At 69.5% G+C, this 56,533-nt stretch carries 51 protein-coding genes and 1 pseudogene (2 of these 52 cut by a window edge); 38 read left to right on the forward strand and 14 right to left on the reverse strand.

The window, feature by feature from the left end:
• Positions 1–954, reverse strand: the 5' portion of a protein-coding gene (locus tag HHL11_RS25125; protein WP_169421356.1) for a benzoate-CoA ligase family protein. 627 nt of this gene lie to the left of the window's left edge; the window shows 954 of its 1,581 coding nt (coding positions 1–954); its start codon is at positions 952–954; the stop codon falls past the left edge of the window.
• 58 nt (positions 955–1,012) lie between these two features.
• A complete protein-coding gene (locus tag HHL11_RS25130) occupies positions 1,013–2,557 on the reverse strand; it encodes a 3,4-dehydroadipyl-CoA semialdehyde dehydrogenase (RefSeq protein ID WP_169421357.1) in 1,545 nt (514 codons plus the stop codon).
• Positions 2,558–2,736: 179 nt separating this feature from the next.
• Between HHL11_RS25130 and boxC the strand changes: the two genes are divergently transcribed.
• From boxC to HHL11_RS25150, 4 genes are all read left to right on the forward strand, one after another.
• Entirely contained in the window at positions 2,737–4,395 is a 1,659-nt protein-coding gene (gene boxC, locus HHL11_RS25135; protein ID WP_169421358.1) for a 2,3-epoxybenzoyl-CoA dihydrolase, read from the forward strand.
• Between the two features lie 14 nt (positions 4,396–4,409).
• Positions 4,410–5,837, forward strand: a complete 1,428-nt coding sequence (gene boxB / locus HHL11_RS25140) for a benzoyl-CoA 2,3-epoxidase subunit BoxB (protein ID WP_169421359.1) — start codon at positions 4,410–4,412, stop codon at positions 5,835–5,837.
• Between the two features lie 7 nt (positions 5,838–5,844).
• A complete protein-coding gene (boxA, locus tag HHL11_RS25145) occupies positions 5,845–7,128 on the forward strand; it encodes a benzoyl-CoA 2,3-epoxidase subunit BoxA (protein ID WP_169421360.1) in 1,284 nt (427 codons plus the stop codon).
• A gap of 92 nt (positions 7,129–7,220) precedes the next feature.
• Positions 7,221–8,819 (forward strand): methyl-accepting chemotaxis protein, encoded by a 1,599-nt coding sequence (locus HHL11_RS25150; protein ID WP_169421361.1) that lies wholly within the window; start codon positions 7,221–7,223, stop codon positions 8,817–8,819.
• Here HHL11_RS25150 and HHL11_RS25155 read toward each other — a convergent pair.
• Positions 8,786–9,745 carry a LysR family transcriptional regulator gene (locus tag HHL11_RS25155; RefSeq protein WP_169421362.1) on the reverse strand — a complete coding sequence of 320 codons (960 nt, stop codon included), beginning with the start codon at positions 9,743–9,745 and terminating at the stop codon, positions 8,786–8,788. The two genes, HHL11_RS25150 and HHL11_RS25155, sit on opposite strands and share 34 nt — an antisense overlap.
• Positions 9,746–9,893: 148 nt before the next feature.
• Here HHL11_RS25155 and HHL11_RS25160 point away from each other — a divergent pair, with 148 nt between their 5' ends.
• From HHL11_RS25160 to HHL11_RS25230, 15 genes are read left to right on the forward strand one after another with little or no spacing between them, the layout of a single operon-like run.
• A complete protein-coding gene (locus tag HHL11_RS25160) occupies positions 9,894–10,991 on the forward strand; it encodes an FAD-dependent oxidoreductase (RefSeq protein WP_281068738.1) in 1,098 nt (365 codons plus the stop codon).
• On the forward strand, positions 10,988–12,694 hold the full coding sequence (locus HHL11_RS25165) for a DUF1302 domain-containing protein (RefSeq protein ID WP_169421364.1): 1,707 nt from the start codon (positions 10,988–10,990) through the stop codon (positions 12,692–12,694). Before HHL11_RS25160 ends, HHL11_RS25165 begins: the two co-directional genes overlap by 4 nt.
• A 20-nt stretch (positions 12,695–12,714) precedes the next feature.
• Positions 12,715–14,064, forward strand: a complete 1,350-nt coding sequence (locus HHL11_RS25170; protein WP_169421365.1) for a DUF1329 domain-containing protein — start codon at positions 12,715–12,717, stop codon at positions 14,062–14,064.
• 11 nt (positions 14,065–14,075) lie between these two features.
• Complete coding sequence (locus HHL11_RS25175; protein ID WP_342593274.1) at positions 14,076–15,104, forward strand: WD40/YVTN/BNR-like repeat-containing protein; 1,029 nt, start codon at positions 14,076–14,078, stop codon at positions 15,102–15,104.
• Positions 15,104–17,488, forward strand: coding sequence for an efflux RND transporter permease subunit (locus tag HHL11_RS25180; protein ID WP_169421366.1), 2,385 nt, complete (start codon positions 15,104–15,106; stop codon positions 17,486–17,488). Before HHL11_RS25175 ends, HHL11_RS25180 begins: the two co-directional genes overlap by 1 nt.
• A complete protein-coding gene (locus tag HHL11_RS25185; protein ID WP_169421367.1) occupies positions 17,485–18,405 on the forward strand; it encodes an MBL fold metallo-hydrolase in 921 nt (306 codons plus the stop codon). The genes HHL11_RS25180 and HHL11_RS25185 overlap by 4 nt, the downstream gene beginning before the upstream one ends.
• 8 nt (positions 18,406–18,413) lie before the next feature.
• Positions 18,414–18,818 carry a DoxX family protein gene (locus tag HHL11_RS25190; RefSeq protein ID WP_342593275.1) on the forward strand — a complete coding sequence of 135 codons (405 nt, stop codon included), beginning with the start codon at positions 18,414–18,416 and terminating at the stop codon, positions 18,816–18,818.
• Positions 18,818–19,975: an alpha/beta hydrolase family protein gene (locus HHL11_RS25195; protein ID WP_169421368.1), complete on the forward strand. Its 1,158-nt coding sequence runs from the start codon at positions 18,818–18,820 to the stop codon at positions 19,973–19,975. Before HHL11_RS25190 ends, HHL11_RS25195 begins: the two co-directional genes overlap by 1 nt.
• A gap of 23 nt (positions 19,976–19,998) precedes the next feature.
• The gene (locus tag HHL11_RS25200; RefSeq protein WP_169421369.1) at positions 19,999–20,937 is read left to right on the forward strand and encodes a VOC family protein; all 939 of its coding nucleotides are present in this window, start codon (positions 19,999–20,001) and stop codon (positions 20,935–20,937) included.
• A 4-nt stretch (positions 20,938–20,941) separates the two neighbouring features.
• A complete protein-coding gene (locus tag HHL11_RS25205) occupies positions 20,942–21,301 on the forward strand; it encodes a Rieske (2Fe-2S) protein (RefSeq protein WP_169421370.1) in 360 nt (119 codons plus the stop codon).
• Positions 21,298–22,416, forward strand: a complete 1,119-nt coding sequence (locus HHL11_RS25210) for an FAD-dependent oxidoreductase (protein WP_169421371.1) — start codon at positions 21,298–21,300, stop codon at positions 22,414–22,416. The genes HHL11_RS25205 and HHL11_RS25210 overlap by 4 nt, the downstream gene beginning before the upstream one ends.
• Positions 22,417–22,426: 10 nt before the next feature.
• Entirely contained in the window at positions 22,427–22,567 is a 141-nt protein-coding gene (locus HHL11_RS25215) for a hypothetical protein (protein WP_169421372.1), read from the forward strand.
• Between the two features lies 1 nt (position 22,568).
• Positions 22,569–23,612 carry an aromatic ring-hydroxylating dioxygenase subunit alpha gene (locus HHL11_RS25220; protein ID WP_169421373.1) on the forward strand — a complete coding sequence of 348 codons (1,044 nt, stop codon included), beginning with the start codon at positions 22,569–22,571 and terminating at the stop codon, positions 23,610–23,612.
• 1 nt (position 23,613) lies between these two features.
• Positions 23,614–24,777 (forward strand): MFS transporter, encoded by a 1,164-nt coding sequence (locus HHL11_RS25225; protein WP_169421374.1) that lies wholly within the window; start codon positions 23,614–23,616, stop codon positions 24,775–24,777.
• On the forward strand, positions 24,774–26,114 hold the full coding sequence (locus HHL11_RS25230; protein WP_205964646.1) for a metal-dependent hydrolase family protein: 1,341 nt from the start codon (positions 24,774–24,776) through the stop codon (positions 26,112–26,114). Before HHL11_RS25225 ends, HHL11_RS25230 begins: the two co-directional genes overlap by 4 nt.
• Here the strand turns inward: HHL11_RS25230 and hisC are convergent.
• On the reverse strand, positions 26,111–28,813 hold the full coding sequence (hisC, locus tag HHL11_RS25235) for a histidinol-phosphate transaminase (protein WP_240980465.1): 2,703 nt from the start codon (positions 28,811–28,813) through the stop codon (positions 26,111–26,113). The genes HHL11_RS25230 and hisC overlap by 4 nt on opposite strands.
• 167 nt (positions 28,814–28,980) lie before the next feature.
• On the opposite strand from hisC, the gene HHL11_RS25240 reads away from it, so the two are divergent.
• From HHL11_RS25240 to HHL11_RS25275, 8 genes and pseudogenes are all read left to right on the forward strand, one after another.
• On the forward strand, positions 28,981–30,546 hold the full coding sequence (locus HHL11_RS25240; RefSeq protein WP_169421376.1) for an ABC transporter substrate-binding protein: 1,566 nt from the start codon (positions 28,981–28,983) through the stop codon (positions 30,544–30,546).
• Positions 30,547–30,559: 13 nt separating this feature from the next.
• Positions 30,560–31,537 carry an ABC transporter permease subunit gene (locus HHL11_RS25245; protein WP_169421377.1) on the forward strand — a complete coding sequence of 326 codons (978 nt, stop codon included), beginning with the start codon at positions 30,560–30,562 and terminating at the stop codon, positions 31,535–31,537.
• A complete protein-coding gene (locus HHL11_RS25250) occupies positions 31,534–32,418 on the forward strand; it encodes an ABC transporter permease (RefSeq protein WP_169421378.1) in 885 nt (294 codons plus the stop codon). The genes HHL11_RS25245 and HHL11_RS25250 overlap by 4 nt, the downstream gene beginning before the upstream one ends.
• A pseudogene (locus HHL11_RS25255) lies at positions 32,415–33,233 on the forward strand (ABC transporter ATP-binding protein); the annotation flags it as partial. The gene HHL11_RS25250 and the pseudogene HHL11_RS25255, both read left to right, overlap by 4 nt.
• Positions 33,234–33,247: 14 nt before the next feature.
• Positions 33,248–34,279 carry an ABC transporter ATP-binding protein gene (locus HHL11_RS25260; RefSeq protein ID WP_169421380.1) on the forward strand — a complete coding sequence of 344 codons (1,032 nt, stop codon included), beginning with the start codon at positions 33,248–33,250 and terminating at the stop codon, positions 34,277–34,279.
• Positions 34,276–34,752, forward strand: coding sequence for a MarR family winged helix-turn-helix transcriptional regulator (locus HHL11_RS25265; protein ID WP_169421381.1), 477 nt, complete (start codon positions 34,276–34,278; stop codon positions 34,750–34,752). Before HHL11_RS25260 ends, HHL11_RS25265 begins: the two co-directional genes overlap by 4 nt.
• A gap of 106 nt (positions 34,753–34,858) precedes the next feature.
• Positions 34,859–35,236 carry a COG4315 family predicted lipoprotein gene (locus HHL11_RS25270; RefSeq protein WP_169421382.1) on the forward strand — a complete coding sequence of 126 codons (378 nt, stop codon included), beginning with the start codon at positions 34,859–34,861 and terminating at the stop codon, positions 35,234–35,236.
• 9 nt (positions 35,237–35,245) lie between these two features.
• Positions 35,246–35,896: a cupredoxin domain-containing protein gene (locus HHL11_RS25275; protein ID WP_169421383.1), complete on the forward strand. Its 651-nt coding sequence runs from the start codon at positions 35,246–35,248 to the stop codon at positions 35,894–35,896.
• A gap of 4 nt (positions 35,897–35,900) precedes the next feature.
• Here the strand turns inward: HHL11_RS25275 and HHL11_RS25280 are convergent, their stop codons facing one another.
• From HHL11_RS25280 to HHL11_RS25290, 3 genes are read right to left on the reverse strand one after another with little or no spacing between them, the layout of a single operon-like run.
• On the reverse strand, positions 35,901–36,956 hold the full coding sequence (locus HHL11_RS25280; RefSeq protein WP_169421384.1) for an ABC transporter ATP-binding protein: 1,056 nt from the start codon (positions 36,954–36,956) through the stop codon (positions 35,901–35,903).
• Positions 36,953–39,154 (reverse strand): ABC transporter permease, encoded by a 2,202-nt coding sequence (locus tag HHL11_RS25285; protein ID WP_169421385.1) that lies wholly within the window; start codon positions 39,152–39,154, stop codon positions 36,953–36,955. The genes HHL11_RS25280 and HHL11_RS25285 overlap by 4 nt, the downstream gene beginning before the upstream one ends.
• A complete protein-coding gene (locus HHL11_RS25290; RefSeq protein WP_169421386.1) occupies positions 39,154–40,164 on the reverse strand; it encodes an ABC transporter substrate-binding protein in 1,011 nt (336 codons plus the stop codon). The genes HHL11_RS25285 and HHL11_RS25290 overlap by 1 nt, the downstream gene beginning before the upstream one ends.
• A 589-nt stretch (positions 40,165–40,753) precedes the next feature.
• On the opposite strand from HHL11_RS25290, the gene HHL11_RS25295 reads away from it, so the two are divergent.
• The 5 genes from HHL11_RS25295 (at position 40,754) to HHL11_RS25315 (ending at position 45,410) form a co-directional block, all read left to right on the forward strand.
• Positions 40,754–42,811, forward strand: a complete 2,058-nt coding sequence (locus HHL11_RS25295; RefSeq protein WP_169421387.1) for a hybrid sensor histidine kinase/response regulator — start codon at positions 40,754–40,756, stop codon at positions 42,809–42,811.
• Between the two features lie 173 nt (positions 42,812–42,984).
• On the forward strand, positions 42,985–43,428 hold the full coding sequence (locus tag HHL11_RS34970) for an outer membrane lipoprotein (protein ID WP_169421388.1): 444 nt from the start codon (positions 42,985–42,987) through the stop codon (positions 43,426–43,428).
• Positions 43,429–43,521: 93 nt separating this feature from the next.
• Positions 43,522–43,884 carry a hypothetical protein gene (locus HHL11_RS25305; protein WP_169421389.1) on the forward strand — a complete coding sequence of 121 codons (363 nt, stop codon included), beginning with the start codon at positions 43,522–43,524 and terminating at the stop codon, positions 43,882–43,884.
• 2 nt (positions 43,885–43,886) lie between these two features.
• Positions 43,887–44,654 (forward strand): hypothetical protein, encoded by a 768-nt coding sequence (locus HHL11_RS25310; protein WP_169421390.1) that lies wholly within the window; start codon positions 43,887–43,889, stop codon positions 44,652–44,654.
• A gap of 15 nt (positions 44,655–44,669) precedes the next feature.
• Positions 44,670–45,410 carry an META domain-containing protein gene (locus HHL11_RS25315; protein ID WP_342593276.1) on the forward strand — a complete coding sequence of 247 codons (741 nt, stop codon included), beginning with the start codon at positions 44,670–44,672 and terminating at the stop codon, positions 45,408–45,410.
• A gap of 4 nt (positions 45,411–45,414) precedes the next feature.
• Here HHL11_RS25315 and HHL11_RS25320 read toward each other — a convergent pair whose 3' ends face one another.
• Positions 45,415–47,004, reverse strand: coding sequence for a phospholipase D family protein (locus HHL11_RS25320; RefSeq protein WP_240980431.1), 1,590 nt, complete (start codon positions 47,002–47,004; stop codon positions 45,415–45,417).
• Between the two features lie 9 nt (positions 47,005–47,013).
• Positions 47,014–47,343: an SH3 domain-containing protein gene (locus HHL11_RS25325; protein ID WP_169421391.1), complete on the reverse strand. Its 330-nt coding sequence runs from the start codon at positions 47,341–47,343 to the stop codon at positions 47,014–47,016.
• Positions 47,344–47,493: 150 nt separating this feature from the next.
• Here HHL11_RS25325 and HHL11_RS25330 point away from each other — a divergent pair, with 150 nt between their 5' ends.
• Genes HHL11_RS25330 through HHL11_RS25340 form a run of 3 tightly spaced genes read left to right on the forward strand, consistent with a single transcriptional unit; the run spans position 47,494 to position 49,586 of the window.
• Entirely contained in the window at positions 47,494–48,924 is a 1,431-nt protein-coding gene (locus HHL11_RS25330) for a basic amino acid/polyamine antiporter (RefSeq protein ID WP_169421392.1), read from the forward strand.
• Positions 48,925–48,941: 17 nt separating this feature from the next.
• Positions 48,942–49,169: a lipopolysaccharide assembly protein LapA domain-containing protein gene (locus tag HHL11_RS25335; protein WP_169421393.1), complete on the forward strand. Its 228-nt coding sequence runs from the start codon at positions 48,942–48,944 to the stop codon at positions 49,167–49,169.
• 39 nt (positions 49,170–49,208) lie between these two features.
• Positions 49,209–49,586 carry an SHOCT domain-containing protein gene (locus tag HHL11_RS25340; protein ID WP_169421394.1) on the forward strand — a complete coding sequence of 126 codons (378 nt, stop codon included), beginning with the start codon at positions 49,209–49,211 and terminating at the stop codon, positions 49,584–49,586.
• 5 nt (positions 49,587–49,591) lie between these two features.
• Here HHL11_RS25340 and lepB read toward each other — a convergent pair whose 3' ends face one another.
• The 3 genes from lepB to HHL11_RS25355 all read right to left on the reverse strand — a co-directional run bounded on the left by lepB (position 49,592) and on the right by HHL11_RS25355 (position 52,067).
• Positions 49,592–50,260, reverse strand: a complete 669-nt coding sequence (gene lepB / locus HHL11_RS25345) for a signal peptidase I (protein ID WP_169421395.1) — start codon at positions 50,258–50,260, stop codon at positions 49,592–49,594.
• Positions 50,261–50,333: 73 nt separating this feature from the next.
• A complete protein-coding gene (locus tag HHL11_RS25350) occupies positions 50,334–51,482 on the reverse strand; it encodes an MFS transporter (protein WP_169421396.1) in 1,149 nt (382 codons plus the stop codon).
• 60 nt (positions 51,483–51,542) lie between these two features.
• Positions 51,543–52,067, reverse strand: coding sequence for a MarR family winged helix-turn-helix transcriptional regulator (locus tag HHL11_RS25355; RefSeq protein ID WP_169421397.1), 525 nt, complete (start codon positions 52,065–52,067; stop codon positions 51,543–51,545).
• 109 nt (positions 52,068–52,176) lie between these two features.
• Here HHL11_RS25355 and HHL11_RS25360 point away from each other — a divergent pair, with 109 nt between their 5' ends.
• Together HHL11_RS25360 and HHL11_RS25365 are read left to right on the forward strand one after the other, a co-directional pair.
• Positions 52,177–53,292, forward strand: coding sequence for an ABC transporter substrate-binding protein (locus tag HHL11_RS25360; RefSeq protein WP_169421398.1), 1,116 nt, complete (start codon positions 52,177–52,179; stop codon positions 53,290–53,292).
• 24 nt (positions 53,293–53,316) lie between these two features.
• Positions 53,317–54,291 (forward strand): Bug family tripartite tricarboxylate transporter substrate binding protein, encoded by a 975-nt coding sequence (locus HHL11_RS25365; RefSeq protein WP_169421399.1) that lies wholly within the window; start codon positions 53,317–53,319, stop codon positions 54,289–54,291.
• Between the two features lies 1 nt (position 54,292).
• On the opposite strand, the gene HHL11_RS25370 is transcribed toward HHL11_RS25365, so the two are convergent.
• On the reverse strand, positions 54,293–54,664 hold the full coding sequence (locus tag HHL11_RS25370) for a hypothetical protein (RefSeq protein ID WP_169421400.1): 372 nt from the start codon (positions 54,662–54,664) through the stop codon (positions 54,293–54,295).
• A gap of 83 nt (positions 54,665–54,747) precedes the next feature.
• On the opposite strand from HHL11_RS25370, the gene HHL11_RS25375 reads away from it, so the two are divergent.
• The gene (locus HHL11_RS25375; protein ID WP_169421401.1) at positions 54,748–55,413 is read left to right on the forward strand and encodes a glutathione S-transferase family protein; all 666 of its coding nucleotides are present in this window, start codon (positions 54,748–54,750) and stop codon (positions 55,411–55,413) included.
• Between the two features lie 9 nt (positions 55,414–55,422).
• Here HHL11_RS25375 and HHL11_RS25380 read toward each other — a convergent pair whose 3' ends face one another.
• A protein-coding gene (locus HHL11_RS25380) for an ATP-binding protein (RefSeq protein ID WP_169421402.1) crosses the window boundary here: on the reverse strand, positions 55,423–56,533 show its 3' portion. Its footprint extends 1,043 nt past the window's final position; the window shows 1,111 of its 2,154 coding nt (coding positions 1,044–2,154); its start codon lies beyond the right edge, outside the window — the gene reads right to left on this strand; its stop codon occupies positions 55,423–55,425.

Consider the following 56,533-nt stretch of genomic DNA (forward strand, 5'->3'; position numbering starts at 1 on the left):
GACGCCGAAGTGCGCCTTGAAGCGCTCGCCCAGTTCGGCCGGCAAGGCCTCGCCGGCGGAGGAGACCAGGCGTAGCGCCAGTTCCTTGCGCGCGGGCAAGCCAGGCGCGGCGAGCATGCCGGCGAAGCCGGTGGGCGCGCCGTAGAACACGGTGGGCTTGACGCCGCCGACCTCGCCGCGCAGGCGGCGGAACACCTCGTCGGGCGTGGGTCGCCCCGCCAGCAACAGCACCGTCGCGCCTGCCCACAGCGGGAAGGTCAGCGCGTTGCCCAGCCCGTAGGCGAAATAGAGCTTGGCCGCGGAGAAGCAGACGTCGGATTCGCGCAGCCCGAGCACGCCCTGGCCATAGAGTTCGGCGGTCCAGTACGGATTGCCGTGCGCGTGCACCGCACCCTTGGGTCGTCCGGTGGAACCGGAGGAGTAGAGCCAGAAGGCCGGGTCGTCCGCGCGCGTGGGCGCGGGTTGCGCCAAGGCCTCGCCGAGGAAATTTTCGAACTCCACTTCGCCGGCCTGCAGCGCGTCCGCAGGCTGGGAAACGACGATCGCCTGCAATTCGTGCGCGCCCTGGTCCATCGCCGCGCGCAGCGTGGGCAGCAGCGCGCCGGACACGAAGGCCGCCTGCGCGCGCGAGTGCTCCAGCATGTAAGCGTAGTCGTCCGCCGTCAGCAGCGTGTTGACCGCGACCGGCACCGCGCCCGCGTAGATCGCGCCGAGGAAGGCGACCGGCCATTCGTTGGCGTCGTGCATCAGCAGCAGCACGCGCTCCTCGCGCCGCACGCCGGCCGCGCGCAGGGCAGCCGCCAGCTGCCGCACCCGCTGCGCGAGTGCGCCGTAGGTCAGCGTGCCACGGTCATCGACGAAGGCCGTCTTGCCGGGCCGCGCGGCGTTGCGCTGCAGCAGGTCGGAGGCGAAGTTGTACAGCTCGGGCGGCGGGGCGACGGATTCTGCGGTCATGGGGTCTCCTCGGCCCGCTGCGCGGGCCCTTCTTCGATGGCGAAAGAAAAGGCGGCCCTCAGGCCGCCAGGTTCTGCAGGACGCCGGTGCTGGCCTGGACGGCCGCGCGCCGGTGGTAGAAGTTCAGCGCGCGCAGCCCGCCGAGTTCTTCGCCGCCGCCGGCGCGGCCGGGGCCGCCGTGCAGCGATTGCGGCATCACGTTGCCGTGGCCGGTCTGGGTCGCCGCGACGTCGGGGGAGATGACGTGCACGCGGCCATGGCTGTCGGCGAGTTCGAGTGCGGCGGCGGAGAGCGCGCCCGCATCGCTGCCGTACAAGGAGGCGACCAGTGAGCCCTGGCCGCGCCGCACCAGCGCGAATGCATGGGCGGCATCGCGATACGGCATCAGCGTCGCGACCGGGCCGAACACCTCCAGGTCGTGGACGACGGGGTTGCCATCCGGGTCACGCGCACCGAGCAAGGTCGGCGCCATGCAGCAGGCCACCGCGGGGTCCGCATCCACCAGCGCCTGCTGCGAGCCATCGTGCAGCACCTCGGTGTGCTGCTGCAATTCGGCCAGTCCGCCGCGCACGGCCGCCAGCTGCCCGCGGCTCACCAGCGCACCCATGCGCACCGTCTCGTTGCGCGGGTTGCCGACGGTGGTCTTGGCCAGGCGCGCCGCGATCGCTTGCGCGGCGGCGTCGTACAGGTCCGATGGCACGAAGGCGCGCCGGATCGCCGTGCACTTCTGCCCGGACTTCTGCGTCATCTCGCGCGCCACTTCCTTGACGAAGAGGTCGAGCGACTCGCTGCCCGCGTCCGGCAACAGCACCGCGCTGTTGATGCTGTCCGCCTCGATGTTCACCCGCACCGAGCCGCGCGCGACGGCCGGGTGCGAACGGATGATCGCGGCCGTCTCGGCGGAGCCGGTGAAGGATACGACGTCGAAGGGCTGCAGCTGGTCCATCAGCCCCGCCGACGAACCGCACACGACGGACAGGGCGCCCGGCGGCAGGATGCCCGCCTCCACCACGTCCTGCACCATGCGTTGCGTGAGCCAGGCCGTCGCGGTGGCGGGCTTCACGATCACCGGCACGCCCGAGAGCAGCGCCGGGCCGGCCTTCTCCCACAAGCCCCAGCTCGGGAAGTTGAAGGCATTGATGAACAGCGCCACGCCGCGCGTGGGCAGCAGCACGTGCTGCGACTGGAAGGCCGGGTCCTTGCCCAGCCGCACCATCTCGCCATCGAGCAGGTGCTTGCGCTCGCCCAGGCCTTCGCCGAGCTTGGCGTAAGTGCCCAGCGTGTAGATGCCTCCGTCCACATCGACGGCAGTGTCGTTCTTGACGGTGCCGCTGTTCGCGGTGGAGATTTCGTAGTAGCGATCGCGGTTCGCCTGTAGCACCTTGCCCACCGCTGCGAGCAGCGCGCCGCGCTGCGCGTACGTGAGCGCGCGCAGGGCCGGGCCGGCCTGTTCGCGGGCGAAGGCAAAGCCCGCGGCCAGGTCCAGTCCGGTCGCGTCCACGCGCGCGAGTTCGGTGCCCAGCACCGGATCGTGGAGAGCCGTGCCCGGCCCGGTGCCGGCCTGGGCGCGGCCGGAGAGATGGTTCAGGAGGAGTTCGCTCATGGTCGATGCAGTATGTTGCATCTGCACTTTAGCGGCGTCGCCCACCGGCCGTCAAGGGAACGGCCATTTTCCAGTATCGCCCCTGCGCGAAAGTCGGTCTTTGACTTGGCGCAAAAATGCACTATGATGCGCATCAAGCCAACCGGCTAGTGCAGTTTACTGCTTAAGGAGCCCACCCCGTGACCGCCTCTCCCCGTGTCGACTACCAGACCGAACCCTCCCGCTACAAGCACTGGAAGCTCAGCTTCGACGGCCCGGTGGCCACCTTGCGCGCCGACTTCGACGAGAACGGCGGCCTGCGTCCCGGCTACAAGCTCAAGCTCAATAGCTACGACCTGGGCGTCGACATCGAGCTGAACGATGCGATCAACCGCATCCGCTTCGAGCACCCCGAGGTGCGCAGCGTCATCGTGACCAGCGCCAAGGAGAAGGTGTTCTGCTCGGGCGCCAACATCTTCATGCTGGGCGTCTCCAGCCACGCGTGGAAGGTGAACTTCTGCAAGTTCACCAACGAGACGCGCAACGGCCTCGAAGATTCGTCCAAGTACAGTGGCTTGAAGTTCCTGGCGGCCGTGAACGGCGCCTGCGCCGGCGGCGGCTACGAGCTGGCGCTGGCCTGTGACGAGATCATCCTGGTCGACGACCGCAGCAGCGCCGTCAGCCTGCCGGAGGTTCCGCTGCTGGGCGTGCTGCCCGGCACCGGCGGCCTCACGCGCGTCACTGACAAGCGCCACGTGCGCCACGACCTGGCCGACATCTTCTGCACCGTCGCCGAAGGCGTGCGCGGGCAGAAGGCCAAGGACTGGCGCCTGGTCGATGACATCGCCAAGCCGGCGCAATTCGCCGCCCGGGTGCAGGAGCGCGCGCTGGAACTCGCTGCGCAAAGCGATCGTCCCGCCAAGGGCAAGGGCGTGGCGCTCACGCCGCTGCAATGCGAAGTGGAAGAGAACGCGCTGCGCTATCGCCACGTGACCGTCGACATCGACCGCGCCCGCCGCGTCGCCACCTTCACCGTGAAAGCCCCGCAAGGCGCGCAAGCCACTGACATTGCCGCCATCGAAGCGCAGGGCGCCGACTGGTACCCGCTGGCGCTGGGCCGCGAACTGGAAGATGCGATCCTGTCCATGCGCACCAACGAGCTCGACATCGGCCTGTGGCTGGTGAAGACGCAGGGTGACGCGAAGGACGTGCTGGAGATGGACCGCATCCTGGCCGTGAACCAGGGGCACTGGCTGGTGCGCGAAACCATCGGCCTGCTGCGCCGCACCTTCAGCCGCTTCGACGTCTCTTCGCGCAGCCTGTTCGCGCTGGTCGAACAAGGCTCCTGCTTTGCCGGCAGCTTCCTCGAGCTGGCGCTGGCCTGCGACCGCATCTATCACCTGGCGCTGCCCGATGATGAAGAAGCCGCGCCGAAGATCTCCGTTGGCGAACTGAACTTCGGCACCTTCCCGATGGCGACCGGCCAGTCGCGCCTGCAACGGCGCTTCTACGACGAGCAGCCGGCGCTGGAAGCCGTGCGCGCCAAGGTGGGGCAGGCGCTGGACGCCGACGCCGCCTTCGCGCTGGGCCTGGTCACCAGCAACCCCGACGACATCGACTGGGCCGACGAAACCCGCCTCGCCATCGAGGAGCGCGTGGCCATGAGCCCCGACGCGCTGACCGGCCTGGAGGCCAACCTGCGCTTCAACGGCCCGGAAAACATGTTCACCCGCATCTTCGGCCGGCTCACGGCCTGGCAGAACTGGATCTTCCAGCGCCCCAACGCCGTCGGCGACAAGGGCGCCCTGAAGGTCTACGGCAAGGGCGAGCGCGCCGCTTTCGATTTCAACCGCGTCTGAGGAAGAGAACAGCCATGAGCAGCATCGACTACAGCGAGAAGATCCCCAACAACGTCAACCTGGGCGACGACCGCACGCTCAAGCGCGCGCTGGAGCAGTGGCAGCCCAACTTCCTGGGCTGGTGGGACGACATGGGCCCCGAGGGCTCGCAGAACTTCGACGTGTACCTGCGCACCGCGATCAGCGTGGACCCGCAGGGCTGGGCGCAGTTCGGCCACGTGAAGATGCCGGACTACCGCTGGGGCATCTTCCTGAACCCCGGCGACGCCGAGCGCAAGATCCACTTCGGCGACCACAAGGGCGAAGCGGCCTGGCAGGACGTGCCCGGCGAATACCGCGCCAACCTGCGCCGCATCATCGTCACGCAGGGCGACACCGAACCGGCTTCCGTGGAGCAGCAGCGCCACCTGGGCCTGACCGCGCCCAGCCTGTACGACCTGCGCAACCTGTTCCAGGTGAACGTGGAAGAAGGCCGCCACCTGTGGGCCATGGTCTACCTGCTGCACAAGTACTTCGGCCGCGACGGCCGCGAGGAAGGCGAAGCGCTGCTGGAGCGCCGCAGCGGCAACCAGGACAACCCGCGCATCCTGCAGGCCTTCAACGAGAAGACGCCGGACTGGCTGTCCTTCTTCATGTTCACCTACTTCACCGACCGCGACGGCAAGTTCCAGCTGGCCGCGCTGGCGGAAAGCGCCTTCGACCCGCTGGCGCGCACCACCAAGTTCATGCTGACCGAGGAAGCGCACCACATGTTCGTGGGCGAGTCGGGCGTCAGCCGCGTCATCCAGCGCACCTGCCAGGTGATGAACGAGCTGAAGACCGACGACCCGAAGAAGCTGCGCGAAGCGGGCGTCATTGACCTGCCCACCCTGCAGCGCTACCTGAACTTCCACTTCAGCGTCACCATCGACCTGTTCGGCGCCGACGAATCCAGCAACGCGGCCACCTTCTATTCGACCGGCCTCAAGGGCCGCTACGAGGAAGGCAAGCGGACCGACGACCACCAGCTGAAGGGCGAGAGCTACCGCATCCTGCAGGCCGTCAATGGCGACCTGGCGCAGAAGGAAGTGCCGATGCTCAATGCGCTGAACGAGGTGCTGCGCGACGACTACATCAAGGACAGCGTGGGCGGCGTCGAGCGCTGGAACAAGGTGATCGAGAAGGCCGGCATCCCCTTCCGGCTGAAGGTGCCGCACAAGGCTTTCCACCGCAACATCGGCGGCCTCGCGGGCCTGAAGGTTTCGCCCGAAGGCCGGGTGGTGAGCGAAGCCGAATGGAACGCCAAGGTGGGCGAATGGCTGCCCACGGCGGAGGACCGCGCCTTCGTCACCAGCCTGATGGGCCGCGTCGCCGAGCCGGGCAAGTTCGCCAACTGGATCGCGCCGCCGCCGGTGGGCATCAACCGCCAGCCCATCGACTTCGAATACGTGCGTTTCGCCTGAGGTTGCCATGGACGCGTCCGACGTCATCTTCATCCAGCAGCACCTGATCGACCCCGAGATCTGCATCCGCTGCAACACCTGCGAGGCAACCTGCCCGGTGCAGGCGATCACGCACGACTCGATGAACTACGTGGTGGACGCGGCCAAGTGCAACCAGTGCATGGCCTGCGTGCCGCCTTGCCCCACCGGCAGCATCGACAACTGGCGCACCGTTCCCCGCGTGAAGGCCTATTCGATCGAGGCGCAGTTCGGCTGGGACTCGCTGCCGGAGGCGCTGAGCGAAGCGCAGTTGGCGGAAGCGGCGGGTGGCGTCGAGGTCGCGCAGATCCCGCCGCAGGTGGCGGTGCCCGCGCCTGCCGGCGGCATGCCAGGCGCCAACGTGTTCCGCAGCGGCGACTGGGGCGCGGCGATCCCGCCCTGGTCCGCAGCCCACGCGTACACCAACCTGTACGGGCCCAAGGCGGCGGTGAAGACGCTCACGGCCACCGTCACCGGCAACGTGCGCGTGACGGCGGTCGGCAAGGACTACGACACGCACCACATCGTGCTGGACTTCGGCGCCACGCCGTTTCCGGTGCTCGAAGGGCAGAGCATCGCCATCGTGCCGCCCGGCGTGGACGCGCAGGGCCGGGCGCACCATCCGCGCCAGTACAGCATCGCCAGCGCCCGTAACGGCGAGCGGCCCGGCTACAACAACGTCTCGCTGACGATCAAGCGTGTACTGGAGGACCACGAAGGCCGGCCGGTGCGCGGCGTCGCCAGCAACTACATGTGCGACCTGTTGGTGGGCGACAAGGTGGAAGTGATCGGGCCGTTCGGCGCCAGCTTCCTGATGCCGAACCACCCGCGCAGCCACATCGTGATGATCTGCACCGGCACCGGCAGCGCGCCGATGCGCGCGATGACCGAGTGGCGCCGGCGCCTGCGCAAGTCCGGCAAGTTCGAGGGCGGCAAGCTGATGCTGTTCTTCGGCGCGCGCAGCGCCGAGGAGCTGCCCTACTTCGGGCCGCTGCAGAAGCTGCCCAAGGACTTCATCGACATCAACTTCGCGTTCAGCCGGCAGGCGGAGCAGCCGAAGCGCTACGTGCAGGACCTGATGCGCGAGCGCAGCGCGGACCTCGCGCAGCTGCTGGCGGATCCGCACGCCTTCTTCTATGTGTGCGGCCTGAAGGCGATGGAGGAGGGCGTGGTGTTGGCGCTGCGCGACGTGGCGCAGCAGGTGGGGCTGGATTGGGAGACGGTCGGCGCAGCCTTGAAGCGGGAAGGGCGGCTGCACCTGGAGACGTACTGACGCATGGGCGGCGTCAATACCACCTATTCACCGAATTCGTAGCTCGCTCCCGAGGCGCTCCCTACATTCCGTAACAAGAAACGGAGGTGGGGATGTCGCTGGGACTGAAGCGCCGCATGGCGCTGGCCTTCACTGCGCTGGTGCTGCTGATGCTGGCGATCACCGCCGTCGGCTGGTGGCAGACGCGCGGCCTGGGCACGCAGCTCGAACGCGTGGTGGAGGGCCATAACCGGCGCGCCGAACTCGCGCACCGGCTGGAAGCCGCGCAGTTGGATTGGACCGGCCAGCTGCACGCCACCATTGCCTACACCGAAGCCGAAGACCTGAAGGCGCAGGAAGCCCAGGTCCGCAAGGCCCGCAGCCGCTACCTGGCCGCCGAAGACGCGCTGGCTGCCGCCCTGAAGGACTCCAGCGACGAAGCCCTGCGCCAGCGGATCGAACGCATCCGCGCCAAGCGCCAGGCGGTGGAAACGCCGCTGGACCTGGTGCTGCGCAATGCCTTGAACGGTTCCGGCGCCGAGACCTCCCTCATCATGCTCGGCCCCACCGAGCGCGGCGAGCAGGAGTGGCAGCAGGAGATCGCCGGCATCGTCGCCGCCGCCGTGCAGGCCAACGAGGCCGAGTACCACGCCGCGCGTGAAAGGCAGGCCTGGACCGAGCGCCTGTTCCTGCTGCTGTCCGCGGGCGCAAGCTTGCTTGCGGCGGCCATGGCTGTCGGCCTCACGCGCAGCGTCACGCAACCCGTGGATGCAGCCATGCACGTGGCCGAACGCATCGCCGACGGCGACCTCGGCGTGGAAGTCGACACGGACTACCGCCACGAATTCGGAAGACTCTTCGCCGCCATCGCCACCATGCAGCAACGCCTGCGCGAGACGGTGCGCGGCCTGCAATCCAGCGCCGCCGCCATCGACAGCGCCAGTGCGGGCATAGGCGCGGGCAGCCGCGACCTCTCGGCCCGCACGGAGTCGACCGCGGCGCAGTTGCAGCAGACGACCGCCGCCATCCGCGAACTCACCGATGCCTTGCTGGAATGGACGCGTGGCGCGCAGCAGGCCGGTATCGTCGCGGAGACGGCGCGCACCGAAGTCCAGTCCGGGCACGCGGCCATCACGCAGATCGGCGAGCGCATGCAGGGCATCGCCGCGATGTCGGGCCGCATCGAGGAGATCGTCGGCGTCATCGACGGAATCGCCTTCCAGACCAGCGTGCTGGCGCTCAATGCTTCGGTGGAAGCCGCGCGCGCCGGCGCGCAGGGCCGCGGCTTCGGCGTCGTCGCCACCGAGGTGCGCAGCCTGGCGCAGCGCGCGGCCGGCGCGGCCAGGCAGATCCGCGACATCAGCCACGACGTGGTGCGCAACCTGGCCGAAGCGAACCGCAGCGTCAGCGATGCGGGCCTCACCGTCACGCGCGTGGTCGAAGCGGCCGGCGAGGCCGCGCGCCTGGTCGACGGCATCGCGCAGTCCGCGCAACAGCAGCGCGGCACGGTGCTGGAAACCGGCAAGGCGATCGCGGGCCTGGACGACGCGACGCAGCAGAACGCGGTGCTCGCGGAAGAACTGGCCGCTTCCACCGAAGCGCTGGAGCAGCACGCGCGGCACCTCAGCGAGGCGCTGCGCGGCTTCCGCCTGGCCGCCGCCGCGGCGGACGGCACGTATCAGGCCGCGGACCTGGTTCCCGCGCTGGCCTGACCGGGCGCGCCCAGCGCCGCATCCATGTCGGCCACGGCGGCCAGGAACACCTCGCGCAGCCACGACAGGCCGGGGTCCTTGGAGCGGTACTTGTGCCACTGCATGGACTGCTTCATCTCGGGGAAGGCCAGCGGCGGGACGTGCACGGTGACGGGCAGGTAGCGCGCCGCCAGCTGGGCGAGCCGCGAGTGCACGGTGGCGATGCGGTCGGTGCCCACCACCAGCGCGGGCGCGGACGCGAAGCTGTAGGTCGTGACTTCGTCGCGCCGCGTCAGGCCGTAGCGCTGCACCACCCAGCCCTCGAAGGAGACCGGCTGCGACACCGCGGGCCGCATCGACACATGGCCCGCGCTCGCGTACTGCTCGAAGGTCAGCGGCTCGCGGCCGAAGCGGCCGCCGCTCCACACCACGCAGCTGAAGCCCTCGGTGAACAGCGTCTCCACCGGGTGGCTGGCGGAGCAGTAGTCCACCGGCATCACCAGCAGGTCCACCTCGCCGCGCTCCAGCGAGCGCGCGGGATCGTCGGTCTGCGGCAGCAGCGAGAAGCGCACCTTCGGCGCCTCGGCATGCACGCGGGCCAGCACGTGCGGCATCAGCGTGCTGAGCGTGAAGTCGGAAACGAACACGCGGAACTCGCGGTCGGCGCTGGCGGGCACGAACTCGGGTTGCGCGGCGATCGAGGTGTCCACGCGCAGCAGCACGTCGTGCACCGCGTCGCGCAACAGCTCCGCCCGCGGTGTCAGTTCCATGCGCCGGCCCACCTGCACCAGCAGTTCGTCGTCGAAGTATTCGCGCAGGCGCGCGAGCGCATTGCTCATGGCCGACTGGCTCATGTGCAGCTTCTCGGCGGCGCGGCTGATGCTCGTCTCCGACAGCATCGCGTCGAGCGCGACGAGCAGGTTGAGATCCAGTTTGTTGAAGCGCATTGCGCGCGATGGTAAGGCGCGCTTCATCGCCTAGGGTTAACCCGCGAAGTATTTGCGGGGCCGATGCCTCCGATGGATACAAACAATTTTTCAAAGGTCCCACGCATTCCTATCCTCGCGGCACTTTCAAGAAGAAGGACGCGGAGACATGCAGGTGCGATCGGTCGCTGTGATCGGAGCGGGCTTGGCCGGACTGGCGTGCGCGCTGGCGGCCGCGCGCGCCGGTGCGAGCGTAGCCCTGCTCGAAGCGCGTACCGCAGCCAGCGGCTTGCCCGCCCATGTCGACGTCGTTCCGAACATGCTGCGCGACCTCGTGCGCCTCGGCGTTGGCGAGGACTGCATCCGCGCCGGCTTCGCCTATCGCCGCAGCAGCGCGATCGGGCAACGCGGCCAGCCGCTGTATGCCGTCGATGCCGAACGCCTCGCCGGTCCGCGCTATCCAGCCGCCATCGGCATCACGCATGCGGAGTTGCACCGGGTGTTGGCCGCAGCTGCGCTCGAAGCCGGCGTGCGCCTGCACGTGGGCACGCCGGTCGAAGGCGTTGCGGACGACGGCGCCGCGCTGCTGCAACTTGCCAACGGTGAGCAGCTGCGCGCCGACCTCGCGGTCCTGGCCTGCGGCGCGCACAGTCGCCTGCGCGAACGCGTGTTCCGCGAGCCGCCGCTCGCGGCCAGCGGCGCCGAGTGGATCTACTTCCTGGCGCCCCGCCCCGCGGGCCTCGACGACGCGCTGCATGCCGGCACGGCCACCGGCGACAAGGCGCACGTCGTCCCCGTGAGCGGCGCCTTCGCCGGCGTGCGGTTGTCGGCGCGCCATGCGCCCGCGGATCTCGGTGCTGCCGCCGCCCGCCAGTTGCTCGCGCGCTTCCCCGGCCCGGTGGGCGCGCTCGCCGCGGACGTGCCCGAGGACCAGCCCATTGCGCGCCGCGTCGCCAGCCCTGGCCTGCTGCGCCAGCCCTGGGCGCGCGGCTGCGTGCTGGCCGCCGGCGATTGCGCCCACGCCTTCCCGCCGCACTTCGGCCAGTCGGCCGCGCAGGCGGTGGAGGACGCCGTGGTGCTCGGCGAACTGTTGTCCCGGCCCGAGCCCAACCTGCCCGAAGCCTGGCTGCAACGCCGCAGCGCGCGCGTGCAGCAGGTGATGGCCATCGCCTTGCAGGCGGCGCGCTGGGACGCCGCCCCCGACAGCGACACCGATTTGCTGCAGCTGGCCCGCGCGCTCGACCAGGTCGTGCGGCAACCGGCATGAAAACGATCCACCACGAGAACGAAGAGGAGAACATCTTGATCGCGACCCATCGCTCCCCCGCGCTGCCGCGGCGCTCCCTGCTCGCAGCCGCCGCGCTGCTGGCCTGCACCGGCAGCCATGCCTTCGAATTCGACACCGGCAATCCCGAGCTCAAGATCCGCTGGGACAACTCGGTGAAGTACAGCGCCGCCTTCCGCGTGGGCGACCGCTCGCCGGGCCTGTCGCAGACGGCCTTCGGCCCCGGCGGCATCGTCGGCCCGAACAACATCAACCAGGACGACGGCGACAACAACTTCGGCAAGGGCCTGGTGTCGAACCGCCTGGACCTGCTCAGCGAGCTGGACATGTCGTGGCGCAACTGGGGTGCGCGCGTCAGCGGCGCCGGCTGGTACGACTCGGTCTACAACGGCAGCACGCACAACACCAGCGGCACCTCCAACCACAACCCGGCCAGCGAATTCCCCGGCGACACGCGCAAGCTGATGGGCCGCGACGCGGAGATCCTGGACGCCTTCGTGTTCGGCAAGTTCGACCTGGCCGAACGCCCGGCCTCCTTCCGCCTCGGCCGCCACACGCTGCTGTGGGGCGAGAGCCTGTTCTTCGGCGCCAACGGCATCGCCGGTGGCCAGGCGCCGGTGGACCTGATCAAGCTGCTGTCGGTGCCGAACTCCACCTTCAAGGAGATCGCGATGCCCACCGGCAAGGTGTCCGGGCAGATGCAGGTGAGCGACGCGGTCACGCTGGGCGGCTACTACGGCTACGAATGGCAGGCGACGCGGCTGATCCCGGCAGGCGCCTATCTCTCCACCAGCGACTCGATGGGTCCGGGCGCCGAGCGCATCAACGCCGGGGCGACCGGCACCTTCCAGCGCACGCCGGACCAGGAGCCGCCGAACAGCGGCCAGTACGGCCTGCAGATGCGCTACCGCGCCGACGCCATCGACACCGACTTCGGCCTGTACGCGATCCGCTTCCACGCGACCTCGCCCAGCAACATCTACACGACGCTGACGGGCTTCCCGCCCGCGCTCAGCGCGTCCACCTACCGCTGGGTGTACGGCGAGGGCATCCGCGCCTATGGCGCGAGCTTCGCCAAGTCGATCAACGAATGGGGCCTGGCCGGCGAAGTGTCGGTCCGCGACAACCAGCCGCTCTCCAGTTCGGGCGCCACCATCCTGCCGAACATCGGCGTGGGCACGACCTTCGACAACAACGGCAACCCCGGCTACGCGGTGGGCCGCACGGGCCACGCGCAATTCTCCTGGCTCGCCAGCCTGGGCCCGAACTTCCTGGCGCGCGAGTCCAGCTTCCTCGGCGAATTCGCCTGGAACACCCGCCTGAAAGTCACCAAGGGCGAGCAGTTCCTCAACCCCAACGCGACCCGCTCGGCCTGGGCCATGCGCACCGTGTATGCGCCGACCTACCGGCAGGCCATGGCCGGCTGGGACATCACGCCCAGCGTCGGCGTGGGCTACACCTACGGCCGCTCCTCGGCCCTGGGCCCGGGCTTCGGCCCCGACAAGGGCGGCGACATGAACTTCGGCGTGAGCGGCGTGTACCTGACGCGCTGGACCTTGTCGCTGAACTACGTGCACTACTACGGCGCCGAGGGCTCGACCCTGGACAACAACAACAACGCGCAGTTCAAGCAATCCCTGAAGGATCGCGACTACGTCTCGGTCTCGCTGCGCACCACCTTCTGATTTCCACGGAGACAAATGCCATGAACCTGCGCCACATCGCGCAACTCACGCTGCTCGCCGCGGTCGCCGCCTCCTTCGGCGCGCAGGCCGGCGTCGGCGCCGACGAAGCCGCCAAGCTGAAGACGACGCTCACGCCGCTGGGCGGCGACAAGGCCGCCAGCAAGGACGGCGGCATCCCTGCCTGGACCGGCGGCTACACGCAGGCCATTCCCGGCGACAAGCCGGGCGGCCGTCGCGGCGACCCTTTCAAGAGCGAGAAGCCGCTCTACACCGTCACCGCCGCCAACATGGCGCAGTACGCCGACAAGCTCACCGACGGCGTGAAGGCGATGCTGGCGAAGTATCCCAACACGTACAAGCTGGACGTGTACCCGACGCACCGCACCGCCGTGGCCCCGCAATGGGTGTACGACAACACCTTCAAGAACGCCACGCGCGCGCGCCTGGACGGCAACATCCCGGTGGACGCCTATGGCGGCATTCCCTTCCCGCTGCCGAAGAACGGGCTGGAAGCCATCTGGAACCACAAGCTGGCGTGGCGCGGCGCTTCGTGGGAAGCGGACTTCAACCAGTACCAGATCACGTCCGATGGCAAGACGGTCCTCACCACCAGCGGCAACATCAAGCAGACCATGCCGTACTACTACGAGGACGGCAGCCCGGAGAAATTCGCCGGCTACTTCTGGACGGTGAACCTGGTGAACGACGGCCCGCCCATCCGCGCCGGCGAGATGATCGTCGGCCGCGAGAACATGGATTCCGCCAAGAGCTCGGCCTACGTGTACCTCACGGGCCAGCGCCGCGTGCGCAAGCTGCCCAATGCCTGCTGCGACACGCCGACGCCCGCGAGCGCGGGCCTGATGTCCTTCGACGAGCTGAGCGTGTTCTCCGGCAAGACCGACCTGTTCGACTGGAAGCTGGTGGGCAAGAAGGAGATGCTGGTTCCCTACAACGAGAACCGCTTCCTGCAGGCCAGGGACGCCGACATCATCAAGGGCCAGCACCTGAACCCCGAGCACGTGCGCTGGGAACTGCACCGCGTGTGGGTGGTGGAAGCGGACCTGAAGCCGGGCCAGCGCCACCAGGCGCCCAAGGGCAAGTACTACCTGGACGAGGACACCTGGCAAGCGATGCTGGGTGACCGCTGGGACGCCAACGGCCAGTTGTGGAAGACCTTCTGGGGCTTCAACTACGTGATGCCGGACTTCCCCGGCGCGGTGCAGCAGACCTTCGGCTTCTATGACCTGCTCTCGGGCCAGGCCTACGTGTCGAACGTGCTGAACGACAAGTCCTACCACCACAAGGCGACGCCGCGCTGGCCGGACAACATCTTCACCGGCGAAGGCCTCGCGGCCCAGGGCGTGCGCTGAAGGGACGGGACGTGCTGCGATTCGCTTCCTGCCTGCTGGCCGCCTGCGCGGCCCTGGGTGCGGCCCGCGCCGCGCCCGTGGTCGACGCACTGGACCGGCCCGCGCTGATGGTGCGCGAGCCGGCCCGCGCGGTGCTGCTGGCTTCCGCCCGCTGCGGCGAGCGCGTCGTCGCCGTCGGCGAGCGCGGCATCGTCGTCACCTCCGACGATGCCGGCCGCTCGTGGCGGCAGGCGCGCGTGCCGGTGTCGGTGACCTTGACCGCGGTGCGTTGCGCCGACGCGCACACGGCTTACGCCGCCGGCCATGGCGGCGTGGTGCTGGCCAGCACCGATGGCGGCCTCACCTGGGCGAAGCGCCTGGACGGCCGCCGCGCGGCGCAGCTGGCGCTGGACGCGGCACGTTCAGGCGGCGACGCCCGCGCAGTGCAGGACGCGCAGCGGCTCGTGGCCGACGGTCCCGACAAGCCCTTCCTGGACCTGCACTTCTTCGACGCGCGCCACGGCCTGGTCGTCGGCGCCTACGGCCTGGCCTTCGCCACCGAAGACGGCGGCCAGACCTGGCAGCCGTGGATGCAGCGCCTGCCCAATCCCAAGGGCAACCACTTCTATGCGCTGCGCGTGCAGGGCGACACCTTGCTGCTCGCCGGCGAGCAGGGCCTGGTGCTGCTGTCAACGGACGCCGGCCGCAGCTTCCGCAAGCTGGAGCTGCCTTACCAGGGCAGCTTCTTCACCGCCGAACTGGCGGGCCGGGACATGATCGTCGCCGGCCTGCGCGGCAACGCCTGGCGCAGCAGCGATGGCGGGGCGAACTGGGCCCAGCTCGCTGCGCCGTCGCCGGTGTCCTTTACTGCGTCGACCGTGCTGCCCGGCGACGGCGTGCTGCTGGCCAACCAGGCCGGCGAGCTGCTGCGCGTCGACGGCTCTTCCTTGACTCCGGTGCAGCTGCCCGCGCTGCCGCCGCTGAACGCGCTGCAAGCACTGGGCGCCCATGCCCTTCTTGCCCTGGGTGTCCAGGGCGCCATCCCTGTTCCGCTTCCGTGATGCAAACCTTCGATCCGCGCTCGGGCTCCACCGTCGAACGCGCCCTGTTCAACCACCGCCGCATCGTGCTGCTGCTGTGCGCGCTGGTGACGCTGCTGCTCGGATGGCAAGCCACGCGCCTGCAGCTGAACGCCAGCTTCGAGAAGACCATTCCCGCCCACCACCCGTACATCCGCAACTTCCTGGGCTACCAGAAGGAGCTGAGCGGGCTGGGCAACGCGGTGCGCATCGCCGTCGCCCCGCGCCAGGGGACGATCTACGACGCGCGCTACCTGGAGACGCTGCGCAAGATCAGCGACGAGGTCTTCCTGGTGCCCGGTGTCGACCGCATGCGCATGAAGTCGCTGTGGACGCCGTCCACGCGCTGGGTGGGCGTGACGGAAGAGGGCCTGGAAGGCGGCCCGGTCATTCCCGACCAATACGACGGTGGGCCCGGCAGCCTGCAGAAGCTGGCGGCCAACGTCGCGCGCTCGGGTGAGATCGGCCAGCTGGTGGCGCGCGACGCCACCTCCACGGTCATCTTCGTGCCGCTGCTGCCGACCGACCCGCAGGGCAAGGCACTGGATTACCGCGCGCTGTCGGATCGCCTCGATGCGATCCGCGCCAAGTACGAAGCGCAGGGTGTGGACATCCACGTGACCGGCTTCGCCAAGATCATGGGCGACCTCATCGACGGCGTGCGCGCGGTGCTGGCCTTCTTCGCCATCGCGGTGGCCATCGCCGCGGCCATGGTGTTCTGGTACACGCGCTGCATCCGCTCCACCTTGCTGGTGGTCGCCGCATCGCTCGTCGCCGTGGTCTGGCAGCTGGGCTTGCTGCCCACGCTGGGCTACGCGCTGGACCCGTATTCGATCCTGGTGCCCTTCCTGGTGTTCGCCATCGGCATGAGCCATGGCGCGCAGAAGATGAACGGCATCATGCAGGACATCGGCCGCGGCGCCGACAAGCTGGTCGCTGCGCGCCTGACCTTCCGCCGCCTGTTCCTGGCCGGCCTGACGGCGCTGCTGGCGGATGCGGTCGGCTTTGCGGTGCTGCTGGTGATCGACATCCAGGTGATCCGCGAGCTGGCCATCGCCGCTTCGATGGGCGTCGCCGCGCTGATCTTCACCAACCTGATCCTGCTGCCGGTGCTGCTGTCGTACACCGGCGTGAGCGCCAAGGCCGCGGCACGCAGCCTGCGGGCGGAAGCCGCCGAAGCCGCGGGGGCCGACCGGCATCCGCTGTGGGCGGCGCTGGACCGCTTCACGCGCAAGCCCTGGGCGACGTTCGCGGTCGTGGCCGCCGTCGCTCTCGGCGCGCTGGGCCTGGCCGTGAGCAGCCAGCTGAAGATCGGCGACCTGGACCCGGGCGCGCCGGAGCTGCGCCCGGACAGCCGCTACAACCGCGACGCTGCGTTCATGACCGCGAGCTACGGCGCCTCCAGCGACGTGCTGGCGGTGATGGTGAAGACGCCGGACGGCCAGTGCGCGCGCTACGACACCTTGAAGCGCATCGACGCGCTGGAGTGGGAACTGCGCCAGCTCGATGGCGTGGAGACCACCAATGCGCTGCCACTGCTGTCGCGCCGCGTGCTGTCCGGCCTGAACGAGGCCAACCCGAAGTGGTACGAGTTCCTCCCCAACCAGGAGATGCTGAACACCATCACGGCGGGCGCGCCGCGCGGCCTCTACAACGAGACCTGCGGCCTGCTGACGGTATACGTCTACCTGAAGGACCACAAGGCCGACACCCTGGCCCGCGTGGTGACGCACGTGGAAGGCTTCGCCCGCGAGAACGACACGGCCGACGTCCAGTTCCTGCTCGCCGCGGGTTCCGCCGGCATCGAGGCCGCCACCAACATCGTCGTCCGTGACGCCTGGCGGCAGATGCTGCTGCTGGTCTACGCCGCGGTCGTGGCGCTGTGCTTCATCACCTTCCGCTCCTGGCGCGCCGTGGTCGTCGCGGTCGTGCCGCTGGTGCTGACCTCGGTGCTGGCCGAAGCGCTGATGGTGGTGCTGGGCATAGGCGTGAAGGTGGCGACCCTGCCGGTGATCGCGCTGGGTGTCGGCATCGGCGTCGACTACGCGCTCTACATCCTGTCGGTGACGCTGGCGCAGATGCGCGAGGGCAAGAGCCTGTCGGAAGCCTACTACCGCGCCCTGCTGTTCACGGGCAAGGTCGTGATGCTGACCGGCATCACCCTGGCCATCGGCGTCGTCACCTGGGTGGCGAGCCCCATCAAGTTCCAGGCCGACATGGGCGTGCTGCTGGCCTTCATGTTCCTCTGGAACATGCTGGGCGCACTGGTGCTGCTGCCGGCGCTGGGGCATTTCCTGCTGCGGCCGAAGGCACGCAGCGTGACCGTTGCCGCGCCCGCATCCGGCGCGGAGGTGCTTGCCAAATGAAAGCCCTGTTCTCCCTTCTCCTCGCCCTTGGCCTCGCTACGACGGCCGCCGCCGAAACGCGGGTCGTCACGCTCGGCACGCAAGGTGGCCCACTGCCGTCGGCGACGCGGGCGCAGCCCGCCAACGCGCTCGTCGTCAACGGCCGCATCTACCTGGTCGACGCCGGCAACGGCGTGGCCCACCAGCTGGTGGCGGCCGGCCTGGACCACCGCAAGGTGGACCGCATCTTCATCACGCACAACCACGACGACCACAACGCCGATTGGGGCACCTTGCTGGGCCTGCAGTGGAGCACGGGCCGGCGCGCCGACACGCACGTCTACGGGCCGGCCGGCACCGAGGCCATGCTGCAGGGCTTCATCCAGTACTTCACGCCCAACATGCGCATCCGCATGGCCGATAGTCCCGGCTACCCGGCGCCGCAGAAGACCTGGCACGCGCACGACATCACCGGCTCGGGCAAGGTCTACCAGGACGACCTGGTCACGGTCACGGCCATGGAGAACTGCCACTACGCGCCCGGCCGTGAAGGCGCGGACAAGTCTTTTTCCTACCGCTTCCAGACGCCGGACGAAGTGGTCGTGTTCGGCGGCGACACCGGCAAGTGCCCGCAGCTGGTGGACTTCGTCCGTGGCGCCGACCTGCTGGTGCACGAGGTCATAGCCCTGCCGCTGATCGAGCAGGCCATGCGGCGCGAGCTGCCGCCGCAGATCGCCGAAGGCCTGATGCGCCACATGCGCGACGAGCACACCACCGCCGAAGATGTCGGCCGGCTGGCAGCCGCCGCGCAGGTGAAGAAGGTCGTCCTCACCCACGTGATCCCGGGCCGCGACGAGCCCGACGCGACCTACCTGGACGCGGTGAAGAAGCACTACGACGGCCCGGCCGTCGTGGCCCGCGACCTGATGGCGTTCTGAGGATCACCGTGCAAGACAGCAAGATCCTCGTCATCGCCGGCCGCATCCTGATCGCCGCACTGTTCCTGCCGGCGGCGCTGGGCAAGCTCGCCAACTTCGCGGGCACCACAGGAATGATCGCCAGCAAGGGCCTGCCCCTGCCGGCCGTGGCCGCCGCGCTGGTGATCGCACTGGAGCTGGGCGCCTCGCTCTCCCTGCTGGCCGGCTTCCGCACGCGCTGGGCCGCGATTGCGCTCGCCCTCTTCACCGTCGCCGCCGGCCTGTTGTTCCACGACTTCTGGGCCGCGCCCGCCGCAGCCGCCATGGGCCAGCAGCAGGCCTTCTTCAAGAACCTCGGCATCGCCGGCGGCCTGCTGCTGTTCGCGGCGCTCGGCCCCGGCCCGCTCACCCTCGATTCCCGCAAGGCAAGCTAATGTTCAAGTACTTCCCCACCAACTACGTCTGGAATCTCTCTGTCGACCTCGCCATCGAGATGGGCGCGCGCATCGGCGAGATCGAGGAGATGTGCGCCCCGTTGCAGGACGCCGCCAGGCAGCCCGATGCCGCTGGGACGCGGGCCTTCCGCGAGACCTGGCAGAAGATGGCCGACAAGCTGTGCGGCATGGCCGAAGAGGACGAAGCGCGCGGCCGCCTGCTGTCCGCCGGCGAGAAGTACGGCCGCGCCGCCGCCTACCTGATCACCTGCGAACGCCTGCAAGGCCACAACTCGCCGGGGCGGCTGGAGCTGTACCAGCGCATGCTGGAGGTCTATGCCCGCGGCGTGAAGCTGGCGCGCGAAAACTGCGTGCGCGTCGAGATCCCCTACGAAGGCAGGCACCTGTCCGCGCTCTACACGCGCGCCGAAGGCGTGCAGGGCCGGGCGCCCATCCTCGTGCAGGTCAACGGCCTGGATTCCTGCAAGGAGATGAAGCAGCGCGTGGGACTGCCCGCGTGGCTGGCGAAGCGGGGCGTCTCGTCGCTGGTCGTGGACCAGCCAGGCACGGGCGAGGCGCTCCGCTTGCACGGCATGCCGGCGCGCTACGACACCGAACACTGGGCCAGTCGCGTGGTCGACTGGCTGGAGACGCGTGACGACGTCGATGCCAAGCGGATCGGGCTGGAAGGCGTGTCACTCGGGGGCTACTACTGCCCGCGCGCCGTGGCCTTCGAGCCGCGCTTCGCCTGCGGCGTGGCCTGGGGCGCCAACCACGACTGGCGCGCCGTGCAGAAGAAGCGGCTGGTCAGGGAAGGCGACTTCCCGGTGCCGCATTACTGGGAACACGTGCGCTGGGTGTTCGGCGCCAAGGACAACGAGGAGTTCATGCGCCTGGCCGAGAACATGCACCTGGACGGCGTGCTCGATCGCATCCAGGTGCCTTTCCTCGTCACGCATGGCGAGAAGGATTCGCAGATCCCGCTGAAGTGGGCGCACCGCACCTACGAGCAGCTGGTGAATTCACCCAAGCGCGAACTGAAGATCTTCACGGAGCGCGAAGGCGGCTGCCAGCACGCCAGCTTTGACAACAGCATCAACGCCGGCCATTACATCGCCGACTGGGTCGCCGAGGTCCTGGGCGGCCGCACGGCCTGAACCAACGACAGAGAGGAATGGACATGAACATCATCGGACCCGACGCGCTGGTCTTCGGCGTGGACGACGTCGCCGCCTGCGCGCAGTACCTCACCGACTACGGCCTGAAGCCGGTGGGCAAAGGCCGCTTCGAAGCGCTGGACGGAACCTACATCGCCATCGCCCCGCGTGGCGACCCGTCGCTGCCTGCGGACCTGGGCACGGCCAGCATGCTGCGCAAGACCATCTACGGCTGCGCCGACCAGGCGACCGTCGATGCGATCGCCCAGGAACTGCTGAAGGACCGCGAGGTGAAGAAGCTTGCCGACGGCTCCATCGAGAGCGTCGACGACCTCGGCTTCGCGCTCGGCTTCCAGGTGACGGTGCGCAAGCCTTTGCAGCTGGCCGCCGAAACGGTCAATGCGCCCGGCGCCAAGCCGCAGCGCGGCCCCAACCTGCTGGGCGTCGACGAGAAGTCCGACCCCAAGCCGCGCTCGCTGTCGCACGTCGTCTACTTCGTGCCGGACTACGCGAAGTCCGAGGCCTTCTACGTGAAGCGCCTGGGCTTCGTCGTCACCGACCGCTTCCTCGGCGTCGGCCCCTTCCTGCGCCCGGCCGGTACCACCGATCACCACACGCTGTTCATGATCCAGACGCCGCCCCAGATGAAGGGCTGCGAGCACTTCACCTTCCACCTGGGCGGCCCCACGGAACTGATGCTGGCCGGCAGCCGCTTCGTGGCCAAGGGCTACGAATCCTTCTGGGGCCCGGGCCGGCACAAGTTCGGCAGCAACTGGTTCTGGTACTTCAACAGCCCGCTGGGCTGCCACGTCGAGTACGACGCCGACATGGACCTGCACGACGAAGCCTGGACCGCGCGCGAAGCGCCGATGGGCGCCGACGCCTCGCAGCTGTTCCTGTTCCAGCACCGCGAGAAGTGGGCGCCCGGCGGCCCGCCCCCTCCCGGCGCCAAGGGCCACTGAGGCCATGGAGGACATCGTGCGCCTGTGCGATGCCGCTGCGATCGCCGAAGGCACGTCGCGCGGCTTCGACCCGCAAGGCACCGGCCGCGACAAGTTGTTCGTGGTCCGGCGCGACGGGCTGCACGCCTGGCGCAACGCCTGTCCCCACTGGGCCAACACCTCGATGGCCTGGCGCAAGGACGCCTTCCTGAACGCGGACGGCACCCGCATCGTCTGCGCCGCGCACGGCGCGCAATTCGACATCCCGAGCGGCGTCTGCACGCTCGGTCCCTGCATCGGCGAGGCGCTCACCCGCGTCCGCCTCATTCACCTCGCGGACGGCTCGTTGAACGTGAGCCGCGAGGAACTGGAGACAAGCACATGAACATCCTCGTCATCGGCGGCGGCTTTTCCGGCATGTCCGCAGCCATCGCGCTGCGGCGCGACGGCCATGCCGTGGAACTGGTGGAGATCGACCCCGGCTGGCGCAGCTACGGCGCCGGCATCAGCCTGGGCGGCGCTACCCTGCGCGCCTTCCGCACGCTGGGCATCCTGGACGAATTCATGCTGCACGGCTTTGCCGGCGACGGCGTGGACATCTGCATCCCTACCGGGCAGAAGATCGCTTCGCTGCCTACGCCCCGGATCGCCGGGCCCGACGTGCCGGGCGGCGGCGCGATCATGCGGCCGGTGCTGGCCAGGATCCTCGCCGACGCGACGCGCGCCGCCGGCACGCACGTGCACCTGGGCTGCACCTTCACTTCGATCACGCAGGATGCCGAAGGCGTGGAAGTCGGATTCAGCGACGGCCGCCGTGGCCGCTACGACCTGGTGGTCGGCGCTGACGGCCTGTACTCGAAGGTGCGCGAGGCCTTGTTCCCGCAGGCGGCCAAGCCGCGCTACATGGGCCAGGCCGTCTGGCGCGCCGTGCTGCCGCGGCCGCCGGAGATCACGCATCCGGTGATGTGGGTGGGGCCCAAGATCAAGATCGGCGTCAATCCGGTCTCGCAGGAGGAGATGTACATGTTCGTCACGGAGGACCGTGCCTCCAACGCGCACGTGGACCCGGCGGACTTCGCGCGGCTGCTGCGCGAGCTGCTGGCGCCTTTCCCGGCGCCGCTGCTGCAGCAGATCCGCGGCCAGCTGGAGGGCGAGGGCGCCCGCGTCGTCTTCCGCCCACTCGAAGGCCTGCTCCTGCCGCAGCCCTGGCACGCGGGCCGCGTGCAGTTGATCGGCGACGCGGTGCATGCGACCACGCCGCACCTCGCTTCCGGCGCCTGCATCGGCATCGAGGACGCGATCGTGCTGGCGGAGGAAGTGAAGAAGCAAGCCAGCGTCGCCCCGGCGTTGGCCGCCTTCGAAGCGCGCCGCTGGGAGCGCTGCCGGATGGTGGTGGAGAACTCCGCGCGCCTGTGCGAGATCGAGATCGCCGGCGGCGACAAGGAAGAACACGCCCGCATCATGCGCGACAGCATGATGGCGCTGGCGCAGCCGGTTTGAGGGCGCGGCCATGGAACGCTATCCGCGCAACGCCTGGTACGTGGCCGCGCTGCACGACGAAGTGCGGGCCGGCGAACTGCTGGTGCACGACGCCGGCGCGGTGCGCTGCCGCCGCAAGCTGGAGGCGCTGCTGTGCGCCGAGGAGAACTGAGATGAACTTCCTGCGCAACGTCTGGTACGTCGCCGGCTGGGCCGACGAAGTCCCCGAAGGCAAGCTGCTCGCCCGGCAGGTCTGCGGCGAGAACCTCGTGCTGTTCCGCGACGGCGAAGGGCAGCCGAAAGCGCTGCTCGATCGCTGCCCGCACCGCTTCGCGCCGCTGTCCATGGGCAAGCTCTGTGACGGCGGCAAGTCCATCCAATGCGGCTACCACGGCCTGCGCTTCGACGGCGCCGGCCAGTGCGTGCACAACCCGCATGGCGACGGCCGCATCCCGGTGGCGGCCGTGGTGCGAAGCTTTCCCCTCGTGGAGCGCTGGAGCCTGCTGTGGGTGTGGATGGGCGATGCCGCGAAGGCGGACCCGGCGACGATCCCCGCCTTTCCCTTCCTCGACCCCGAGCACTTCGTGCTGGGCAAGGACAGCATGGAGATCGAGGCCAACTACGCGCTCGAAAGCGACAACATCCTGGACCTGAGCCACATCCAGTACCTGCATCCCGGCTCGCTGGGCAGCGGCAAGGCGGGCGAAGGCAAGACCGTGGTCACGCAGGAAGGCAACACTGTCTGGTCGCGGCGCTTCATCCGCGACGAGGTGCTGCCGGACTTCCTGTACCAGGCCGCCGGCTTGCCGCACGGCGCGCCGTGCGACCGCTGGCTGGACGTGCGCTGGGACGCCCCCGCCAGCATGTACCTGCAGGCGGACATGGGCCTGGCCGGGCGGCCGCGCGAGGAGAGCATGAAGAACGCGCAGGTGCACCTGTTCACGCCGGCCACCGAAACCCGCACGCACTACTTCTATGCGATGGGCCTGCCGAAGGCGATCGGGCCCGAGGCGCAGGAGATCGCGAACCGCAACATCGCCGGCCTGCGCCTGCCTTTCCTGCACGAGGACAAGCCGATGGTGGAGGCGCAGCAGCGCGCGCTGGGCAGCAAAGGCTTCTGGGACTTGAAGCCGGTGCTGCTGGACGTCGACGCGCCCGCCGTGCGCGCGCGCCGCGTGCTGGAGAAATTGCTGGCGGCCGAACAGGCGGAGGTGTGAGATGAGCAAGACGGAAACCCGCGGCGGCCGCTTCGCCCTGATGGTGGCGCACTGCGCCGGCATGGTGGACCTGGTGGCCTTGCCGATCTGGGTGGGCACCTTGATCGCTCGCTTCGGCTTCGACCCGCAGCAGGCCGGGGGGCTGGCCACGCTGTTCCTGGCCGGCGCCGTCGTCGCCAGCCTTTGGGTGGCGCCGCGCTTCCACCGCGTGCAACCGCGCTGGGTGGCCCCGGCCGCCTATGGGCTGGCGGCCATCGCCTTCTTCGGCTGCAGCCAGGCCACTGCTTTCGGCGCGCTGGCGCTGATGCACGTGCTGGGCGGGCTGGCCGCCGGCACGGGCCTGAGCGTGACGCACGGGACGGTCGGCCGCAGCGCGAACCCGCACCGGCTGTTCGGCATCATGGGCACCGCGCTGGGCGTGTTCGGCGTGCTGTTCATGGGCGCGACGCCGCAGGTGATCGCCGCGTCCGGCGGCTCGGCGCTGTTCCTGGTGTTCGGCGGCATCATGCTGGCCGCCTGCATCGTGACGGCGCTGCTGTTCCCGGACCACGCGCTGCCGGCCGCCACCGGGCACAAGACCCAGGCCCTGGCGCTGCCGCGCCAGGTGTGGTTCGGCATCCTGGGCATCAGCTGCATGGCGCTGGTGCAGGCGATGGTGTTCAGCTTCCTGGAGCGCATGGGCGCCGACCGCGGCTTCGGTGCGGGCGCGATCAATGCGCTGCTGATCGCGCTGGGCCTCATCAACCTGGTGCCGGGTGGCCTGGCCGCGGCCTTGCAGCGCAAGCTGGATGCGCGCAAGGTGGTGCTGGTGGGCGCGGTGCTGCAGGCGCTGCTGGCCCTGGTGCTCACCTGGAGCTCCGGTTTCGTGCCCTACGCGGCCGCCGGTTCGGTCTTCGTCGCAGTCGTGATCTTCAGCCACACTTTCTGCTTCGGCCTGCTCGCATCGCTGGATCGCAGCGGCCGCGCCGTCGCTGCCACGCCCGCGATGCTGATGGTGGGCTCCGCCATCGGCCCCATCCTGGGCGGTACGCTGGTGAAAGGCTTCGGCTATCCCGCACTCGGCGCCGCGGCGCTGGTGATGGACGTCGCCGCCTTCCTGTTCTTCTCGCGCCTGCTGCCCGCGCTGGCGGCGGCGCCCGCCACCACCCAGGAGTCCCTGTCTTGAGTTCCCGCACTTTCGTCCGCTGCGAGCGCCTGTTCACCGGTCTCGAAGACTCTGCCCGCCACGACCAGACGCTGGTCATCGAGGACGGTGTCTTCCGCTACGTCGGCCCGACGGCCCAGGCGCCCGAGAAGCAGCCCGGCGATACGCAGCTCGATGCCGGCAGCCACTTCGTCATGCCCGGCCTGGCCGACGCCCACACCCACCTCGTCTTCGGCAACGCCCGCAGCGAGGAGGACATCGACTTCTGGACGACGCCGGAATTCCGCGCGCTGCGCGGCCTGTTCTTCGCCCAGCGCGTGCTGGCCGCGGGCTACACCTCGGTCGTCGTGCCGGGCGATGCCGGCAACTGCAGCATCAGCGTGCGCGATGCCATCAACGCCGGCCTGTTTACCGGGCCGCGTATCGCCGCCAGCAGCAACGTCATCGCCAACCGCCACAGCCTCAACGACTGGTTCCCGGAGCACGTGGGCACGCCCGAGTACGTGACGGGCCGCCTGTGCACCACGCGTGAATCCCAACTCGCCGAGGTGCGGCGCCAGGCCAAGGCCGGCGTCGACTGCATCAAGATCGCGATGGATGGCACGCACTTCCGCGAGGACGGCACGCACATCGCCGCCTTCACGCAGGACGAGATCAGCGCGATGGTCGACGAGGCGCACCGCCTGGGCAAGAAGGTGGTGACGCACGCCTACGGCAAGGAGGCCGTGATGTACGCCGCGCGGGCCGGCGTCGACGTCATCAACCACGCCTTCTTCGCCGACGAAGCCTGCGCCGAGGCGATGCTGAAGTCCGGCAGCCGCGTGTCGCCCACCTTGACCTTCCTGCGCAACAACGTGGAGTTCTCGGCGGAGCACGAGCCCTCGGTGGGCTCCGGCTACAAGGCGGCGCAATTGCGCGTGATCGAGGTCGCCAAGAAGAACCTGCGCAAGCTGCGCGAGGCCGGCGTGCCTTTCGTGGCCGGCAGCGATTCCGGCTTTGCCGTCACGCCCTATGGCGAATGGCATGCGCGCGAGATCGAGATCCTGGTGGACTGGATCGGCTTCACGCCGGCGCACGCGCTGCGCATCGCCACTTCAGGGACCGCGGCGCTGCTGCCGCGCGGCCACCTGCTGGGCGCGATCGAGGCCGGGCGCAAGGCGGACTTCCTGTTCGTCGCCGGCGACCCGCTGGCCGACGTGAGCGTGCTGCAGCGGAAGGAAGCGATCGCGGCCGTGCACCTGGATGGCCGCGCAGTGCGCATCGAGGAGCGCAGCTACGACCCCTGGAAGGTGACGCACCTCGGCTCCCTGAAGTGGACCGAGGTGTACACGCGGGAGCGCGTGCGCGAAATGCGCTAGCGCTTCAGGTAATCCGCCAGCGCCGCGACCAGGGCCTCGTTGTCGTCCGGCAGCCCGATCGTGAAGCGCAGGTGGGTCGGCAGGCCGTAGGGGCCGAGCGGCCGCACCAGCAGGCCGCGGGACTGCAGGTAGGCGTTGACGCCTTCCGGTCCGCCGGTGATGCCCGAGAAATCGGCGGCCACGAAGTTGCCCCAGGACGGGATGAAGGGGATGCCCAGCTCGCCCAGCGCCGCCGACAGCCGCCGCTTGCCGGCCTCGTTCACTTCGTAGCTGCGCTGCAGGAAGGCTGCGTCGTCCAGCGCCGCGATGGCCGCGGCCTGCGCCGGCGCGTTGACGTTGTAGGCCAGCCGCGCGCGGTTCATCAGCTGCGCCACCTCGGCGCTCGCCGCCGCGAAGCCGACGCGCAGCCCCGCCATGCCATGCGCCTTGGAAAAGGTGCGCATCACCACGAGGTTGGGAAAGCGCTTCAGCAAGGCGAAGGCGTTCATGCGCGCGGCCTCGGGCAGGTACTCGGTGTAGGCCTCGTCCAGGACCACCAGCACCCGCGCCGGCATCGCTTCGAGGAAGCGCACGATGGCCGCTTCTTCCAGCAGGGTGCCGGTCGGGTTGTTGGGGTTCGCCACAAAGGCCACGCGGGTGCGCGGCGTCACCGCTGAGAGCATCGCATCGAGGTCGTGCCCGTAGTCGCGCGCGGGCACCACGATGCTGGCGCCCCCCGCGGACTTCACCGCATGCGGATAGCCGATGAAGGAGTACTGCGAGTACACCACCTCGTCGCCCTTGACGACGAAGCTGCGCGTCACCAGGTCGATCAGCTCGCTGGAACCGTTGCCTATCACCAGGCCTTCGGCCGCCAGCCCGAAGCGGCGCGCCAGCGCTGCTTTCAGCGGGGCGCCCGACGGGTCGGGGTAGGCGGCGAGGCCGGCCAGGCAGTCCCGCGCAGCGGCCATCGCCATGGGGCCGATGCCCAGCGGGTTCTCGTTGGACGCCATGTGGCGCAGCCGCGGACTCTCGGTACGGTGGACCGGCGCAGTTCCCGAGGCCGCGGTGGCCGCTTCGCCCAGCGGGTTGGCCGGCGCGGGGCGCGGCGCTTTCGAGAAGGTGTGGATCAAATGCCAGGGCCCCGGCATCGCGCCGACCCGCATCTCGATCAGCCGCGGGCCGCCTTGCGCCAGCGCGCGCTCCAGCGCCGCCGACAGGCCGGCTACGCTGTCCACGCTTTCGCCTTCGATGCCGAAAGCCGCCGCCAGCGCAACGAAGTCCGGGTTGGTGAGCGTGGTGTCGGTCTCGCGCTGGAACACGTTCTGCTGGATGCGCCGGACGTTGCCGAAGGCGCCATCGGCGAAGACGACGATCGCCAGGTCGGGCCGGTACTTGGCCGCGGTCGCCAGCTCCTGCAAGCCCCAGCCGAAGCCGCCGTCGCCGCTGATCGAAACCACGCGCCGCCCCTTGCTGCCCAGGGCCACGCCCAGGCTGGTGGGAAAGCCGTAGCCCAGCGTGCCCTGGTAGCCCGGGCTGACCAGCGTGCGCGGCGCCTGCACCGGGTAGGCGAAGTTGGCCGCATAGCCGACCTGCGTGAGTTCGCTCACCAGGATGCCGTCGTCGGGCAGCGCCGCGCGAATGGCCGCGAGGATGGAACGCTGCGGTTCGACGTAGGCAACCTGTTCGTCGCACCAGGCGCGCACGGCATCGAGGTCGTGGCGCGGCGCGGACGCCGGCACCGCATCGAGCGCGTCGGCAAGCGCGTCCAGCCCCGCGGCCGCGTCCCCGACCAGCGCGAGGCCAGGCGCGCGCGGAGCGCCCGTGTGCGCCGGATCGATGTTGAGGTAGATGTACTGGACGCCGGCGGCAGCGTGGGCCGGGCGGCCGATGGCATCCATCGCCCGCGAGCCGGCGACCAGCACCACGTCGGCATGCGGAAGCACGCAACGGCCGCCGAGATTGAGCAAGGCCAGCGGATGGCGCTGCGGCAGCGCGCCGCGCCCGTTGTCCGTCATCACCACCGGCGCGCGCAGCTTCTGCGCCAGCCGCTCGAGCGCCTGCGCGCCCTGCGCGGCCAGCACGCCGCCGCCGGCCCAGATCACCGGCGAGCGCGCGGCGGCCAGCAGCTTTGCGGCCTCGGCGACGGCCTCGCGCGCAGGCGCCTGCGGAGCGGCCGGTGCGGCCGCCTCGCATAGCTGCACCTCGCCACGGGCTTGCAGCACGTCGGGCGGGATCTCCAGCGCCACCGGCCGCGGATGGCCGCTGCGCATCTGCACGAAAGCCTCGTGCACCAGGCGCGGAATGTCCGCCGGCGTGCGGGCGAGCGCCGACCACTTGGTAACGCTCTTGAGCACCTCGGACTGCCCGGGCACTTCGTGCAGCATGCCGTAGCCCTGGGCTAGGGTCGCGGAAGGGATCTGCCCGGCGATGCACAGCACGCGCGAGGAACACGCATAAGCCGTTGCCAGCCCCGACAGCGCGTTGAGCACGCCCGGCCCGGGCACCACCATGCAGACGCCTTCGCGGCCCGTGGTCCGCGCATAGCCGTCGGCCATGTACGAAGCGGCCTGCTCGTGGCGCGGCACGATGAAGCGGATGCGGTCGGCAACGTCGATCAGCGCATCGGTCGCCCAATCGAGCTGCACGCCGGGAATGCCGAAGATGTCGGTGACACCTTCGATCACGAGTTGTCGCGCCAGGGCCTGGCCGCCGGTCATTTCCACTGCGTCTCCATTCGTCTTGTAGCCCGGGATAACCCGCATGCCGGATGCCCGAAACCGCCGCGATAAAAGTTGACAGTGTGAAGCATCTCAATAGAATCATTTCGCCGATGCTTAACTTTGTCAAGCATCGCGGCGACCACGAAAAACCAGGAGACAAGCGCATGGTTCCCTCTGCCCTCAAGGCGGCCGCGGCGTTCGCCCTAGCCGCCGCCTGCGTGCACGCGCAGGCCGCCGAACTCAAGCTGGCCATCGCCACCGACGTCACGTCGATGGACCCGCAGTACGCCAACATCGCCGGCAACGTGCAGGTCTCGCGGCACATGTTCGAGTCGCTGGCCGACCTGGACGCGGACGGCCGGCTGGTGCCGCGCCTGGCCGAATCGTGGCGGCGCACGGAGGCTTCGGTGTGGGAGTTCAAGCTGCGCCCCAACGTCAAGTTCCACGACGGCTCCACGCTGACGGCGGAAGACGTCGTGTACTCGGTGGGCCGCCCCGCCACGCTGACGTCTTCGCCGGCGACGCTCAACGGCTTCCTGAAGGACATCACCAAGGCCGAGGCCCTGGACGCGAACACGGTGCGCTTCACCACGGCTACGCCGCTGGCCGTGCTGCCCAACTACCTGGCGATGGTGCCCATCGTCTCCAAGCACGCGACACAGGGCCTGAAGCCCGAGGACTTCGAGACCGGCAAGGGCATGGTGGGCACAGGCCCCTACCGCTTCGGCAAGTTCCTGCGCAGCGACCGCATCGAGATGACGCGCAACGAGGCCTACTGGGGCAAGAAGCCGCACTTCGACAAGGTGACCATCCGCATCATGCCGAACAACCCGGCACGGACGGCCGCACTGCTGTCGGGCGAAGTCGACGCGATCGCGGTGGTGCCCACCGCCGACGTCGCGCGCATCAAGCAGAACCCGAACATCACCTTCTATACCAAGCCGCTGGCGCGCCACACTTTCTGGACGCTGAACCAGGCTTCGGACGCGCTGCCGCAAGCCTTCGACCACGACGGCAAGCCGCTCACGTCCAACCCCTTCAAGGACGTGCGGGTGCGCAAGGCCTTCTCGAAGGCGATCGACCGCGAGGCCATCGGCTCGCGCGTCATGGACGGCCTGGGCGTGCCCACGCAGAACCCCGTGCCGGCCACCATGTTCGGCTACAACCCCGACCTCGCGCCGGAGAAGTACGACCTGGAAGGCGCGAAGAAGCTGATGGCCGAAGCGGGCCTGCCCAATTGCTTCAAGCTGTCCATCTTCGCGCGCAGCGACAGCCATCCGACCGATTCGGCGCAGGCGCAGGCCGTGGGCCAGATGCTGTCGCGCCTGGGCTGCAAGGTGAGCGTCGAAGTGGTGCCGACCAGCGTGTTCTTCACGCGTGGCAACAAGCTGGAGCTGCCGATGCTGCTGCTGGCGACCGGTGTCGACGGCGGCGACCTGGGCGTGACGCTGGAATACCTGTTCAGCAACCCCACCAACAACCCGTTCCGCAAGGTCAACATGCAGACCTACGATTCGCCGGCCTTCTGGAAGCCACTGCGCGAAGCGCTGGCGCTGAACGACGAGCAGGTCCGCGAGCGCAAGTACCGCGATACGACCCGCGTGCTGCGTGACGAGGTCGGCGTGATTCCCACCGAGCTGATGGTGGGCACCTGGGCGGCGCGCAAGGGCGTGGTGCTGACGCCCCGCGTCGACGAGCGCACCTACGCCTTCGAAGCCTCCGGCAACTGAGGGCGCGCGACACGTGGTCCTGTTCCTGTTGCGGCGCCTGGGCCAGAGCATCCTCGTCCTGTGGCTGATGTCGGTGATCGTCTTCGCCGGCATCTACCTGGTCGGCGACCCGGCATCGATGATGATCCCGGACAGCGTCACCCCGGAAATGCGGGCCCAGATGATGTCCGCGCTGGGGCTGGACAAGCCCGCGCTCGCGCAGTACCTGGACTTCGCGGGGCGCGCGGTGCATGGCGACATGGGCAAGTCCTTCGCCACCGGGCTGCCGGTGTCCACCTTGATAGCGAGCCGGCTCACCGCGACGATGGAACTGGCGGTGGCCGCCACGCTCATCGCGATCGTGGTGGGCCTGCCGCTCGGGCTGGTGGCAGGCCGCTGGCCGGAGACGGTGGCGGGCCGCGCGCTCACGTTCCTGTCCTCGCTGGGTTTCAGCCTGCCCACCTTCTGGCTCGGGCTGATGTTGATCATGGTCTTCTCGGTCCACCTGGGCTGGCTGCCTTCCAACGGTCGCGGTCCCACCACCGAGTGGCTGGGCCTGCAGGTGAGCTTCCTCAGCTGGCAGGGGCTGCGCCACCTGCTGCTGCCCGCGCTGAACCTGGCCCTCTTCAATGCAGCGATGGTCCTGCGGCTGGCGCGCTCGGCGACCCGCGAGGCGCTGCTGACCGACTACGTCAAGTTCGCGCGCGCCAAGGGCATAGGCAATGCGCGGCTGATGGGCGTGCACGTGCTGAAGAACATCCTGATCCCCATCGTCACCGTGGTCGGCATCAACTTCGGCGGGATCATCGCCTTCTCCGTCGTCACCGAAACCATCTTCGGCTGGCCCGGCATGGGCAAGCTCCTCATCGACTCGATCAACGCGCTCGACCGCCCGGTGGTGCTGGGCTACCTGATGTTCGTGGTGGTGATCTACCTGCTGATCAACCTCGTCGTGGACCTGCTGTACTCCTGGCTGGACCCGCGCATCACCCTGAGCGCGAGGGCTTCATGAGCGCCACTGCCGAAACGCCGCTGCGGCGCCTGTGGAGCGAGTTCACAGCCAGCCGCCTGGCCTGCGCGGGCCTGGCCGTGACCGCGCTCATCGTGCTGGTCGCGGTGCTGGCGCCGTGGATCTCGCCGCAGAACCCTTACGACCTGCAGCAACTGTCGGTGCTGGACGCGCGGCTCCCGCCCGGCACCAGGACCGCCGAGGGCGTGCGCTACTGGCTGGGCACCGACGACCAGGGCCGCGACATGCTGTCGGCCATCTTCTATGGCCTGCGCATCAGCATGATGGTGGGCCTGCTGTGCACCGCCATCGCTGCTGTCGTGGGAACGGCGCTGGGGCTCGCGGCGGCCTGGTTCGGCGGCGCCATCGATGCCTTCATCATGCGGCTGGCCGACACGCAGCTGGCCTTTCCCTCCATCCTGATCGCGCTGATCTTCCTGGCGCTGTTCGGCAAGGGCGCGGACAAGATCGTGCTGGCGCTGGTGCTCGTGCAGTGGACCTATTACGCGCGCACCGTCCGCGGCTCGGCGCTGGTGGAGTTGCGCAAGGAGTACGTGGAGGCGGCGCGCGGGCTGCAGCTGCCGCGCGCACGCATCCTGTTCGCGCACATCCTGCCCAACTGCCTGCCGCCGCTGCTGGTGGTGGCGACCGTGCAGGTGGCCATCGCCATCGGGCTGGAGGCGACGCTCTCCTTCCTCGGCCTGGGCCTGCCTGTCACCGAGCCCTCGCTGGGCCTGCTGATCTCCAACGGCTACGGCTACATGTTGTCCGGCAATTACTGGATCAGCTTCTTCCCTGGCGTCGCTCTGCTGGTCGCGGTGCTGGCCATCAACACCGTCGCCGACCAGCTGGCCGACGTGCTGAACCCGAGGCTGAAGCGATGAGCGAGCCGCTGCTCGAAGTCCAGGGGCTGAGCACCCATTTCGACGTCCGCGGCGGCACCGTGCGCGCCGTCGACGGCGTCAGTTTCAGCCTGGGCCGCGGCGAAGTGCTGGGCCTGGTGGGCGAGTCGGGCTCCGGCAAGTCGCAGACCGGCTACTCCATCATGGGCCTGGTCGATCCGCCCGGCAAGGTGGTTGCCGGCAGCATCCGCTTCGAGGGGCGGGAGCTGGTGGGCCTGCCGTCCGAGCAGTTGCGCGCGCTGCGCGGCAACCGGATGGCGATGATCTTCCAGGACCCGATGATGACGCTGAACCCGGTGCTGCGCATCGGCACGCAGATGGCCGAGGCGGTGCTGGCCCATCGCAAGGTCGGTCGCGCTCGCGCGCTGGAGGAGGCGCATCACGCGCTGGAGCGCGTGGGCATCCCCTCGGCCGGCGAGCGCCTGCGCAGCTACCCGCATCAACTGTCAGGCGGCATGCGCCAGCGCGTGGTCATCGCGATCGCGCTGCTCAATTCGCCGAAGCTTTTCATCGCCGACGAACCGACCACGGCGCTGGACGTCACGATCCAGGGCCAGATCCTCTACGAGATGCAGAAGCTCACGCGGGAGACCGGCGCCTCGCTGATCTGGATCACGCACGACCTCGCGGTCGTCGCGGCGCTGGCGCAGCGCATCTGCGTCATGCACAAGGGCAAGATCGTCGAACAGGGCGACGTGGACCAGGTGCTGCGCGCACCCGTGCACCCTTACACGCGCGGCCTGATGGATTCCATCCCCAGCCGCAACCCGCGCGGCCAGCGCCTGCGCACCATGCCGGCCTTCGAAGCACCATGACGCCGCTGTTCGAACTCCAGGGCGTCACCAAGACTTTCGCGCGTCCCGAGGACGCCGTCGCCCGCTTGCGCGCGCGCCTGGCGGGCCAGCCCGCGGCGCGGCGCGTCACCGTGCTGCACGAGACCGACCTGGCCGTGGCGCCGGGCGAAGTGCTGGGGCTGGTGGGTGAATCCGGCTGCGGCAAGTCCACGCTGGGCCGCGTTGCCGCCGGCCTGCATGCGCCCGACACGGGCCGGCGGCTCTGGGATGGTGCCGACGTGGCCGCCATGCCGCCGGCGCAGGAGCGCGCGACCGCGCTCGGCATCCAGATGATCTTCCAGGACCCGCATGCATCGTTGAACCCGCGACGGCGGGTCGGGGATGCGATCGGCGAGGCGGCTGGCGTGCACGGCCTGCTGGAAGGCGCGAGCCAGGCCGACTTCGCGGCCGAACTGCTGCGCCAGGTGGGCCTGGACCCGGCCATGGCCGACCGCTTTCCGCACCAGTTCTCCGGCGGCCAGCGGGCCCGCATCGGCATCGCCCGTGCGCTGGCGGTGCAACCTCGCTTCCTGGTCTGCGACGAGTCGGTGGCCGCGCTCGATGTCTCGGTGCAGGCGCAAGTGCTGAACCTGTTCATGGACCTGCGCGAGCGCAAGGGCCTCACCTACCTGTTCATCAGCCACGACCTGAGCGTCGTGCACCACCTGGCCGACCGGGTGGCGGTGATGTACCTCGGGCGGCTGGTCGAGGTCGCGCCGACGGCGGAACTCTTTCGCGAGCCGGCGCATCCCTACACGCGGGCGCTCCTGGACAGCGTCCCGCGGCTCGACGCCGGCAACACGGTCTTCCAGCCCCTCAAGGGCGAGATCGCCTCGCCGCTCGCGCCCCCTTCGGGCTGCGCTTTCCACCCGCGTTGCCCCCACGCCATGGCGGTGTGCCGCGAGCAGCAGCCCGCGCTGCAACCCGTCGCCGCGGGGCGCTTCGCTGCCTGCCATCTCGTGCCGGCCTGTGGCACAGTTCCTTCCACCGATTCGCAGTCCGCACCATGACCTCTCCCGATGCCGCCAGCTCGATCGCCGAACTCGCCGCGTATCGGCTGCAGCGCGCGACCTTCTACGCGACCAAGCATGGCCACCTCGCCTTCGCCCGCAAGTTCGGCATCACGGGTGTCGAATGGCGTTTGATGGGAACCATCTCGCTGTTTGCGCCCATCGCCATGCTGCCGCTGTCCGAGGAAGCGGACGTGCAGTTGGCGCAGGCCCACCGCACCATCACTTCGCTGGCGGAGCGCGGCCTGGTGCGCTGCGAGGGCGACGTGAAGGACAAGCGCAAGGTGATGCTGTCGCTGACGCCCGCCGGCAAGAGCCTGTACCGCAAAGCCTTCAACGAGGCCAACCAGCGCAATCGCCGCCTGCTGTCGTCGCTGACCGACAAGGAATGCCTGGCGTTGTTCGCGATGTTGGACAAGATCGCCGCCGAGGGCCGGGTGATGCTGGAGGAAGAGCGCAAGGCTTCGGCCTGAGCGCCGCTTTCGCCAAATCCTTCACGCGCGCGATGGAATAAACGGGGCCCTGCCAGCGTTCATGCGGATAGGCGCTGCATTCCGCGGCGCGCCGAGGAGCCTCCGCATGAAGAAACTGTTGCCTTTCGTGTTGCTGTCCGCCGTGCTCGTCGCCGGCTGCGCGACGACCTCCGTGGCCGAAGCGCCCGCGCAGATGCGCGAGGGCATGCTGGCCAACGCGCAGGGCCTGACGCTCTACACCTTCGACCGCGATGCCATGGGCAGCGGCAAGTCCGCCTGCAACGGCGATTGCGCCGTGAAGTGGCCGCCGCACCTGGCGCGCTCGGACGACCGGCCGCAGGGCGACTACACCATCGTGGCGCGCGACGACGGCCGCCGCCAGTGGGCCTTCAAGGGCAAGCCGCTGTACACGTGGCCGGAAGACCAGGAGCCGGGCGACAAGTACGGCGACAACTACAACAAGGTCTGGCACATCGTCCACTGAGGCCTCGCCATGCAAGCCAAGCTCATTCTGCTGGCCGCCGGCATGCTCGCGGCTGTGGCGACGCAGGCCGGCGCGCTCAAGGTCACCGTCCTGGACAAGGAAGGCAAGCCGGTGCCCGACGCCGTGGTGGTGCTGGCGCCGGCGGCGCCGGGCGCGCCCAAGCCGCTGCCCACACACGTGACGATCTCGCAGGAGAAGATGCGTTTCGTGCCGGCGGTGTCGCTGGTGGCGGTGGGCGCGCAGGCGACCTTCGTCAACAACGACCCGTGGGAACACCACGTGCGCGCCAGCGCCGCCGGCCTGCACAGCTTCGACGACGCGCCGGGCGGCGGCTTCGAGCTGCGGCTGGATGGCAAGGCCGCCGGCAAGCCGGCCGCCGTCGCCGAAGGCCGCTTCGACAAGGCCGGCCCGGTGCTGCTTGGATGCCACCTTCATGCGTCGATGAAGGCCCACGTCTTCGTGAGCGACACGCCCTGGGCGGCGCTCAGCGACGACTCCGGCCAGGCGAGCTTCGAGGCCGTGCCCGAAGGGCTGGTGCGCATCAAGGTCTGGCAGGCCGACCAGTTGCTGGACCTGCCGCCGCAGCAGCTGACGCTGACGGCCGCGCCGGCGGCGGCGTCGGTGCAACTGCAGGTGGTGCCGCGGCGGCGACGGGTCTGAGGCTTCAGCCGCCGGACTGCGGCACCACCGACACGCCGTGCGTGGCGAGCCGCAGGCCGACGCGGTCGCCGGCTTGCCTGCGCGTGGACAGGTCCGGCGACACCACGAACAGCTTGCCCAGCGGCGTCTCGACGAGGTATTCGACGACGCTGCCCAGGTAGGCGGATTTGCTGACGGTGCCCGCGAGGCCGGAGGCCTCGTCGGCCGGCCCCAGCAGCCAGGCTTCCGGCCGCACCGCGACCTTCACCGGGCCGGTGGCCACGCGCGTGCGCGGCGCCACCTGCAAGGGTCCCAGGCGCACGCTGCCGTCCGCCTGCGCCATCGCTTCGAACAGCATGGCCTCGCCCATGAAACCCGCCACGAACTCCGTGGCCGGGCGTTCGTACAGTTCCTCGGGCGTGCCGCGCTGGGCGATCACGCCGTGGTCCATCACGATGATGTGGTCGCTGACGGCCAGCGCCTCGCTCTGGTCGTGCGTGACGTAGGCGACGGTGAGCTGCAGCCGCTGCTGCAGCGCGCGGATCTCCTCGCGCATTTCGCGGCGCAAGCGGGCGTCGAGGTTGGACAGCGGTTCGTCGAACAGCAGCACCGCGGGCTCCAGCACCAGGGCGCGCGCAAGCGCGACGCGCTGCTGCTGGCCGCCGGAGAGTTCGCTGGGCGAGCGCTGGTCGAAGCCGACCAGACCGACGTTGGCCAGCGCCTCGCGCGCCCGCGCAGCGGCTTGTGCCTTGGGCACGCCCGACATGCGCAGGCCGTAGCCCACGTTCTCCAGCACGCCCATGTGCGGGAACAAGGCGTAGCTCTGGAACATCATGCTGACGTTGCGCTCGGCCGGGCCCAGCGTCGTCACGTCGCGCCCGGCGATGAAGATGCTGCCCGCGCTCGGCGACTCCAGGCCGGCGATCATGCGCAAGGTGGTGGTCTTGCCGCAGCCCGAGGGGCCGAGGATCGTCGTGAGCGTGCCTTCGGGCACCTCGAAGCTGATGCCCTTGACGGCCAGCGGCGCTGCCGGGTCGGCGCCGTAGCGCTTGCTGACGTTGCGGAATTCGATGCCGTTCATGCGATGGCCTGTTGTGCGATGCCGGCCCGGCGGCGGCCCAGGCGCCGCTCGCCGACGGCGAACTGGATCAGCGCGATGGCCAGCGACATGAGCACGATGAGGACGGTGCAGTAGGCGAGCGCCACGCCGTAGTCGCCGTTGCCCACCCGGCTGATGATGTAGGTGGTGGCCAGGTCGTTCTCCGCCGTGACGAGGAAGATCACCGCGGACACGGTGGTCATCGCGCGCACGAAGCTGTAGATCAGCGCCGCGACCAACGCAGGCTTCAGCAGCGGCAGCACCACGTGCCGCAGCGTCTGCGCCGTGGAGGCGCGCAGCATCAGCGAGGCTTCGTCCAGCGAGCGATCGAGCTGCTTGAACGCCGCGGTGCCCGCGCGCACGCCCACCGGCAGGTTGCGGAACACGAAGCACAGCACGATGATGAGGCCGGTGCCGGTCAGCTCGAAGGGCGGGACGTTGAAGGCGGCGATGTAGCTCACGCCCAGCACCGTGCCGGGGATCGCGAAGGCCAGCAGCGCGGCGAACTCGAAGAAGCCCTGGCCGCGGAACTGCGTGCGTGCCAGCAGCCAGGCGACCAGCAGGCCCAGGCCCGCCGTCAGTGGCGCGGAGATGGCCGACAGCTTCACCGTCGTGAACAGCGAGTTCCAGGCCGTGCCGGCCCAGACGATGCCGTATTCACCCCATTCCAGCGAGAAGGCCGTCTTGAAATGTTGCAAGGTCGGCGTGTAGTTGCGGCCCCAGGTCTGCACCAGGCCACCCATGAAGGCGAAAGCGTAGATCACCACCGTGAACAGCAGCCACGGAATCGCCACCGAATACACCGCGCGCCGCACGCCATCGGGCAGGGGCATCGCCAGGCCCGCATCGCCCTTGCCGCTGACCGTGGTGAAGCTGGTGCGCCCGAGCAGCGCGCGCTGCAATGCGAACACGCCCAGCGCGAACAAAGTCAGCACCCAGGCCAGCGAAGCCGCGCGGCCCGGGTCGTTCTGCGCGCCGACGATGGCGAAGAAGATGTCGGTGGAGAGCACCGAGTACTGGCCACCCACGACGACCGGGTTGCCGAAGTCCGCGATGCTTTCGATGAAGCCCACCAGGAAGGCGTTGGCCAGGCCCGGCTTCAGCAGCGGCAGCGTGACCGAGAAGAAGGTGCGCGACCGGTCCGCGCGCAGGGTCTGCGCGGCTTCCTCCAGGCTGGGCGCCACGCCCTGCACGACGCCGCGCATGATCATGAAGGCGATCGGCGTGAAGGCGAACAGCTGCGCGATCCAGATCCCGAGCAGCCCGTAGAACCAGCGGGTCGGCTCCAGGCCGAACAGGTGTTCCAGCAGCTGGTTGACGATGCCCGCGCGCCCGAACAGCAGGATCAGCCCGAGGCCGACCACGAAAGGCGGCGTGATGATGGGCAGCAGCGCCAGCACGCGCAGCGGCCCTTGCCAGCGGCGCGGGCCGCGTTCGGCCAGCAGCGCGAGCAGGGTGCCCAGGCAGGTGGTGCCGGCGGCCGTCAGCAGCGCCAGGAACAGCGTGTTCCAGGCCACGCCGCAGCGGGTGCTGCCAACCAGGCAGCCCAGGCCCCAGATGCGCTCGTTGCCGATGCGCTGGTAGATCGCCAGCAGCGAGAGCCGGCCGTCCTCGTCGAAGAAGGCCGAAGACAGCGCGCGCGCCACCGGGTAGCCGATGAACAGCAGCAGGAGCAGGCCGGCGCCCAGCACGCTGGCCGCGACGAAGGTGTCGCCGCGGAAGAAGCCCAGGCGTGCGAGGCCGAAAGCGGTGAGCACCGTCAGCGCGACGAGCACCACGCAGGCGCCGGCGCCCATGCCGAACTGCTGCACGGCCAGCTCGCCGAAGGCGCGCTCCATGAAGGCGAAGGACCAGCCCTTGGCCCCGATCAGGAAACCGCTGGCGAACAGGCCGACCAAGCCGATCAGGCCGCCGGCGAGCAGCCAGCGCCCTTGCTTCCGTCCCGCCGGCTGCCCCAGCCCGCTGGCGGCAAGCACCAGGCCGATCAGGCCGACCAGCAGCCACTTGCGTCCGTGCAGCAAGGCCTGCACCACGCCATTGGCGGTCTCCGGTCCTCCGAAGACCTGGGGAATCGCTTGCCACCAGCCGGCGTCCTGGATCGCGTACCAGGGCAGCGCCACGTATCCCAGCAGCCCCAGCACCACCCACAGCCGGATGGCGAGGCCCGAGTCGCGGCGCATCAGCGTGGCAGCGAGTTGACTTCCTTTTCCCAGCGGGCGATCAGGCGCTTGCGCTCGGTGCTGGCGCCGTACTTGGCGTAGTCGTAGTTGATCAGCTTGATCTTGCGGAAGTCAGGCACGTTCGCGTCGACCTTGGCGGCCTTGTTGCTAGGCAGCTGGAACTGCTTGGCCGCGGCCGCGAGCTCCTGCGCGCCGGGCGTCAGGCAGAACTCGTAGAACTTCTTCGCGGCTTCCAGGTTGCGCGCGCCCTTCACGATGCTCATGGAGCCGATCTCGGCGCCGGTGCCTTCCGCCGGGGTGATGGTTTCCAGCGGGAAGCCGGCCATCTTTTCCTGCGGGCCGTCGTGCACGAAGCTGATCGACACCGCGGTCTCGCCGCGGGCGACGGCCTTGATCGGCGCGGTGCCGGAGCGCGTGTACTGGCTGACGTTCTTGTGCAGGCCCTTCAGGTAATCGAAGGCCTTGTCCTCGCCCATCAGCTGCACGAGCGTCGCGATCATCGTGTACGCGGTGCCGCTGGATGCCGGGTTGGCCACCTGGATGTCGCCCTTGTATCCGGGCTTCAGCAGGTCGGCCCAGGCCTTGGGCACGGGCAGCTTCTTCTTGGCCAGCAGCTCCGGGTTGTAGCCGAAGCCGAGCGGGCCCGAGTAGATGCCCACGGTCTTGTAGCCAGCCTGCCTGGCCTGCTGCTGCGCCCACTCGTGCAACTGCGGCAGCGAGGCGGACTTGTATTCGAGCGTCAGGCCCTGCTCCGCGGCCTGCAGGTGCGGGTCGCCCGTGCCGCCGAACCAGACGTCGGTCTTCGGGTTGTCCTTTTCGGCGATCAACTGCGCGAGCGCCTCGCCGGAACCGCGCAGCGACATGTTGACCTTCACGCCGGTGGTGCGGGCGTAGACGGTGGACAGCATGTTGCACCACTCGGCCTGCACCGAGCAGATCACGTTCACTTGCTGGGACCAGGCGGCGGTCGTGCCGATCGCGAGGACGGCGGCGAGGAGAGTCTTCTTCATCCCCGCGAGGGTAGGCAATTGTGACAGTTTTGTGACAGCGGAAAAACCCGTGCCACGAACACCTCGACGCGAACGCGTCGAGGTGAAGCGGCCGGGCGCTCAGCCCTGCGTCACGGCCAGCACCAGCCAGGCCAGCACGTAGGGCGACAGCACCGCAGCGCAGGCGTACATCAGTTCAGCCGCGCTGAGCCGCGGCAGGTCGTTCATCATCTTCATGGCAAATCCTTGATCGGTTGGCGCGTGCGCCAGCGCTCCCCGCGACAGGCGCGGTGAGTGGGCACGCAGAATGGAAACGAGGCAGCGAAAGCCGCGACGCTAACGATCAGGAACCAGGGAAGAAGGCAGGCGCCAGCGGCGCGGACGGCCGAGGGCAGGGGCAGCGGAAGGCAGGAGGCGCCTTGCGTCTGGCCCGGCCTGAAGGACGGGTTTCAACATGGGGTCTCTCCGAGGAGGGACGCTCGCCACTGCGGCAAGCGAGCCCCTATTTTACCAAGCGCGGCGATTTCCTGCTCGAGCCTGCCTGTAGGACCCTGCCTCTGCCTTGCGCCGGTGAGCCCCTTTCGGCGCGCAACCGGGCTAACCTCGAAGCATGCTCCCGCCGTTCGTCTTCGAGTCCGTGTTCGACCAGTCGCCGGTCGGCGAGTACCTGCTTTCCGCCAGCGACGACCCGGTCATCCTCGCCGTCAACGACAGCTTCCTGCACGCCTCCGGGCGCACGCGCGAGAGCCTGTTGGGGCAGCGGCTGTTCACGGTCTTCCCTGGCGACCCCCAAGACCGCGGCGACACCGGCGTGGCCGCCTTGCGTGCTTCACTGGCGCGCGTGATCGCAACCGGACGCAGCGATGCGCTGCCGGTGCAGCGCTATCCCATCCGCAGCCAGCGTCCCGACGGCAGCGAAGCTTTCGAGGAACGCTACTGGACTGCCGTCAACATTCCCATCTTCGACGCCGCCGGCGCACTGGTCTGCATCGCCCACCGCACCGACGACGTCACGGAGCAGACGCGCGTCACCGAAGCGCTGAAGCGCGGCACCGCGCGCAAGTCGCTGCTGCTCGCACTGGCCGACCGGCTGCGGCCGCTGACTTCGCCGGACCAGATCGCGCGTACGGCGTCGGCCATGCTCGGCGAATGGCTGCACATCACGCGCGTCACCTACGTCGAGGTCGACGACACCAGCGGGACCTTCGTGCAGCGGCACTGGACCCGCTCGCAAGGCGATGCGCCGGCGGAGCGGCGCCGGCTGGAGGAGTTCGGGCCGGAGATCATCGCCACGCTCCGGAGCGGCGTGCCCCTCGTGATCTGCGACGTCCGCACGGACCCGCGCACGGCTGCGCACGCCGGCGCCTACGCCAGCATCGGCGTGCGCTCCAACCTCGCGATCCCGCTCGTCAAGTCGGGCCGCCTGATCCTCGTGCTGAGCCTGCAGCACGACGAGGCCCGGGCGTGGAGCGACGCCGAGATCGAACTGGCCATCGAGGTCGCGGAGCGCACCTGGTCGGCCGCGGAGAACGCGCGGGCGCAGGAGGACCTGCGCGAAGCCAGCCGCCGCAAGGACGAATTCCTGGCGATGCTGGCGCATGAGTTGCGCAACCCGCTCGCACCCATCAGCGTGGCGGCCGAACTGCTGGCGCGCCAGCCGCTGGACGAAGGGCGCCGGCAGAAGACCAGCGCCATCATCACGCGCCAGGTCCGCCACATGACGGGCCTGGTCGATGACCTGCTGGACGTGTCGCGCGTCACGCGCGGCCTGGTGACGCTGGAAGAGGCGCCGCAGGACATGAAGGCCATCGTGGCCAACGCGGTGGAGCAGGTGCGGCCGCTCGTGGAGGCGCAGCGGCACCAGCTGACGATCGAACTGCCGCCGGCCAGCGCGCATGTGCTCGGGGACGCGAAGCGGCTGGTGCAGGTGCTGAGCAACCTCCTGAACAACGCAGCCAAGTACACGCCGCCGGGCGGCCACCTGCAGCTGACGGTGTGGGTGGACGGCAAGTGCGTCTGCGTGCGCGTCCAGGACGACGGCATCGGCATCGCGGAGGAATTGCAGCCGCGCATCTTCGACCTGTTTTCGCAGGCGGAGCGCACGCCTGATCGCTCGCAGGGCGGCCTGGGCCTCGGGCTGGCGCTCGTGAAGAGCCTGGTCGAACTGCATCGCGGGTCGGTGCGCGTGTTCAGCGAGGGCAAGGGCCAGGGCACCTGCTTCACGGTGACCCTGCCGCGCCTGGAGCACGCGGGCGGCGGCGGCGGCGCGCATGCCGAGCCATCGCGGCACCAGAACGGTTCCGGGCTCGACGTGCTCGTGGTCGATGACAACGAAGACGCGGCGGAAATGTTGAAGCTCCTGCTGGAGACCGCGGGCCACCACGTGCGCGTCGCCTACGACCCCGTCCGCGCGCTGCAGCAGGCCGAGGCGCAGCCGCCGCAAGCCGCCTTCATCGACATCGGGCTGCCGGCCATCGACGGCTACGAGGTGGTGCGGCGCCTGCGTTCGCATCCGCGCACCGCGCGCGGCATGTACGTGGCCCTCACCGGCTACGGCCAGGACGCGGACCGCCGCCGCGCACTCGCAGCAGGCTTCGACGAACATCTCGTGAAGCCTGCCGATCCGGATCGGATCATGGCCTTGCTGGACAAGCTCGTGCCAGCGTGAACGGCGCCGTGCCTGGAACACTCTGTCCTTCCGGAGACCCGGCATATGCAAGGGTCTTCACGGCCTAACGTCCCATAGACCGGCGTCCATCGCTTCGGCAATCTGCATCTCCCCTGTCGTCAGCAGGTGGTTTCCTGGCGGCACCGTCCAACAACTGGAACCATGGAGATGCAATGGCGATTCGATTCATTTCACGCCTGCTGGCGGCCGTGATGTCTCTCGCAGTCGTTGCGTGCGCGCAGCCCGGCTTCGGGCCTGACCAGATGAGCATCACGCAGGGAACCATCGAGCAGATCACTCCGACACAGATCGAAAGCTCCGGAAACATGGGCGTCGGCGCGGTGCTCGGCGGCATCGCCGGCGTCGGGCTCGGCAGCCTCATTGGCGGCGGCACCGGGCGCGACGTCGCCATGGTCGCGGGCGCCATCGGCGGCACGATGGCGGGGCAGGAGACGCAGCGCCGCTTCAGCTCGCCGGTGGCGGGCCAGCAGATTTTCGTGCGCACGGATTCCGGCGTGCTCGTCGAAGTGACGCAGCAGGCGGACATGAGCCTGCGAGTCGGCCAGCGCGTGTTCGTCCAGGGCAGGGGCGACGCCGCGCGTGTGGTTCCGCAGTGAGGCAGGGCATTGCCTCTGACCCGCGGAACTTTGACTGCCTTTGAGCCGTGTACTAAGTTCTGAGCACCCGGTCGTCTCCAGGAAGGAAGGCTTATGAAATCCCTTGCATACATTGCCTCGCTGGCCTTGCTGGCCGGCAGCACGTTCTACATCGGCGTTCCGCGCGCGGCGGCGCAGGACTGCAGCGATCCGCGCGTCAACACCGCAGCTTGCCAGCGTGAACGCGGCGCGGCGACCCAGGCGAAGTCCCAGGGCAAGCTGGCGACGAAGGGCGAAGACCAATACCAGGCCAACGCCTTGAAGCGCTGTGAACGCCAGCCCGAAGGCGCCGCCCGCGAATCGTGCCACCAGCGTGTCATGGGCACGGGCAACACGACCGTTTCGGGCAGCGTGAAGGGCGGCGGCGAACTGCGGACGAACGAGATCACGGTGCCTGCGGGCGAGATGAAGAACTGACGTTGGCCAGCAGACAAGCAGGCGTCGGCTGGCTGGTCGTGGCGATCTTCGCCGCCGGCCTCGTCCTGGAATGGCTGCATCCGCTGCCGCAGCCGGGCGCCTACCATGACTTCGCCGACGCGCGGCGCTGGCTCGGCGTGCCGAACGCCGCCAACGTGCTGTCCAACGTGCCGATCTCGCTGGCCGGCATCGCGCTGCTGGCGCAGGTGTTCGGGCCCGCGCAGGCAGGCCGCGCGAAGAGTCCCGGCCTGGTGGTGGCGAGCATCGGCCTGGTGCTCACCGGCATCGGCTCGGCCTACTACCACTACGCGCCGGGCGATGCCACGCTGATCTGGGACCGGCTGCCGCTGGCCGTGGTGTTCGCCGGCGCGGTGCTGACCGCCTGGGCCTGCTCCGGAGTGGGCGCGCCCTCGCAGGCGGAGGCGGCGCTCGTGGTGCTGGCTTCGCTGTGCAGCGTCGCCTTCTGGGTGTACCTCGGAAGCCTGTGGCCCTACGTCATCCTGCAGTTCGGCAGCCTGCTCGGGCTGCTGGTCCTGGCGGCGCGCAATCGCCTGGTGCCGGCCCGCGCGTGGTGGACCTTGATCGTGCTCTATGGGCTGGCCAAGGTCTTCGAACTCCTCGACAAGCCGATCTGGGACCTGACCGGCCAATTCGTGTCGGGCCACACGCTCAAGCACCTGGCGAGCGCGGCAGCCGGCGCCTGCTTCCTGTGGATCGCGGCACGTGCGCCTGCGCTGGCGTCGCGCGTGCCGCGCCTGCGCCAGGCCTGAAAGAAAGAGATTGCCGTGACATCGCTGCTTCGCTCCGCCTGGCTGGCCTTGCTGCTGTGTGCCTGCGCCGCTGCGCCAACGGGCGGCGCGAGCAGCCCCAGCCTGGGCGCGTACACCTGGGACCTGGCCAGCGTCGTCGATGCGCGCGGCCAGGCGGAAACCGGCTGGCAGTTGCCGGGGCGACCGGCGCCGAAGCTGAGTTTCCAGGACGACCGGGTCAATGTCCTGAACCTGTGCAACGTCATCGGCGCCGGCTATGCCACCGACAACGGCGCGATCAAGCTCGGCCAGGCGGTCGCCACGCGGCGCGCCTGTGCCGAGCCGGGCCTGATGGCGCTGGAACAGCGCATCGGCGCACGCCTGCCGCAGGTCCGCCGCTACGAGATCCGCTCGACGCCGGGCGCAGCGCCGACGCTGGTGCTGCAGTTCGAAGACGGCGGCCGCTGGGAACTGGCCGGCACGCCGACCCCGGCCACCCGCTTCGGCGGCCCGGGCGAGCGCGTGTTCATGGAAGTGGCGCCCATGGAAGTGGCGTGCCCTTCGGGCGGCGGCAGCTGCCTGTCGGTGCGCGACATCCGCTTCGACGACCAGGGCCTGCGCACCTCGATCGGCGAGTGGCGCGTGTTCCAGGACCAGATCGAAGGCTTCACGCACGTGCCCGGCACGCGCAACGTGCTGCGCATGTACCGCTATGCCAGCGGTGGCCGCAACTACTACGTGCTCGACCTGGTGGTCGAATCCGAGCAGGTGCGCTGAGCGCTCACAGCAGCGATTCGATGGGCAGCAGTTCCAGGAACCACACCGTCGCGCGCTGGCCCCAGCTGGTGAGCGGCTCGGTGGCCAGCACCTGCGGCGGGTCGCTCGCCTGGTCCACCCACAGCAGCGCGCCCGTCGCGGGGGCTAGCCGCAGCTGCCAGCTGTTCATGGGAATGCGCCGGTCGAAGACCTCCACCAGCTCGCGGGCCAGCGCCGGGCTGTCGATGATGAGGCCGAGTTCGGTGTTCAGCCGCGCCGAGCGCGGGTCGAAGTTGAAGGAGCCGACGAAAGCGCGCTCCCCGTCGACGCCGAAGGTCTTGGCATGCAGGCTGGAGCCGGAACTGCCCGAGCTGCCCGATACGCGGAAACCGTCATCGCTGCGCTCCGCTTTCGGCGGCGCCGGATCGGGCTTGCGCTCGTACAGCACCACGCCGGCCGCCAGCAGCCGTTGCCGATGGCGCGCATAGCCCGAATGCACGGCGGCCACGTCGGTGGCGGCCAGCGAATTGGTGAGGATGCGCACCTGGACGCCGCGCTGCGCCAGCGCCACGAAGTAGTCGGTGCCGGCGTCGGTCGGCACGAAGTAGGGCGAGACCAGGTCCACCGATCGCTTCGGCACGCCGATGGCTTCGGTCATGTGGGCCAGCATCAGCTGTTCGGGCTCGGCCTGGCCGAGAGCCTTGGACGGCGGGTCCACCAACAGGTGCGCCGGCGCCCACACCAGCGGCAGCCGGTTGCCGAGGGCGGTGCCGGGCGGCAGCAGGTCGCGCACGGACTGCTTGTAGACGGCGGCCCGCTCGGAGCGGTCGATCAGCGCTTCGCGCGCCTGGACGGCCGCGACGGCAGCTTCGGTCGGTGGCGGCACCAGCGCGGCGATCGGATAGGACGAGGCGCTGGCCCAGAAGTCGTCGAAGGACTGCGACACCGGCGCGACGACCGCGCCGGTCGCGACCACGTCGAGGTCGGAGAACAGCACGCCATCGGTGGCGCCGAAGTACTCGTCGCCGACGTTGCGTCCGCCCACGATGGTGACGGCGTTGTCGGCCGTGAAGCTCTTGTTGTGCATGCGCCGGTTCAGGCGCGAGAAGTCGGTGAGGAAACCCAGCGGCTTGAACGAGCGGAACACGAAGGGGTTGAACAGGCGCACCTCGATGTTCGGGTGCGCGTCCAGCACGCTCAGCTCCTCGTCCAGCCCCGCGATGCCGTTGTCGTCCAGCAGCAGCCGCACGCGCACGCCGCGGTCGGCGGCGGCATGCAGCGCTTCCAGCAGCAGGTGGCCGGTGGTGTCGCCGCGCCAGATGTAGTACTGCACGTCCAGCGTGCGCTCGGCGTGCTGCGCCAGCTGCATGCGCGCCGCGAAGGCCTCGTGCGCGTCCGCCAGCGCGTGGATGCCCGTCAGCCCGGGGTGGGCCGCGGCGGCGCCATCGGCGGCGCGCCCCAGCGTGGTGGCGCTGGCCTCGGCGGCCGGCAGCGCCTGCGAGCGGCTGCGCGGCTCCAGGGGCGGCAGCGCGCACCCGGCCAGCAGCGCCGCGAACACCAGCCCGGCCGGCCACTTCGCGGCGCGGGCCAGGCGGGACTCCCAGGCGGCCTGCATGCGGCGCGCTCAGCCCACCGGCCGCGGTTGCCGCTCCCTCTGCTTGGGATTGCGGATGATCGGCACCCGGTTGCGCACCGAGGGTTGGAGGAAGCGCGAATCCACCCAGCCGCGTGCGCGCCGGGTATCGACCTCGCACCATTGCCAGCCGTTGATGCAGCCGCGGACCGTCACCGAAGTGCGCACCGGCAGCACCGTCAGCACGAGGAACTGCGTCCCCGGGCCTTCGCGCACGTTGAGCGGACGCGTCGTCGAGGCCGTGGCTGCGGACGCGGCCAGTGGCGCGGCGAGCAGGGCGGCGACGAGGATTCGCCGGGCGGGCGAACTGGGATGGGCCATGCGTCCTCCTGGGTGCGATCGGGGTCGGCGGGCAGCATGGCACGGGTCGCTTGCGGGATGCAAGTGCCTGCCGCACAATGCCCTCGCAGTCGCCAAGGGCCTTCCGGCCCGATAACAATTTCCAGAACCACGCGCAGGTGGAGAGGGGCAATGGTGGCTCGGCAAGACCAGAAGCTGTCCCGCAGCGCCCTGGTCGGCCTCGTGGTGGGTTCCATGGTCGGCGCCGGCATCTTTGCCGTGCCGTCGAACTTCGGGCAGTCGACCGGCGGCCTCGGCGCGATCATCGCCTGGGGGATCGCCGGCGTCGGCATGCTGATGCTCGCCTTCGTGTTCCAGACGCTGGCGCAGCGCCGGCCAGACCTCGACACCGGCATCTATGCGTATGCCCGCGAAGGCTTCGGCAGCTACCTCGGTTTCGCCACCGCGGTGGGCTACTGGATGGGCGCGTGCCTCGCGGACGTCGCGTGCCTCGTGTTGATCAAGGCCACGCTGGGGCAGTTCTTCCCCGTGTTCGGCGACGGCACCACGGTGGCGGCGATCGCCGGGGCTTCGGTGCTCCTGTGGGCAACGCACTGGCTGGTGCTGCGCGGCGTCAAGCAGGCTGCGGCTCTGAACACCATCGCGACGGTCGCCAAGCTCGTGCCGCTCGCGATCTTCATCGTCGTTGCCGCCGCGGCTTTCGAGGCCGACGTGTTCGTGCTCAACTTCCGCGGCGATGACGCGCTGGGCCACACGAGCCTGGCGGCGCAGGTGCGCGGCACGATGCTGGTGACGGTGTTCGTCTTCGTCGGCATCGAGGGCGCCAGCGTCTATTCGCGCTACGCCCGGCGGCGCGAGGACGTCGGCGCGGCCACGGTGCTGGGCTTCCTGGGCGTGCTGTGCCTGCTGGTGCTGGTGACGCTGCTCTCGTACGGCGTGCTGCTGCGGCCCGAACTGGCGGCGCTGCCGACGCCGGCGCTGGCCGGCATCATGGCGGCCATCGTCGGGCCCTGGGGCCGCGCCTTCATCAGCGTCGGGCTGCTGATCTCGGTCCTGGGCAACTACCTGTCATGGTCGCTGCTGGCCGCGGAGGTGATGCACTCGGCCGCGAAGAACGGCGTGATGCCCGCCTTCCTGGCGCGCGAGAACGCGCGCGAGGCGCCCATGGCGGCGCTCTGGCTCACCAACATCGTCATCCAGGTCTTCCTGGTGCTGACCAACTTCGCCGAGTACGCCTTCACGATGGCGCTGAAGATGACCGGTTCGATGACGCTGCTGCCTTACCTGCTGGTGGCGGCCTACGGCTTGAAGCTGGCGTGGACCGGCGAGACCTACGAGTCGGCGCCGCACGAGCGCCGGCGCGACCAGTGGCGCGGCGGCGTGGCCACCGTGTATGCCGCGTCGATGCTGTGGGCCGGTGGCCTCAAGTTCCTGCTGCTGTCGGCCATCCTGTACGCGCCGGCGACGGCGCTGTATGCGCTGGCGCGGCGCGAGCAGGGCGCGCGCATCTTCAGCGTGCCCGAGCTCCTTGTGTTCCTCGTCCTCGTGGCCGCCGCGGCCGCGGGCGCAGTGGCGCTGCACAACGGCGCGATCAGCATTTGAAAGGAAGAAAGCAAGCCATGACCCGTTACCTCTACATCGCCCTGGCCGTCGTCCTGGTCGCCCTGGTGCTGCTGTTCAAGGTGCAGAACACCGACTCGGTGACCGTGTCGCTGTTCTCGATGCAGGCCACGATGCCGACCTCCGTGATGGTCCTCGGGGTCTACGTGCTGGGCATGTTCACCGGCGGCTTCGTGCTGGGTTTCCTGCGCACGCTGACCCACAAGGCCACCGCGCGCGGCGCCTGATTCCCCGTTCCACGTCCACCTTCAAACAGGAGAAACGCAATGAGCAATTTCTGGGACTTCGTGCAACTGCTGATCTGGAGCTTCTTCCTCCTCTTCTACCTGCTCGTGCTGTTCCAGATCATCGGTGACCTGTTCCGCGACACGCAGATGGGCGGCTTCGCCAAGGCGATCTGGCTGATCTGCCTGTTCGTCTTCCCCATGATCACCGCGCTGATCTACATCATCTCCCGCGGCCGGAGCATGGGCGAGCGGCAGCGGGCGAGCATGCTGCGGGTGAAGGAAGAGACCGATGCCTACATCCGCGGCGTGGGAGGCAAGTCGCCCGCCGACCAGATCGCCGCGGCCAAGGCCTTGCTGGACGCCAACACGATCACGCAGGACGAGTTCATGCAGCTGAAGGCCAAGGCGCTGCAGTAGCGGCGCTACTCGATCGCCTTCGCAAACCTCCCGAACCGCGGCTGCCAGCTGGCCAGGATGTCGGCCGACACCAGCAGGTGGTGCGCGCGGCCGATCAGCAACTGTCGCGGCACGAAGCCGATGTAGCGCGAATCGGCGCTGTCGTCGCGGTTGTCGCCCAGCATGAAGAACTGGTCCGGCGGCACCACGGTGGCGGCGAAGTCGCGCCGCGCGGCCACCGCGGGCAGGAACTGCACGGCGTGCTCGCGGTGCGGCAGGGCTTCGGTCGCGCGGACCGCTTCCGTCCAGGCTTCGGTGCCGACCGGCTCGCGCACCGTCTGCGTCTCCGAATAGCTGCAGGGCTTGCCGTTGACGTACAGCACTTCGTCGCGCATCGCGATGACGTCGCCCGGCAGGCCGACGATGCGCTTGATCAGCCGCTCGCCGTCCTTGGGCGAATGGAAGGTGACGACGTCGCCGCGCTGCGGCTCGCCCAGCCGCGCCAGCGAAACATCCGTCAGCGGCACCTTGAGGTCGTAGGCGAGGCGGTTGACCAGCACCACGTCGCCTTCCAGCAGGGTGGGGCGCATGGAGCCGGAGGGAATGGGGTTGTAGTCCGCGATGGCGGTGCGGAACAGGCCGAAGCCGATCAGGAACAGCAGGAAACCGCGATTGCGGCGCAGCCAGGCGATCATGGAACTCTCGATGCAATGGGAAGCGAAGTCGGCATCTTCGCCCGGCCGCGAAATGGCTGCAAGCCGGCCCCGATCAGCCCCGCGCGGCGAGGGCCCGCCGTGACAGCGCGCTGACCATCACCGCGAAGACGATCACCACCAGCAGGCCCGTCGCCAGCGAGCGCGCTTGCGCGATGAAACCGATCATCGGCGGCCCGGCCATCAGGCCGAGATAGCCGAGGGACGACACGGCGGCGATGCCGTGCGCCGGCGCGATGCCCGGCACCTGCGCGGCGGCGCTGAACAGCACGGGCACGACATTGGCGAAGCCCAGGCCGACCAGCGCGAAGCCGGCGAGCGCGATCCACGGCGTCGGCGTCGCCAGGGCCAGCGCCATGCCGGCCGCGGCGACCAGGCCGCTCGTTCGCAGCAGGGTGACCGGCGCGGTGCGGGCCCGCACCCAGTCGCCGCCGAAACGCCCGGCCGCCATCGCAGCGCTGAAGCTGGCGTAGGCGAGGCTGGCGGTGCCAGATGGCGTGGCAAGGTCCTGCCGCACGTACAGCACGCTCCAGTCGTACATGGCGCCTTCGGCGATCAGGCCCATGGCCGCCAGCAGGCCCAGCAGGAGCAAGGGGCCGGTCGGCACGCTCAAGGGCGAGCCGCCCGAGGCGCCGTGCCTCTGCAGGCGCAGCATGAAAGGACTGGCCGAAAGCGCCAGCAGGGCCAGTACGAGGGCGGCTCCTGCCAGGTGCTCCAGCACCGACACGCCCGCGCGCGCCAGCAGGCTCCAGGCGCCGGCACCGACCATGCCGCCGAGGCTGAACATGCCGTGGAAGCCGCTCATCAAGTGACGCTTCGCCTCGCGCTCGATCGCGCTGGCCTCGTCGTTCATTGCCACGTCGAACAGCGCGGCCGCGACGCCGTAGGCCAGCATCAGCACCAGCAGCCATGCGTAGGCCGAGGGCAGCAGCAGGCTGCCGATGGCCACCGCTGCCATGCAGGCCATGAGCGGGATCACGCGTTGCGGCGCCTGCCGGGCCAGCAGCTTGCCCGCGAACAGCAGCGCGACGACCGAGCCGATGCCACCGGCCATCATGGCGATCGCCAGCGCGCGCTCGCCCAGGCCGTAGTGCAGCTTGACGTTGGGCACGTGCACGCCCCAGGTGGCGAACAGGGCGCCGGCGACGAAGAACTGCGTGCGCAGGGCGGGGATGGCGGTGCGGAGGGCGGGAGGGGCGGACATGCAGGCGCGGGATTCTAAGAGCGGCGACGTGTCGCGCGGTGCGCAGCGAAGCTGCGCACCCTACAAGGACTCGTCGCTGGCGCGCGCGCGCGCGCGGCCGCGGTCGGCGCTGACGTCGAGGAAGATCGAGCGGTTCACCGTGTCCGCATGTTGCGTGAGGACCGTGAGGATTTCGTCCAGCGCGTCCAGCTGCTTGGCGTCCAGCACCGACACCACCTGCCGGTTCACTTCCGCGATCAGCGGAAACAGCTCGCGGTGCAGCTCCAGCCCCTTGGGCGTGGCCGCGATCACGGCGAAGCGGCGGTCGCCGTCCTGCACTTCGCGGCGCACCAGCTGCTTCTTCAGCAGCGCGGCGACCACCCGCGATGAGCGTGCGACGTCCAGGTGCGCCACCTCGCCCAGGCGCGAGGGCGAGATGGAGCCGGCTTCGACGACCAGGGTCAGCAGCCGGAACTCGCGCCGCGTCACGCCATAGCGTCCTTCACACAGCCGGATGACGGGCGCGCCCGCCAGCGCCAACAGTCGCAACAAACGGTAATTGAGCAGGTCGTCCGGCGCCTGGGGATCACGCAGCGCAACACTCATTCGACGTTTTTCGTGGATTCATTAGATGAACTATCAACCCGGCCGGGAAGATTCCCCGCAAGGCGCGCCCCCGGCGAGGGGGCGCGCGTGCATTTTGCGGGAGACAGCCGTGTTGGTACGAAGTTTTACTCTGGGTGTGGCGCTGCTGGCGTCCGCGCTCGCGCATGCCGAGATCGTGATCGGCCAGGTGTCGCCCACCAAGGGGCCGCTGGCGGTCACCGCCGTCGGCAACTACGAAGGGGCGCTGGCCTATTTCGAAACGGTCAATGCCCAGGGCGGAATCAACGGGCAGAAGATCCGGTTCGTGCACGAGGACGACCAGTACAAGCCCGAGGAAACCGTGCGCCTGGTCGAAGTGATCGCCGAGCGCGACAAGCCGCTGGCCTTCGTCAACCTGTTCGGTTCCGCAAACGTACTGGCGCTGCAATCCAGCAAGGTGCTCGAGCGCTTCAAGATCCCGGCGATCGGCGCCACGCCCGGCGCCGAGGGCATGCGCACGCCGGGCAGCCCGTGGATCTTCCACGTGCACGCGGGCGACCGCGCGCAGATCCGGCACATCCTGCAACACCTGACCACGATGGGCATCACGCGCATCGCCACGGCCTACCAGGACAACCCGATGGGCAAGAGCGGGCTGGCCCACTTCGACGAAGCGGTCGGCGAACTGAAGGTCGACGTCGCAGGCCGCGTGGCGGTGCCGCCGGTGGGCGAGCAGCTGGCCGCGACGGCGAAGAAGCTGCAAGCCACCGGTGCGCAGGCCTACGTGATGATCCTGGTCCGCAACAGCGGCGCCGCGCTGGTGCGCGACGTGCGCGCGGGCGGCGACCGCACGCCTATGTACGCGATGTCCTATGTTCCGGCCGAAGCCATCCTCGAAAAGGCGCCGCTGGAGTCGGCGGTGGGCGTGGGGCTGGCGCAGGTGATGCCCAGCGCCTTCGCGGAAAAGTCCTCGCTGACGCGCGACTTCCACGCGGCCATGCGCAAGTACGTGCCGAAGTCCGAACCTTCGAACCCGCACCTGACGGGTTACGTCGCGGCCCGCGTGGCCGTCGAGGCGATCCGCAAGGCCGGTCCCGCGCCGACGCCGGAGAAGGTGGCCGCGGCGATGCGCCAGCTGAAAATCGACCTGGGCGGCCTGCCGGAAGATTTCACGAACGGCGGCAACGTGGGCACGCAGTGGGTGGACATCGGCGTGGTCGACCGGCGCGGCCAGTTGCTGCAGTGAAGTGAACAGGCAGGAAAACAGGACATGAACATCGTTGCAAACTTGCGCGCCGCCGGCGCGATCGCCCTGCTGGCCACCGCGGCCGGCGCCGCGCAGGCCCAGGCCTGGCCGGCCGGGCCGGTGCGCCTGCTGGTCGGCTCGCCGCCCGGCGCGCCTTCGGACATCACGGCGCGCCTGTTCGCCGACCAACTGGGCAAGCTGGTGAAGCACCCGGTGGTGGTGGAAAACCGCCCCGGCGCCGGCAACAGCCTGGCCGCCATGGCCGCAGCCAATGCGCAGGCCGATGGCAGCACGCTGGTGCTGAGCCCGGACACCGTGCTGACGGTCAATCCGCACGTGTACAAGTCGGGCAACTTCGACCCGCGACGCGACCTGGCCAACGTCACCATCCTCGCGAGCTTCTCGCAGATGCTCGTGTGCCATCCCTCCGTGGGCGTGAAGTCGGTCGCCGAACTGGTGGCCAAGGCCAAGGCCGGACGCGTGACCTACGCATCGGGCGGCCCGGGCGTGCCGGGCCACCTGGCCACCGAGATGTTCCTGGACGCGGCGCATGTCCGCATGGACCACATCCCCTACCGCGGCCCCGCGCCGGCGACGCAGGCCGTGCTGGCCGGCGAGGTGGACTGCGGTTTCCTGGCGACGCCCACCGTGCTGCCGCAGGTCAAGGCCGGCAAGCTGGTCGCGCTGGCCGTGTCCTCGCAGACGCCTTCGCCGCTGGCGCCCGATGTGCCGACGCTCGCGACGGCGCTGCGCCAGCCCGGCCTGGACGTGAGCTTCCGGCTGGTGCTGCAGGCGCCCAAGGCGACGCCGCCGGCCGTGCTCGCCGAGATCGAGAAGCGGTCGCGCGAGGCCATGCAGTCGCCCGAGCTGCGCGCGAAGCTGCCGGGCCACGACCTCACGGCGGTCGGCAGCAGCAGCGCCGACGCCCGCCAGGTCATGGACGCCGAGATGGTCCGCTGGGAGCCGCTGGTGAAGCGGCTGGGCCTGAAGGCCGACTGAGCTACTTCGTCGGCGCCTTCTTGCGCGAATTGCGCGCGGCCTCCACGGCCGCGGCCTGCTCGGCGTGCTTCTCCGCGCGCGAACGGCGGGCCTTGGGCTTCTTGATGGCGTCGTGCGCATCCTTGGTGGCCTTGGGTTTTTCCTTGGCCTGCGCGTGATGCGTGCGCACCAGCTTGTCGACGGCGCTCTTCTTGGGCTCCAGCGCCTGCGCCTTGCGCTTTTCCCGCTCTTCCTTGAGGTGCTGGCGCTCTTCGGCGAGCGCCTTCTCGTCGGCGGACGGCTCCTGGCCGTCGCCACGGCTCATCATGGCGCGATGCAGCGCCTGGCCGTTCTCCGAGATCCGCTTGGTCAACGATGCTGTGCGAATGGGCATGGCTGCTTCCTCGTGGTGGGGCGGAACGCCACTGTAGGCCAATTCGGATACGCTCGGTAGCTCCCCCAACCGGAAGCTCAACGATGCCGCTCGTCCTCTACGGCCACCCGTTCTCCTCGTACACGCAGAAGGTCCTGATCGCGCTGCACGAGAACGCGATCCCGTTCGAATTCCGCTGCCTCGAGCCGGACCAGCCGGAGCACATGGCGGACTGGATGAAGCGCTGGCCGCTGCGCAAGTTTCCCTTGCTGCTGGACGGCGGGCGCGAGGTCGTGGAGACCAGCATCATCATCGAGTACCTGCAGCTCGCGCATCCGGGCCCGGTGCGGCTGTTGCCGGCGGACCCGATGGCGGCGCTGGACGTGCGCTTCCTCGACCGCTTCTTCGACCTGCACGTGATGACCCCGATGCAGCACGCCGTCGGTGGCGCGCTGACCGGAGACGATGTGAAGTGCAAGGAGGCGCGTGCGCACGCGGAGGAAAAGCTGCAGCTGGCCTATGAGTGGCTGGAAGCGAAGTTGCTGCCGGGCCGCCCGGCCTGGGCGGCGGGCCCGGATTTCACGCTGGCCGATTGCGCTGCAGCGCCGTCGCTGTTCTATGCGGACTGGACACACCGGATTCCGGAGACGATGCCGCTGCTACGTGCTTATCGCGCGCGCCTGCTGGCGCGGCCTTCGGTGGCGAAGGCGGTGGATGGCGGGCGGCCGTACCGGCACTACTTCCCGCTGGGCGCGCCGGACCGGGATTGAAGCGCGCCGCTAGGCGCGGGCCAGGCTTTCGGCCACGGGCAGCTGCAGTTCGAACCGCACGTGGCGGCCGTCGTGGCTATAGGCCAGCGTGCCGCCGTGCTCCTGCGCGATGCGCGAGGTGATGTAGAGCCCGAGACCGAGGCCGGTGCGGTTCACCAGCGAGGAGTCGCGCCGGCGCTTGAAGGCCGCGAACAGGTCCGCGGCGACCTCCGGCGGAATGGGCGGGGCGACGTTCGCGACGGCGATGTCCGCCTTCGCCTGCTGCGCTTGCAGCGTGACCTCGATGGCATGGCCCAGCTGCCCGTAGTGGCGGGCGTTGCTCACCAGGTTGCCCACGGCCTGCGCGATGCGCACCGGATCGCCGCGCACGAACACGCCGTCCTGCAGCGCCAGGCGGATCTCCACCCCGGGGTGGCCGATGCGCGCTTCCTCCACCAGGTCCGCCACGAGCGCGCTCAGGTCCACGAGCCTGGCTTCGGCGGCGAGGGACTGGCCCGACTCGGCCCGGCTGAAATCCAGCACCTGGGACACCAGCCGCTGCATGCGGCCGGTCGTGGACGCGAGGCGCTCGCCGATCTTGGCCTCGACGTCCTTGGCCTTCAGCACGCCGGCCAGCATCGCCATCGCGTGCAGCGGATCGCGCAGGTCGTGGCCCAGCACCGCCAGCAGGTTCTGGCGGGCGGACTCCATTTCGGCATGGCGCACCGCGGCGATGCGGCGCAGCTCGTGCTGCAGCTGCCGCACCAGCCGCACCGTCACGTCGAGCCACGGCACCGCCTTGTCGCGCACCGTCTCCTGCCATTCGGCGAAGGAGCCGCGCGGCGTCAGCCGTGGGCCGTTCGGACCTTCGGCGTACTGTTTCTCCGGCTTGCCCGCCCAGCGCACGGTGCTCACCTGCTCGCGCCGCAGCGCGATCACGCAGGCGTTCGTGGCCGCGTCATGGCAGATGGCCAGCGCGCCCACCCAGGGGCCGATGCGCGCGCGCAAGGGCTCGGGCCAGTCCGTCCGGCAATCGGTCAGGCGCACGTCGTGGGACGCGGTGGCGAAATGGCCGGCGATGGCGCCGGCCTCGTCGGTCGTGACGCCGCCGGTCGCGATGACGCGGCTGTCCTGCGTGAGC

Origin of the sequence: Ramlibacter agri, assembly GCF_012927085.1 — a bacterium.
GTDB lineage: Bacteria > Pseudomonadota > Gammaproteobacteria > Burkholderiales > Burkholderiaceae_C > Ramlibacter > Ramlibacter agri.

Bases quoted from the DNA above. Each gene is read 5' to 3' on its own strand.
- HHL11_RS25130 (WP_169421357.1), bottom strand. From the start codon at position 2,557: ATGAGCGAACTCCTCCTGAACCATCTCTCCGGCCGCGCCCAGGCCGGC.
- boxB (WP_169421359.1), top strand. From the start codon at position 4,410: ATGAGCAGCATCGACTACAGCGAGAAGATCCCCAACAACGTCAACCTG.
- boxA (WP_169421360.1), top strand. From the start codon at position 5,845: ATGGACGCGTCCGACGTCATCTTCATCCAGCAGCACCTGATCGACCCC.
- HHL11_RS25150 (WP_169421361.1), top strand. From the start codon at position 7,221: ATGTCGCTGGGACTGAAGCGCCGCATGGCGCTGGCCTTCACTGCGCTG.
- HHL11_RS25155 (WP_169421362.1), bottom strand. From the start codon at position 9,745: ATGCGCTTCAACAAACTGGATCTCAACCTGCTCGTCGCGCTCGACGCG.
- HHL11_RS25160 (WP_281068738.1), top strand. From the start codon at position 9,894: ATGCAGGTGCGATCGGTCGCTGTGATCGGAGCGGGCTTGGCCGGACTG.
- HHL11_RS25165 (WP_169421364.1), top strand. From the start codon at position 10,988: ATGAAAACGATCCACCACGAGAACGAAGAGGAGAACATCTTGATCGCG.
- HHL11_RS25170 (WP_169421365.1), top strand. From the start codon at position 12,715: ATGAACCTGCGCCACATCGCGCAACTCACGCTGCTCGCCGCGGTCGCC.
- HHL11_RS25180 (WP_169421366.1), top strand. From the start codon at position 15,104: ATGCAAACCTTCGATCCGCGCTCGGGCTCCACCGTCGAACGCGCCCTG.
- HHL11_RS25185 (WP_169421367.1), top strand. From the start codon at position 17,485: ATGAAAGCCCTGTTCTCCCTTCTCCTCGCCCTTGGCCTCGCTACGACG.
- HHL11_RS25195 (WP_169421368.1), top strand. From the start codon at position 18,818: ATGTTCAAGTACTTCCCCACCAACTACGTCTGGAATCTCTCTGTCGAC.
- HHL11_RS25200 (WP_169421369.1), top strand. From the start codon at position 19,999: ATGAACATCATCGGACCCGACGCGCTGGTCTTCGGCGTGGACGACGTC.
- HHL11_RS25205 (WP_169421370.1), top strand. From the start codon at position 20,942: ATGGAGGACATCGTGCGCCTGTGCGATGCCGCTGCGATCGCCGAAGGC.
- HHL11_RS25210 (WP_169421371.1), top strand. From the start codon at position 21,298: ATGAACATCCTCGTCATCGGCGGCGGCTTTTCCGGCATGTCCGCAGCC.
- HHL11_RS25215 (WP_169421372.1), top strand. From the start codon at position 22,427: ATGGAACGCTATCCGCGCAACGCCTGGTACGTGGCCGCGCTGCACGAC.
- HHL11_RS25220 (WP_169421373.1), top strand. From the start codon at position 22,569: ATGAACTTCCTGCGCAACGTCTGGTACGTCGCCGGCTGGGCCGACGAA.
- HHL11_RS25225 (WP_169421374.1), top strand. From the start codon at position 23,614: ATGAGCAAGACGGAAACCCGCGGCGGCCGCTTCGCCCTGATGGTGGCG.
- hisC (WP_240980465.1), bottom strand. From the start codon at position 28,813: ATGACCGGCGGCCAGGCCCTGGCGCGACAACTCGTGATCGAAGGTGTC.
- HHL11_RS25240 (WP_169421376.1), top strand. From the start codon at position 28,981: ATGGTTCCCTCTGCCCTCAAGGCGGCCGCGGCGTTCGCCCTAGCCGCC.
- HHL11_RS25250 (WP_169421378.1), top strand. From the start codon at position 31,534: ATGAGCGCCACTGCCGAAACGCCGCTGCGGCGCCTGTGGAGCGAGTTC.
- HHL11_RS25260 (WP_169421380.1), top strand. From the start codon at position 33,248: ATGACGCCGCTGTTCGAACTCCAGGGCGTCACCAAGACTTTCGCGCGT.
- HHL11_RS25265 (WP_169421381.1), top strand. From the start codon at position 34,276: ATGACCTCTCCCGATGCCGCCAGCTCGATCGCCGAACTCGCCGCGTAT.
- HHL11_RS25270 (WP_169421382.1), top strand. From the start codon at position 34,859: ATGAAGAAACTGTTGCCTTTCGTGTTGCTGTCCGCCGTGCTCGTCGCC.
- HHL11_RS25275 (WP_169421383.1), top strand. From the start codon at position 35,246: ATGCAAGCCAAGCTCATTCTGCTGGCCGCCGGCATGCTCGCGGCTGTG.
- HHL11_RS25280 (WP_169421384.1), bottom strand. From the start codon at position 36,956: ATGAACGGCATCGAATTCCGCAACGTCAGCAAGCGCTACGGCGCCGAC.
- HHL11_RS25285 (WP_169421385.1), bottom strand. From the start codon at position 39,154: ATGCGCCGCGACTCGGGCCTCGCCATCCGGCTGTGGGTGGTGCTGGGG.
- HHL11_RS25290 (WP_169421386.1), bottom strand. From the start codon at position 40,164: ATGAAGAAGACTCTCCTCGCCGCCGTCCTCGCGATCGGCACGACCGCC.
- HHL11_RS25295 (WP_169421387.1), top strand. From the start codon at position 40,754: ATGCTCCCGCCGTTCGTCTTCGAGTCCGTGTTCGACCAGTCGCCGGTC.
- HHL11_RS34970 (WP_169421388.1), top strand. From the start codon at position 42,985: ATGGCGATTCGATTCATTTCACGCCTGCTGGCGGCCGTGATGTCTCTC.
- HHL11_RS25305 (WP_169421389.1), top strand. From the start codon at position 43,522: ATGAAATCCCTTGCATACATTGCCTCGCTGGCCTTGCTGGCCGGCAGC.
- HHL11_RS25320 (WP_240980431.1), bottom strand. From the start codon at position 47,004: ATGCAGGCCGCCTGGGAGTCCCGCCTGGCCCGCGCCGCGAAGTGGCCG.
- HHL11_RS25325 (WP_169421391.1), bottom strand. From the start codon at position 47,343: ATGGCCCATCCCAGTTCGCCCGCCCGGCGAATCCTCGTCGCCGCCCTG.
- HHL11_RS25330 (WP_169421392.1), top strand. From the start codon at position 47,494: ATGGTGGCTCGGCAAGACCAGAAGCTGTCCCGCAGCGCCCTGGTCGGC.
- HHL11_RS25335 (WP_169421393.1), top strand. From the start codon at position 48,942: ATGACCCGTTACCTCTACATCGCCCTGGCCGTCGTCCTGGTCGCCCTG.
- HHL11_RS25340 (WP_169421394.1), top strand. From the start codon at position 49,209: ATGAGCAATTTCTGGGACTTCGTGCAACTGCTGATCTGGAGCTTCTTC.
- lepB (WP_169421395.1), bottom strand. From the start codon at position 50,260: ATGATCGCCTGGCTGCGCCGCAATCGCGGTTTCCTGCTGTTCCTGATC.
- HHL11_RS25350 (WP_169421396.1), bottom strand. From the start codon at position 51,482: ATGTCCGCCCCTCCCGCCCTCCGCACCGCCATCCCCGCCCTGCGCACG.
- HHL11_RS25355 (WP_169421397.1), bottom strand. From the start codon at position 52,067: ATGAGTGTTGCGCTGCGTGATCCCCAGGCGCCGGACGACCTGCTCAAT.
- HHL11_RS25365 (WP_169421399.1), top strand. From the start codon at position 53,317: ATGAACATCGTTGCAAACTTGCGCGCCGCCGGCGCGATCGCCCTGCTG.
- HHL11_RS25370 (WP_169421400.1), bottom strand. From the start codon at position 54,664: ATGCCCATTCGCACAGCATCGTTGACCAAGCGGATCTCGGAGAACGGC.
- HHL11_RS25375 (WP_169421401.1), top strand. From the start codon at position 54,748: ATGCCGCTCGTCCTCTACGGCCACCCGTTCTCCTCGTACACGCAGAAG.